The sequence below is a fragment of the Fervidobacterium riparium genome (assembly GCF_025370035.1).
GTDB lineage: Bacteria > Thermotogota > Thermotogae > Thermotogales > Fervidobacteriaceae > Fervidobacterium > Fervidobacterium gondwanense.
Map to the genome: position 1 here is coordinate 1,703,187 of NZ_CP009277.1, position 57,671 is coordinate 1,760,857.

The 57,671-nt window shown below is 40.8% G+C and carries 56 protein-coding genes, 12 tRNA genes and 1 other RNA gene (1 of these 69 only partly in view); 34 read left to right on the forward strand and 35 right to left on the reverse strand.

Features of this window, described 5'->3' with window-relative positions:
- Positions 1-461 carry the beginning of an IS110 family RNA-guided transposase gene (locus IB67_RS08105; RefSeq protein ID WP_164542215.1) on the reverse strand. Its footprint begins 688 nt before the window's first position, so 461 of the gene's 1,149 nt are visible here — the first part of the coding sequence; the start codon lies at positions 459-461; the stop codon falls past the left edge of the window.
- A 239-nt stretch (positions 462-700) separates the two neighbouring features.
- Here IB67_RS08105 and IB67_RS08110 point away from each other — a divergent pair, with 239 nt between their 5' ends.
- Positions 701-1,822: an ABC transporter substrate-binding protein gene (locus IB67_RS08110; protein WP_072759099.1), complete on the forward strand. Its 1,122-nt coding sequence runs from the start codon at positions 701-703 to the stop codon at positions 1,820-1,822.
- Between the two features lie 20 nt (positions 1,823-1,842).
- A complete protein-coding gene (locus IB67_RS08115) occupies positions 1,843-3,099 on the forward strand; it encodes a TrpB-like pyridoxal phosphate-dependent enzyme (RefSeq protein WP_072759097.1) in 1,257 nt (418 codons plus the stop codon).
- Between the two features lie 56 nt (positions 3,100-3,155).
- Here the strand turns inward: IB67_RS08115 and IB67_RS08120 are convergent, their stop codons facing one another.
- From IB67_RS08120 to IB67_RS08190, 15 genes are all read right to left on the reverse strand, one after another.
- Positions 3,156-3,419 carry a stage V sporulation protein S gene (locus tag IB67_RS08120; RefSeq protein WP_072759095.1) on the reverse strand — a complete coding sequence of 88 codons (264 nt, stop codon included), beginning with the start codon at positions 3,417-3,419 and terminating at the stop codon, positions 3,156-3,158.
- 107 nt (positions 3,420-3,526) lie between these two features.
- A tRNA-Arg gene (locus IB67_RS08125) sits at positions 3,527-3,603 on the reverse strand.
- A gap of 36 nt (positions 3,604-3,639) precedes the next feature.
- Positions 3,640-3,715: transfer RNA gene (locus IB67_RS08130), tRNA-His, on the reverse strand.
- A gap of 33 nt (positions 3,716-3,748) precedes the next feature.
- Positions 3,749-3,825 (reverse strand) — tRNA-Arg (locus IB67_RS08135).
- A 29-nt stretch (positions 3,826-3,854) separates the two neighbouring features.
- A tRNA-Gly gene (locus tag IB67_RS08140) sits at positions 3,855-3,930 on the reverse strand.
- 5 nt (positions 3,931-3,935) lie between these two features.
- Positions 3,936-4,012, reverse strand: a tRNA-Pro gene (locus IB67_RS08145).
- A gap of 110 nt (positions 4,013-4,122) precedes the next feature.
- Positions 4,123-4,461 carry a cupin domain-containing protein gene (locus tag IB67_RS08150; RefSeq protein WP_072759093.1) on the reverse strand — a complete coding sequence of 113 codons (339 nt, stop codon included), beginning with the start codon at positions 4,459-4,461 and terminating at the stop codon, positions 4,123-4,125.
- Positions 4,424-5,098: an RNA-binding cell elongation regulator Jag/EloR gene (gene jag, locus IB67_RS08155; protein WP_372589797.1), complete on the reverse strand. Its 675-nt coding sequence runs from the start codon at positions 5,096-5,098 to the stop codon at positions 4,424-4,426. Before jag ends, IB67_RS08150 begins: the two co-directional genes overlap by 38 nt.
- A 50-nt stretch (positions 5,099-5,148) precedes the next feature.
- The gene (gene yidC / locus IB67_RS08160; protein WP_072759089.1) at positions 5,149-6,477 is read right to left on the reverse strand and encodes a membrane protein insertase YidC; all 1,329 of its coding nucleotides are present in this window, start codon (positions 6,475-6,477) and stop codon (positions 5,149-5,151) included.
- 27 nt (positions 6,478-6,504) lie between these two features.
- Positions 6,505-6,774: a membrane protein insertion efficiency factor YidD gene (gene yidD, locus IB67_RS08165; protein WP_072759087.1), complete on the reverse strand. Its 270-nt coding sequence runs from the start codon at positions 6,772-6,774 to the stop codon at positions 6,505-6,507.
- A complete protein-coding gene (gene rnpA, locus IB67_RS08170; protein WP_072759197.1) occupies positions 6,746-7,150 on the reverse strand; it encodes a ribonuclease P protein component in 405 nt (134 codons plus the stop codon). The genes yidD and rnpA overlap by 29 nt, the downstream gene beginning before the upstream one ends.
- Positions 7,132-7,266, reverse strand: coding sequence for a 50S ribosomal protein L34 (gene rpmH / locus IB67_RS08175; RefSeq protein WP_072759085.1), 135 nt, complete (start codon positions 7,264-7,266; stop codon positions 7,132-7,134). The genes rnpA and rpmH overlap by 19 nt, the downstream gene beginning before the upstream one ends.
- A gap of 102 nt (positions 7,267-7,368) precedes the next feature.
- Positions 7,369-7,444, reverse strand: a tRNA-Phe gene (locus IB67_RS08180).
- Positions 7,445-7,488: 44 nt separating this feature from the next.
- Positions 7,489-7,563: transfer RNA gene (locus IB67_RS08185), tRNA-Val, on the reverse strand.
- A gap of 28 nt (positions 7,564-7,591) precedes the next feature.
- Positions 7,592-7,667: transfer RNA gene (locus IB67_RS08190), tRNA-Glu, on the reverse strand.
- Between the two features lie 254 nt (positions 7,668-7,921).
- Between IB67_RS08190 and IB67_RS08195 the strand changes: the two genes are divergently transcribed.
- The 16 genes from IB67_RS08195 (at position 7,922) to pepV (ending at position 25,228) form a co-directional block, all read left to right on the forward strand.
- A complete protein-coding gene (locus IB67_RS08195; RefSeq protein ID WP_072759083.1) occupies positions 7,922-8,752 on the forward strand; it encodes a VIT1/CCC1 transporter family protein in 831 nt (276 codons plus the stop codon).
- Between the two features lie 37 nt (positions 8,753-8,789).
- On the forward strand, positions 8,790-9,569 hold the full coding sequence (locus tag IB67_RS08200; protein ID WP_072759080.1) for a TSUP family transporter: 780 nt from the start codon (positions 8,790-8,792) through the stop codon (positions 9,567-9,569).
- A 12-nt stretch (positions 9,570-9,581) separates the two neighbouring features.
- Complete coding sequence (locus IB67_RS08205; RefSeq protein WP_072759079.1) at positions 9,582-10,064, forward strand: GNAT family N-acetyltransferase; 483 nt, start codon at positions 9,582-9,584, stop codon at positions 10,062-10,064.
- 351 nt (positions 10,065-10,415) lie between these two features.
- Positions 10,416-11,690, forward strand: a complete 1,275-nt coding sequence (locus IB67_RS08210; RefSeq protein ID WP_072759077.1) for an extracellular solute-binding protein — start codon at positions 10,416-10,418, stop codon at positions 11,688-11,690.
- A complete protein-coding gene (locus IB67_RS08215; protein WP_072759075.1) occupies positions 11,662-12,579 on the forward strand; it encodes a carbohydrate ABC transporter permease in 918 nt (305 codons plus the stop codon). Before IB67_RS08210 ends, IB67_RS08215 begins: the two co-directional genes overlap by 29 nt.
- The gene (locus IB67_RS08220) at positions 12,576-13,409 is read left to right on the forward strand and encodes a carbohydrate ABC transporter permease (RefSeq protein WP_245789532.1); all 834 of its coding nucleotides are present in this window, start codon (positions 12,576-12,578) and stop codon (positions 13,407-13,409) included. Before IB67_RS08215 ends, IB67_RS08220 begins: the two co-directional genes overlap by 4 nt.
- Positions 13,406-14,851 carry an MFS transporter gene (locus IB67_RS08225; protein ID WP_072759073.1) on the forward strand — a complete coding sequence of 482 codons (1,446 nt, stop codon included), beginning with the start codon at positions 13,406-13,408 and terminating at the stop codon, positions 14,849-14,851. Before IB67_RS08220 ends, IB67_RS08225 begins: the two co-directional genes overlap by 4 nt.
- Before the next feature lie 42 nt (positions 14,852-14,893).
- Positions 14,894-15,778, forward strand: coding sequence for a DMT family transporter (locus tag IB67_RS08230; RefSeq protein ID WP_281246566.1), 885 nt, complete (start codon positions 14,894-14,896; stop codon positions 15,776-15,778).
- 12 nt (positions 15,779-15,790) lie between these two features.
- The gene (locus IB67_RS08235; RefSeq protein ID WP_072759069.1) at positions 15,791-16,912 is read left to right on the forward strand and encodes an iron-containing alcohol dehydrogenase; all 1,122 of its coding nucleotides are present in this window, start codon (positions 15,791-15,793) and stop codon (positions 16,910-16,912) included.
- A 40-nt stretch (positions 16,913-16,952) separates the two neighbouring features.
- On the forward strand, positions 16,953-17,816 hold the full coding sequence (locus IB67_RS08240; protein ID WP_245789530.1) for a transketolase: 864 nt from the start codon (positions 16,953-16,955) through the stop codon (positions 17,814-17,816).
- Complete coding sequence (locus IB67_RS08245) at positions 17,813-18,775, forward strand: transketolase family protein (protein ID WP_072759068.1); 963 nt, start codon at positions 17,813-17,815, stop codon at positions 18,773-18,775. Before IB67_RS08240 ends, IB67_RS08245 begins: the two co-directional genes overlap by 4 nt.
- A gap of 30 nt (positions 18,776-18,805) precedes the next feature.
- Positions 18,806-20,827: an alpha-glucosidase gene (locus tag IB67_RS08250; RefSeq protein WP_434223418.1), complete on the forward strand. Its 2,022-nt coding sequence runs from the start codon at positions 18,806-18,808 to the stop codon at positions 20,825-20,827.
- Positions 20,824-22,263, forward strand: a complete 1,440-nt coding sequence (locus IB67_RS08255) for a hypothetical protein (RefSeq protein WP_072759066.1) — start codon at positions 20,824-20,826, stop codon at positions 22,261-22,263. Before IB67_RS08250 ends, IB67_RS08255 begins: the two co-directional genes overlap by 4 nt.
- A gap of 16 nt (positions 22,264-22,279) precedes the next feature.
- Complete coding sequence (locus IB67_RS08260) at positions 22,280-22,762, forward strand: RpiB/LacA/LacB family sugar-phosphate isomerase (protein ID WP_072759065.1); 483 nt, start codon at positions 22,280-22,282, stop codon at positions 22,760-22,762.
- Positions 22,762-23,778, forward strand: a complete 1,017-nt coding sequence (locus tag IB67_RS08265; RefSeq protein ID WP_498875230.1) for a LacI family DNA-binding transcriptional regulator — start codon at positions 22,762-22,764, stop codon at positions 23,776-23,778. Before IB67_RS08260 ends, IB67_RS08265 begins: the two co-directional genes overlap by 1 nt.
- Before the next feature lie 58 nt (positions 23,779-23,836).
- Entirely contained in the window at positions 23,837-25,228 is a 1,392-nt protein-coding gene (gene pepV / locus IB67_RS08270) for a dipeptidase PepV (protein WP_498875231.1), read from the forward strand.
- A gap of 47 nt (positions 25,229-25,275) precedes the next feature.
- Here pepV and IB67_RS08275 read toward each other — a convergent pair whose 3' ends face one another.
- The 5 genes from IB67_RS08275 to IB67_RS08295 all read right to left on the reverse strand — a co-directional run bounded on the left by IB67_RS08275 (position 25,276) and on the right by IB67_RS08295 (position 30,474).
- Positions 25,276-26,283, reverse strand: a complete 1,008-nt coding sequence (locus IB67_RS08275; RefSeq protein ID WP_498875232.1) for an alpha/beta hydrolase — start codon at positions 26,281-26,283, stop codon at positions 25,276-25,278.
- On the reverse strand, positions 26,277-27,290 hold the full coding sequence (locus IB67_RS08280) for an alpha/beta hydrolase family protein (RefSeq protein ID WP_498875233.1): 1,014 nt from the start codon (positions 27,288-27,290) through the stop codon (positions 26,277-26,279). The genes IB67_RS08275 and IB67_RS08280 overlap by 7 nt, the downstream gene beginning before the upstream one ends.
- Positions 27,291-27,421: 131 nt before the next feature.
- Positions 27,422-28,234, reverse strand: coding sequence for a carbohydrate ABC transporter permease (locus IB67_RS08285; RefSeq protein ID WP_498875234.1), 813 nt, complete (start codon positions 28,232-28,234; stop codon positions 27,422-27,424).
- Positions 28,231-29,145: a carbohydrate ABC transporter permease gene (locus IB67_RS08290; protein ID WP_498875235.1), complete on the reverse strand. Its 915-nt coding sequence runs from the start codon at positions 29,143-29,145 to the stop codon at positions 28,231-28,233. The genes IB67_RS08285 and IB67_RS08290 overlap by 4 nt, the downstream gene beginning before the upstream one ends.
- A gap of 69 nt (positions 29,146-29,214) precedes the next feature.
- The gene (locus IB67_RS08295) at positions 29,215-30,474 is read right to left on the reverse strand and encodes an ABC transporter substrate-binding protein (protein WP_498875236.1); all 1,260 of its coding nucleotides are present in this window, start codon (positions 30,472-30,474) and stop codon (positions 29,215-29,217) included.
- 386 nt (positions 30,475-30,860) lie between these two features.
- Here IB67_RS08295 and IB67_RS08300 point away from each other — a divergent pair, with 386 nt between their 5' ends.
- The 10 genes from IB67_RS08300 (at position 30,861) to IB67_RS08345 (ending at position 40,186) form a co-directional block, all read left to right on the forward strand.
- The gene (locus IB67_RS08300) at positions 30,861-31,598 is read left to right on the forward strand and encodes a C40 family peptidase (RefSeq protein WP_498875237.1); all 738 of its coding nucleotides are present in this window, start codon (positions 30,861-30,863) and stop codon (positions 31,596-31,598) included.
- Between the two features lie 46 nt (positions 31,599-31,644).
- Positions 31,645-31,878 carry a hypothetical protein gene (locus IB67_RS08305; RefSeq protein WP_498875238.1) on the forward strand — a complete coding sequence of 78 codons (234 nt, stop codon included), beginning with the start codon at positions 31,645-31,647 and terminating at the stop codon, positions 31,876-31,878.
- Positions 31,854-33,272 (forward strand): hypothetical protein, encoded by a 1,419-nt coding sequence (locus IB67_RS08310; RefSeq protein ID WP_498875239.1) that lies wholly within the window; start codon positions 31,854-31,856, stop codon positions 33,270-33,272. Before IB67_RS08305 ends, IB67_RS08310 begins: the two co-directional genes overlap by 25 nt.
- Before the next feature lie 17 nt (positions 33,273-33,289).
- Positions 33,290-34,177, forward strand: a complete 888-nt coding sequence (locus IB67_RS08315) for an AEC family transporter (RefSeq protein WP_498875240.1) — start codon at positions 33,290-33,292, stop codon at positions 34,175-34,177.
- A gap of 38 nt (positions 34,178-34,215) precedes the next feature.
- Positions 34,216-35,076 carry a glycine--tRNA ligase subunit alpha gene (locus IB67_RS08320; RefSeq protein ID WP_498875241.1) on the forward strand — a complete coding sequence of 287 codons (861 nt, stop codon included), beginning with the start codon at positions 34,216-34,218 and terminating at the stop codon, positions 35,074-35,076.
- Complete coding sequence (glyS, locus tag IB67_RS08325) at positions 35,063-37,081, forward strand: glycine--tRNA ligase subunit beta (RefSeq protein WP_498875242.1); 2,019 nt, start codon at positions 35,063-35,065, stop codon at positions 37,079-37,081. Before IB67_RS08320 ends, glyS begins: the two co-directional genes overlap by 14 nt.
- 13 nt (positions 37,082-37,094) lie before the next feature.
- Positions 37,095-37,880: a hypothetical protein gene (locus IB67_RS08330; RefSeq protein WP_498875243.1), complete on the forward strand. Its 786-nt coding sequence runs from the start codon at positions 37,095-37,097 to the stop codon at positions 37,878-37,880.
- A gap of 75 nt (positions 37,881-37,955) precedes the next feature.
- Positions 37,956-38,708, forward strand: coding sequence for a basic amino acid ABC transporter substrate-binding protein (locus tag IB67_RS08335; protein WP_498875244.1), 753 nt, complete (start codon positions 37,956-37,958; stop codon positions 38,706-38,708).
- 75 nt (positions 38,709-38,783) lie between these two features.
- Entirely contained in the window at positions 38,784-39,434 is a 651-nt protein-coding gene (locus tag IB67_RS08340) for an amino acid ABC transporter permease (RefSeq protein WP_498875245.1), read from the forward strand.
- Entirely contained in the window at positions 39,431-40,186 is a 756-nt protein-coding gene (locus tag IB67_RS08345) for an amino acid ABC transporter ATP-binding protein (RefSeq protein ID WP_498875246.1), read from the forward strand. Before IB67_RS08340 ends, IB67_RS08345 begins: the two co-directional genes overlap by 4 nt.
- Positions 40,187-40,245: 59 nt before the next feature.
- Here the strand turns inward: IB67_RS08345 and IB67_RS08350 are convergent, their stop codons facing one another.
- Together IB67_RS08350 and IB67_RS08355 are read right to left on the reverse strand one after the other, a co-directional pair.
- Positions 40,246-40,986 carry an RNA-guided endonuclease InsQ/TnpB family protein gene (locus IB67_RS08350; RefSeq protein WP_498875247.1) on the reverse strand — a complete coding sequence of 247 codons (741 nt, stop codon included), beginning with the start codon at positions 40,984-40,986 and terminating at the stop codon, positions 40,246-40,248.
- 10 nt (positions 40,987-40,996) lie between these two features.
- Positions 40,997-41,524 (reverse strand): nuclease/transposase family protein, encoded by a 528-nt coding sequence (locus tag IB67_RS08355; RefSeq protein ID WP_498875248.1) that lies wholly within the window; start codon positions 41,522-41,524, stop codon positions 40,997-40,999.
- A 374-nt stretch (positions 41,525-41,898) separates the two neighbouring features.
- Between IB67_RS08355 and IB67_RS08360 the strand changes: the two genes are divergently transcribed.
- From IB67_RS08360 to IB67_RS08385, 6 genes are all read left to right on the forward strand, one after another.
- Complete coding sequence (locus tag IB67_RS08360; protein ID WP_498875249.1) at positions 41,899-42,693, forward strand: DUF4912 domain-containing protein; 795 nt, start codon at positions 41,899-41,901, stop codon at positions 42,691-42,693.
- A gap of 2 nt (positions 42,694-42,695) precedes the next feature.
- Positions 42,696-44,297 carry a glycoside hydrolase family 57 protein gene (locus IB67_RS08365; protein ID WP_498875250.1) on the forward strand — a complete coding sequence of 534 codons (1,602 nt, stop codon included), beginning with the start codon at positions 42,696-42,698 and terminating at the stop codon, positions 44,295-44,297.
- A gap of 161 nt (positions 44,298-44,458) precedes the next feature.
- Complete coding sequence (locus IB67_RS08370) at positions 44,459-45,034, forward strand: 2-oxoacid:acceptor oxidoreductase subunit gamma family protein (protein ID WP_498875251.1); 576 nt, start codon at positions 44,459-44,461, stop codon at positions 45,032-45,034.
- Positions 45,027-45,377 (forward strand): 4Fe-4S binding protein, encoded by a 351-nt coding sequence (locus IB67_RS08375; protein ID WP_445918563.1) that lies wholly within the window; start codon positions 45,027-45,029, stop codon positions 45,375-45,377. Before IB67_RS08370 ends, IB67_RS08375 begins: the two co-directional genes overlap by 8 nt.
- Before the next feature lie 12 nt (positions 45,378-45,389).
- Positions 45,390-46,559: a pyruvate synthase subunit PorA gene (porA, locus tag IB67_RS08380; protein WP_498875252.1), complete on the forward strand. Its 1,170-nt coding sequence runs from the start codon at positions 45,390-45,392 to the stop codon at positions 46,557-46,559.
- A 13-nt stretch (positions 46,560-46,572) separates the two neighbouring features.
- Complete coding sequence (locus tag IB67_RS08385) at positions 46,573-47,547, forward strand: thiamine pyrophosphate-dependent enzyme (RefSeq protein ID WP_498875253.1); 975 nt, start codon at positions 46,573-46,575, stop codon at positions 47,545-47,547.
- A 51-nt stretch (positions 47,548-47,598) separates the two neighbouring features.
- Here the strand turns inward: IB67_RS08385 and IB67_RS08390 are convergent, their stop codons facing one another.
- From IB67_RS08390 to IB67_RS08445, 12 genes are all read right to left on the reverse strand, one after another.
- Entirely contained in the window at positions 47,599-48,540 is a 942-nt protein-coding gene (locus IB67_RS08390) for a radical SAM protein (protein WP_498875254.1), read from the reverse strand.
- A gap of 183 nt (positions 48,541-48,723) precedes the next feature.
- The gene (bglX, locus tag IB67_RS08395) at positions 48,724-50,901 is read right to left on the reverse strand and encodes a beta-glucosidase BglX (RefSeq protein WP_498875255.1); all 2,178 of its coding nucleotides are present in this window, start codon (positions 50,899-50,901) and stop codon (positions 48,724-48,726) included.
- 230 nt (positions 50,902-51,131) lie between these two features.
- Positions 51,132-51,635, reverse strand: coding sequence for a GNAT family N-acetyltransferase (locus tag IB67_RS08400; RefSeq protein ID WP_498875256.1), 504 nt, complete (start codon positions 51,633-51,635; stop codon positions 51,132-51,134).
- Positions 51,636-51,749: 114 nt separating this feature from the next.
- On the reverse strand, positions 51,750-52,394 hold the full coding sequence (locus IB67_RS08405) for a nuclease-related domain-containing protein (protein WP_498875257.1): 645 nt from the start codon (positions 52,392-52,394) through the stop codon (positions 51,750-51,752).
- Positions 52,395-53,093: 699 nt separating this feature from the next.
- Positions 53,094-53,454, reverse strand: a transfer-messenger RNA (tmRNA) gene (gene ssrA, locus IB67_RS08410).
- A gap of 117 nt (positions 53,455-53,571) precedes the next feature.
- A tRNA-Leu gene (locus IB67_RS08415) sits at positions 53,572-53,659 on the reverse strand.
- 154 nt (positions 53,660-53,813) lie between these two features.
- Positions 53,814-53,888 (reverse strand) — tRNA-Gly (locus tag IB67_RS08420).
- A gap of 16 nt (positions 53,889-53,904) precedes the next feature.
- Positions 53,905-53,994 (reverse strand) — tRNA-Leu (locus tag IB67_RS08425).
- Positions 53,995-54,001: 7 nt separating this feature from the next.
- Positions 54,002-54,077: transfer RNA gene (locus tag IB67_RS08430), tRNA-Lys, on the reverse strand.
- A 123-nt stretch (positions 54,078-54,200) separates the two neighbouring features.
- A complete protein-coding gene (locus tag IB67_RS08435) occupies positions 54,201-54,917 on the reverse strand; it encodes an ABC transporter ATP-binding protein (RefSeq protein ID WP_498875258.1) in 717 nt (238 codons plus the stop codon).
- Positions 54,918-56,540: an ABC transporter permease gene (locus IB67_RS08440; protein WP_498875259.1), complete on the reverse strand. Its 1,623-nt coding sequence runs from the start codon at positions 56,538-56,540 to the stop codon at positions 54,918-54,920. It lies immediately after the preceding gene.
- Between the two features lie 66 nt (positions 56,541-56,606).
- Positions 56,607-57,614, reverse strand: a complete 1,008-nt coding sequence (locus tag IB67_RS08445; protein WP_498875260.1) for a Fe(3+) ABC transporter substrate-binding protein — start codon at positions 57,612-57,614, stop codon at positions 56,607-56,609.
- Positions 57,615-57,671 lie beyond the last annotated feature (57 nt).

Here is a 57,671-nt window from a genome sequence, read left to right on the forward strand (position 1 = left end):
TTAGGGAAATAAAGAGAAACATACGAATAGAGCCTAAGTTTCAATCGAGCGATATCTTCGTTGAACTTTAAATAAAGTCTGGTGAGATTACGAAGCTCAGAGATGATATATGAGTTATTGACAAAAGGGACTAAAGACTCAGGAAATTTAGAAGCGATAGAGAAAATAAGTTCAGCATCGATTTTGTCAGTTTTAGGACGATTGAGAATTTTGCGATAGAGCTTAATGTTATCAGTTTTAACCCAAAAGACAGGTACGTTGTTTTGAAAGAAGAAGTTAGCGACATTAAAAGAAAAAACACCAGTTGATTCAAGGACAAGAGAAAAATCGGAAGAAGAAGCAAAAGCTTTGTTAAAAAGTTCAACAATGCCTTGAGGAGAGTTCTCAACAGTCCCACTACCGATGAAATCAGAAAAGAAAGAAAGATAGTTCTTTGAGACATCAATAGCTAAAATAGCCAAAGGAATCACCTCCGGATTGAGTACAGCCTTACAACCTCGCGGTACATAAGAAAACGAGGCAAAACATTTTCCGGCAAGTAAAAAGCTGTACTCTAGTTAGGCAATCTTATTTAAGAGAACAAAGTCTCAAGGAGGGGCAACCTGAAACTATTTTACCAGAGGTGTTAAAAAATATGCATTCAATTTTCAAAGACCAATTTTAATTTTTACCGAACTTATTATACGAGGAGGTAGAGCGTATGGGTATTTTCAGAAGAGGTTTTGCTTTGTTATTGACGGTTGTTTTTTCGGTCTTTTCGGTTGCAACTGTGAAGATAGGTGTATTACTTCCGTTCACAGGCGGGTTGGCTGCGGCTGGTGATTTGGTGAAGAAAGGCATCGAGCTTGCGCACGAAGAGAAGAGCACAGCACTCGGTGAAAAGATCGAGCTTGTCTTCATGGACACAAGAAGCGAGAAAACAGAATCAGCTAACGGTATCGCAAGGCTTATCGACAAAGAGGGTGTTGTCGCTGTTATAGGTGAAATTATGAGCGGAAACTCTCTTGCTGCAGGTGAGATAGCAGAAAAAAGGAAGGTTCCCATGGTCAGTCCTGCCTCCACGAACCCGCTCGTGACGCAAGGCAAGAAGTTTGTTTCAAGGGTTTGTTTCATCGACCCACTCCAAGGTACAGCGCTTGCAGAATTCGCAGTTAAGACGCTGAAGATTAAGAAAGCAACAGTTCTCACGGACGTCGAACAAGACTACAGCGTCGGTCTTTCGAACTACTTTATCGAAAGGTTCAAAAAATACGGCGGACAAGTACAGCAACTCCAGTACAAATCAGGAGACAGCGAATTCAGCGCTCAGTTGTCACAAGCATTGGCATTCGGAGCAGAAGCGATAGTTGTGACAGGATACTACAACGAAATAGCGTTGGTAGCCCAGCAAGCAAGGTCACTCGGATTCAAAGGACACATCCTTGCGGGAGACGGAGCAAACGCACCTGAATTAATAAAGATAGGCGGACAGGCGGTAGAAGGAGTATACTTCTCAGACCACTACCACCCAGACGCTCCGGTGACGCAGGTATCTAAGAAGTTTGTCGAAGCATTTGTCAAGAAGTACGGAGTTAAGCCTTCTACATTGTCTGCGCTTGGATATGATGCTTACATGCTAATTGTAAGTGCTATAGAGAGAGCGAAAACAACAAAACCAGAGCTTATAGCTACGGCTATTAGGTCAATCAAGAATTTCCAGGGGGCGACTGGAGCGATATCGATAGATAAGGAAGGAAATGCCCAAAAAGAGATAGTTATACTCAAAGTAAAGAACGGCGATTTTGTTTATAGCGGGAAGTTGAATACAAACGTTTTGAAATAATAACGTTAGGGGGGATAGTTATGTTTAGAGAGTATGTGGCATTGAAACCCGAGGAACTTCCGAGAAGTTATTACAATGTACTTGCAGACATTCCTTTCAAACTCGACCCGCCACTTGATCCTGAAACTCAAGAGCCGATGAGTCCTGAGAAGTTGTTGAGGATATTCCCAGAACAATTGCTCGAACAGGAGATGAGCACGGAAAGATATATAAAGATTCCTGAACCAGTCTTGAGAGAATACGCAGTCTACAGACCAACACCGCTAATCAGGGCAAAGTTCTTGGAGGAATATCTTGGGACGAGGACAAAGATATACTACAAGTACGAAGGAACAAGTCCGACAGGGAGTCACAAAGTCAATACGGCACTTGCTCAGGCATATTACAATAAGATCAGCGGTACGAAAACATTGGTCACCGAGACAGGAGCAGGGCAATGGGGTAGTGCACTATCGTACGCTGGGGCAAAATTCGGTCTGGATGTCAAGGTCTTTATGGTAAAAGTTAGTTACAACCAAAAGCCTTTTAGAAAAACCTTGATGAACATTTTTGGCGGTTCGGTGGTGCCCAGTCCGAGTAAGTTAACGAATTTTGGCAAGAACTATTCTGATGAACACCCTGGAACACTTGGGATAGCAATATCAGAAGCGATAGAAGTTGTCCTGTCAGAGGAAGGTACGAAATACGCACTGGGAAGTGTGCTGAACCACGTTTTACTGCATCAGACCGTTATCGGCTTGGAGATAAAAGAACAGCTGAAAAAGATTGGTGTAATCCCAGACATGGTAGTAGCCTGTCATGGTGGTGGGTCAAATTTTGGTGGAACGATTCTGCCATTTATTCCAGATGTCTTGCAAGGCAGAAAGATTGACCTCGTGGCTGTTGAGCCGGAGAGCTGCCCGTCGCTTACAAAAGGAGAGTTCAGATATGATTATGGAGATACTGCTGGATTAACTCCGTTGATGAAAATGTATACACTCGGAAAAGATTTCGTACCTCCAGCAATACATGCGGGAGGTTTAAGATACCATGGTGCAGCGCCGATTGTGTCGAAGCTGTACCACGAACGTTTAATAAAGGCGGCAAGCGTAACACAAGAAGAAGTCTTTGAAGCTGCGAAGCTATTTGCAAAACTGGAAGGCATTATACCGGCACCTGAATCGGCACATGCTATAGCCTACGTTGTTAAAAAGGCAAAAGATAACGGGAAAGAAACAATTGTATTCACGCTTTCCGGACACGGTCATTTTGATCTAAATGCGTATCAAAACAACTAATGAAACAAGAAAAGCGGTCCATTCGGACCGCTTTTTTAATCATTCTATTAAAATTCTTACTCTCTTGGGAAGACGATGAACTTTAATGCGGTTCTTGTTTCATTTTCAACTGTAACGTCCGTGAAGGCCGGAACACAAACAAGGTCAAATCCGCTTGGAGCGAGGTAACCTCTTGCAATAGCGACAGCCTTAATAGCCTGATTTACCGCACCTGCGCCTATAGCCTGAATCTCTGCCTTACCTTTTTCTCTAATTACACCAGCCAAAGCACCAGCCACTTTGTTGGGGTTTGATTTTGAAGAGACCTTTAGTACTTCCATAGTTCTACCTCCTTTTTTCCGACACACGAAAGTCTTTTCCTGTGTTCCTGCTCAAAAGATGGGCTTCGTCAGTGGCAAACGTTTTGCAAACCGTGATTGTAATCTTTTGGCGCGCCCGGCAGGACTTGAACCCGCAACCATCGGATCCGAAGTCCGACGCTCTATCCAGTTGAGCTACGAGCGCGTCCTTGTGAACAATTGATGGTATTATATAAAAAACTGGGGTGGCTAGAGGGATTTGAACCCTCGACCACCTGATCCACAGTCAGGCGCTCTGCCAACTGAGCTATAGCCACCACAGATAGTTTCTATTAAATTTTTGCTGTCTCTGGCGCGGCCGGCGGGACTCGAACCCACAACCCTCGGATTAGAAGTCCGATGCTCTATCCTGTTGAGCTACGGCCGCTGCCTTGAAAAAATTTAAAAAAATAAATCTGGAGCGGGCGACGGGACTCGAACCCGCAACCCTCGGCTTGGAAGGCCGATGCTCTACCAATTGAGCTACACCCGCATGGCTGGTCGGGGCGACTGGGCTTGAACCAGCGACCTCCGGTTCCCAAGACCGGCGCGCTCGCCATCTGCGCTACGCCCCGACGCTCAAGACCGTGAGTAATTATAGCATATCACTCTTGGAGTGTCAAGTAAGTGTATGAGCTAATTATTCTATAACTCTACGTTAATTTTTTATTTCCTGAAACGCTTTTTATTCGCCACCCTCTTTTGGTATTACACATATAAAGGAAGCTTCTTTTTCTGAAGGATTATGGAACTGGTGCTCTTCATTCGGTTCTACGTATATAAACGCACCTTGTGAAACCTTAGTTCTCCCGTCTTTTTGCACAACTTCAATTTCGCCGTCAACGACAAATATTTCATGTTCCCAAGGATGTGTGTGGTACGGTGTCGATGCTCCAGGTTTGAGGGTGAATAAACGCATGACGAAGTTGGGTGCACCGTCCCTCGGACCAATCAAAACTCTTTTCAATATCTTACCGCCATCAATTTCAAGCGGTTGCATTCTTGAAATGTCGCCTATCTTCATTTTTCTTCCCCCCTCTTTTCGCTTCGATTACTACGTATCTGTAAGGTTCCAAGCCTTCTGAATAAGTGTGAACGTCTCTAAATTTCTTGGCTATCTCGTGAACGAGCTTTCTTTCGAAAGCGAACATTGGGTCCAATTTGACCTTTCCTGACTTTTTAGCTTTCTCAACAGCCATTTCCACGATTCTTTCAAGCTGTTCTTTTCTCTTTTCTCTGTAGTTACCTGCGTCGATAATTACTGTTACTTTGGTGTCCGTAATTCTGTTCAAGAATATATTCGCAAGATGCTGCAGCGCTCCCAATCCCTTTCCGTGTTTACCGATTACCTTACCTATGTCCTCGCTGTGGCATGTTGCTATGAAAGTTTTACCTCTGCTTGCAACTTCGACATAGTAATCGACACCAAATCTTTTGAATATCTCTTCCAAAAACTCTTTAAGCTTTCTTTCATAATACTTGTTGGAAATAGTTATTTCAACAACGGCGTCTCTGGAGAAAAGACCGAATATACCGTGTGTTCCTTTATCTATTATGTTCACGTCATACTCCTTATCCAAAACGTCGTACTCGCTCCTAAACTGTTCGATAATTTCATCAACGCTCTTCCCAACATAGTTCAAAGTCTTCAAGTGAATCACCTCTTCTTGCGGTTATGATTATATTATCAATAGACTGATCAGATTGTTTATTACTTTCTCTTCTGTATACCCCAAAGCTCATGTTGAGTGAGACCTTTAATTTTGTACCTCTTGTAAATGTAGTAAGTTATAGCAAGCTGGATAATGGAGTTCATTGTCCAGTAGAGGAATATACCGCTTGGCAGATTCACGAAGAAGAATGGGAATATAGCCCCCATTATAATCTGTTGCCAAGCTGTCCTGCTGTCTTGACTTGTGATAAGTGCTAAATAATAGCTTGTTATTATGGTGATAACCAAGAATAGCCAGTTATTTCCCCATCCGCCTACCGACAGGTCTTGCCAAATTAAGAATCCACCAGATGTTGAGAAGAGTTCTTGATAACTCTGGATTACACCGTACAGGAGCATGAATATTGGGAACTGGATTAACAGCATCAAACATCCGTTTGATGGATTAATCTTGTTTTCTTTATAAAGCTTCATCAATTCTTCCTGCTGTTTTTGAGGTTCCTTGTACTTTTTCTTAATCGCTTCCACAGCGGGCTGAAGTTTTCTCATTTGGATCATCTGTTTTGTCTGTGCGTGGTAGAACGGATAAAGTATAAGTCTGACGATAATTGTGAAAATGATTATTGTCAGACCAAAATTCTTCACTAAGGAATTTATCCAGTTGAAAAATTCGTTGAGACCGTCCGCAAGGAAGCTGTACCATTTACCAGCACCAGGAACAGTCTTTACCAAATCAATTATTCTTTCGTAGTCATCTTTGAATGCGTGTTTTAAAACTGTCTTTTTGTAAGGTCCCATGTAGACCTTTAATGAGATGTCAGAACCAACAATGCGCGTTTTATCGAGTTTTCCAGAGAACTTTACTATAGAAGTGTAATCTCTATCCGGTCTGAACGATATAAAAAGGTTAACTGCGGACCTAACATTTGCTGTATCCCAGACGAGAGGCAATCCAACCTTTACTTCCTCTGGAGAATTTATCAAAACCTCGAAAGCGTAGGTGAGAAGAAGACTATCGAACGAATAAGTTTTTGTAATACCGTTTTCGTATTTGAAGACAATCTTAGCAGATTCATATGAGCCATCTTTTTCGTTTTTCTTTCCGTATTCGATGTTGTAAGTTGGTGTTGCGACTTCCAATTCGTTGTCATCGATACCAAAGATATCAAATCCATCATTGTCGTTCACGTAGAAAAGATAAGCACGTCCAAGCAGATGACTTACCTTGCTTAAATTACCATCCAATCCTATCTCGATCTGAGCATACTTCGACGTTACAACAATTGAATCTACTCGTTCTTCAACGTAAAGATTCGAGACCCCCAATATCGCCAGTAACAACAAAAAAATGACGGTTAACTTCTTCAATTCTACCGCCTCCCTACAATTTTAGTATTATGTTTTCTTTTCAGATGTTTTTTCGTTTTTTTGGTGAGTGTGGAAAACATGAAAATACTCAGGTACGGGGTCATATCCGCCTTTTGAAAGGGGATTACATCTGAGAATGCGCCAGAAACCCAGGAGGAGCCCTTTAAAAACACCAAATTTCTCCACAGCTTGAAATGTGTATGTGGAACATGTTGGTTCAAATCTGCAAGTTGGTGGTTTAAGTGGTGAAATGTACCTTTGGTAAAATCTAATCGCTCCCAATATTGCTTTCTTCATTAATTAACCTCTCGAAGTTATTCAGCAGAGTCTTGCACACCGTCCAGTAGTTGCTTTTTTCAAACTTTTCAGATAAACTCTTCCTTGCGATGATAAGAAAATCGTAGCCTGCTGGTATGGAATCTTTGTTTAATCTAAAACACTCACGCACCCATCTTCGTAACTTGTTTCTTCGGTTCGCTTTTCCAAATTTTTTTCTTACCGATATAGCGATCCTGCTGTAATCAAGTCCGTTTTTCCTGTAAAGAATGACGAAATCTTCGTTTTGGACAGCACTTCCACTTTTAAAAAGAAGGGATATATCCCTCCTGAGTCTCAGGCGCTCTCTTTTTCTAAAAATGTTAATCCGCTTACTTCTTAAACTGCTAATCTCCATCTACCTGTTCTTCTTCTGTTTCTAAGGACTTTTCTTCCACCTGGTGTTGACTTTCTTGCGAGAAATCCATGTGTTCTCTTTCTTTTCCTCTGGGATGGCTGGTATGTCCTCTTCATGTCAGTTCCTCCTTTTCTCAACTTAGTCTAAAAATGATTATACCAAAAAAAATGCGAACTTCAACACTTAATTTGAATTTCTTGTACAGGTAGTAAAAAAACTGGTGGCCAGGGACGGAATCGAACCGTCGACACGTGGATTTTCAGTCCACTGCTCTACCATCTGAGCTACCTGGCCACCTTTAAATCTTTATATCATCATTTCGATTCATTTTTCTCACTTGGTGGGTGCGGCAGGACTTGAACCTACGACCTTCTGCTCGTAAGGCAGACGCTCTCCCTCTGAGCTACGCACCCAACCTGCCTTTTTTGTAATTTTAAAAACTGGCGCCCCCAACGGGATTCGAACCCGTGCCGCTGGCTTGAAAGGCCAGTGTCCTAGACCGCTAGACGATGGGGGCGTTAATATATACACATCGGTTCACATTTTTCTTCGCACATTTCCCGAAGTCAGTGACCGTATCCTATGATACCAAAGAAAAAATTTTTGTCAAGTAGGTAGAAACCACTTAGTATGAAAAGAACAGGTTAACATTTTGTATCTATTTTGTCTGAAAAAACGATTTAGAGCAAGAATGTTTTTCGCTATGCACGTGATATAATAAAATCGTATGCATCCAAACAGTGAATTCACACAAATCGGGAGGTGCTTCAGGTGTTTAGATTTTTATTTAACTACAAGAAATCAAGGCCCAAGCTTGCAAGCGAGGCATTCAGAAAAGGAGATTTCGAAACACACAAGAAACTACATAGTCCAGAACATATAGGAAACGAGCCTTGGCATAAGACAGAGCAGGGAAAGTACATCGGACAAGCTGTGTATGGTGCGAGTGATGGAATTGTCACAACTTTTGCTGCAATCTCTGGCATCGCGGGTGCGAGCTTGAATCCCAAAATTGCTGTTATAGTAGGACTTGCTAATCTCTTTGCTGACGGGCTTTCTATGGCTATAGGCGATTATCTTTCTGAGAAGTCCGAACGGGAGTACATAAGGGCTGAAAAAGAGAGAGAACTCTGGGAAGTCGAGAAAATGCCAGAAGCTGAAAAACTGGAGGTCAAAGAAATATATAAAAGAAAGGGACTGAGCGGTGAAAAGTTGGATAATCTTGTTGATGCAATCACGAGCAACAAGGAAATTTGGGTTGACACAATGTTGCACGAAGAACTTGGACTATTTGAAGACGATACGAATCCACTGAAAAGTGCGATTGTGACGTTCTTGTCTTTTGTAATTGCCGGTTTTATGCCGTTGATTGCTTACGTTTTCGCTTCTCAGGGAAGTTTCCTTGCTCAAAATCAGTTCTTACTTTCTTGTGTGATTACCGGTATGACACTTTTCTTTGTTGGGGCTCTTAGGCAGATAGTTACCGGAGTAAAGTGGTACAAGGGCGGTTTGGAGATGCTCTTAGTTGGCGGACTTTCAGCAGCGGTTGCTTACATGATTGGCTGGCTTTTGGAAAAGGTTGTTCGCATACCAACACTATAGTAGGATAAATGCTTAATTGTAAGAATGGGGGATCGAGATGAATATAAACTACGTAAATTTGCTGATCTTGTATCCATTAGTATTCTTGGCAGGTTTTGTAGACTCAATCGCAGGTGGTGGAGGGTTGATATCACTGCCAGCATATCTGTTTATTGGGTTACCAAGTCACAACGCACTTGCCACAAATAAGCTTTCCTCGACTATTGGAACGATTTTCAGCACTTTAAGATATGCAAAGGGACGAGCGATTGTGTATTCGGTTGGTGTTCCGTCTGTTGTTGGTTCACTCATTGGCTCACACCTTGGAGCAAGATTAGCTTTGGTGCTGAGTGACAATATCTTGAAAGTTGTTCTTGCAATCCTTATTCCAGTTGCTGCGATTATTGTACTGATAACAAATCCAAGAAAGAGTAAAGAAAATAGTGTTGAGGACACTGGTTCAAGTTATGGAATTACCAAAACTATATTGGTAGCTACAGCCATAGGATTTACCATAGGTATGTACGATGGATTTTTTGGACCTGGCACCGGGACGTTCTTGATTATACTCTACGTAAGTTTATTGAATATGGACCATGTCAGTGCTTCTGGCACAGCAAAAGTCGTTAACCTTGCTTCAAACATTGGCGCACTCGTCACATTCATATTCGGAAACAAGGTTTTGTACTCTATAGGTTTGCCAGCAGCGGCGTTTGGAATTGTTGGAAATTGGCTTGGATCAGGACTGGCGTTGAAGAAAGGAGCAAAAGTTATAAAACCAGTCATGCTTGGAGTATTGGTATTGTTGTTTATCAAAATACTTTCAGACATGGTTTAGGGGGGGATGAACATGGGCGATATGCTTGTGAAGCTTTACGAACTTCCAAGACTCGAACCGGTAATTGAGGAAGTCAGGAAACATGGTATTGAAATTAAAAGACCCATAGGTCCGGAAAAGTACTTCGTAGTCGAGTGGGTAAGGCAAAAGTTCGGAAATCATTGGGCAAGTGAAACGGATATGACTTTTTCAAACAAGCCAATATCTTCATTTATCGCAATCGATACCAACACCGGAAAAATCGTCGGATTTGCTTGTTATGATGCGACGGTACGCGGATTCTTCGGACCGACCGGAGTAGATGAAGCTTACAGAGGTAAGAACATAGGAACTGCTCTTCTGCTTTCTTGTTTGCACGACATGTACAACGTTGGATATGCATATGCAGTTATAGGTGACCCCGGACCAATAGAATATTATCGAAAGACCGTAAGTGCTATTGAAATAGAAAACTCGTATCCTGGAATTTATAGGAATATGGTTAGGGAAGTGTAGGAATATTTTTTTTATTTGATAGTATGACAAGCAATTTGAGAGCCCCAAGGGGGCTCTTGTTTGTTTTTCAAAAAGACGTATATTCTCATTGTTGAAAATTGGCAACGCGGTAACTGTCCTTAATGTATTGTTCTGTACGAGTTTATGATAACGTTATCATATTACATTGAGAAATAGAGAGCAAATTTTAGGTAATGAGAAGATTTTGGACGATAAATAAAAATTCTTAACTTACACTTGATTTTTCAGTTAACGATCGATTTTCTATTTTAATACTGGTATGTGGTTTAATTGTGATAACGTTACCACATTTGCTTTTAAAGTGGTAAAACTTCCAAGGGGGTGATTAGGATGAAAAGGGTATTTGTCACTATGGTAAGCTTGATGTTTCTTGCGGCTATGCTTTTTGCTGCACCGTACAACACAACTATCAAAGTATTGGCTTGGGATGATGCTCTCACTCAAGCGCTTAAGGATGGTATACCGGAATTTGAGAAACAAACAGGTATTAAGGTTGTTCTTGAGCTTGTACCATCAGGCAATTTGTTGCAGAAGATCGGTGTTAGTGTTGGTCCCGATAAGACAGATTATGACCTCGTCACGGTTGATGAACCATTTGTACCATCTCTTGCACATTTGATGTTACCATTTAACTCGTGGTTTGGCGGAAAAGTCTACAAGAAACCAAATCTGAATATCTTCGCACCAAACGCGTTTGAGGCAGCGCAATGGGCTGGGGTTTTCGTCGGAATGCCCATTAACGCTAATGTTTATATCTGGATAACAAGAAAAGACCTGGTAAATGACCCAAAATACAAGAACGAGTTCAAGTCAAAGTACGGTTACGACCTTGGTGTACCAAAGACGTTTAAAGAACTAAGAGACATGGCGGAGTTTTTCCACTCTAAAGGTATATATGGTTTCGCTCCATTTACAAAGCAAACAGAAGGCTCAACCGCTGAAGCAATTTTCATGTTTGAAGCATTTGGAACAAGTCCTTTGACAGTGCAGGGTGGAAAGGTTGTTGTGAGCTTGGATGAAAAGAAAGCTGTGGAAGCCATCAATTTCTACAAGGAACTCTTAAGATTTTCACCTCCGGGCGCTCTCGACATGGGACATGCGGAACGTATAGCTGCATTTAACCAAGGAAAAGTATTTACGATGTTCCAGTGGCCAGCATTAGTCCCACAACATGAGGATCCAAACAACTCACTTGTTGCAGGTAAGATAATCTACTCAGCTCCTCCAGTTGGACCAGCGAAAGGTTCGGCTATCAGAGGCTGTTGGGTGTTGGCGATGCCAAACGCGTCCAAGAACAAAGAAGCTGCAGCCGAGTTTGCTTACTGGTGGTCATCACTTGAAACTGGTCAGAAATTAATACCAAAAGGTTTTACGCCTGCGAGAGCTGATCTATTACTCAATCCAAACTACAACAAAGACAGGCCGTGGTTCAAAGCGATATTCGACTCAATGAAAAACGCAGTTGCAAGACCGAGGTTCACAAGGTATCCGGAAGCCTCACAAATTATCCGCGACAACTGGCTGGCAGCGATTTCCGGAAAGGTAAAGCCAGAAGAAGCAGTAAGGAAGATGATAGATGAGCTCAACGACTTACTCAAGAAATAATGCAAGAAAAGGGAAAATCGGGGGCTTTCGCCCCCATTGGTTTTTTGTCCTTCCAGCTTTAATAATAGTTTTTACTATATTGGTTTATCCAGTCTTCTATTCTTTATACATGTCACTGCACGAGTGGCATCTTTTCCATTCCACTGAGAAGAAATTTGTTTTTCTCAAGAATTACATCGAGCTTTTCAAAGACAGCGAGTTTATACATTCTCTTTTCTTGCAGCTCGGTTTTGTTGTAATAGCAATTCCTATTGAAACGGTAATAGGTTTTTTTGTCGCACTATTATTAAATCGGGAAGGACGTTTTTATTCACTTGTTAGATCTCTGCTATTACTCCCTGTCTTTATACTACCCGTGATATCAGGTTTAACTTGGAGGTTGCTCTTGCAACCAGAATACGGGATGGTCAGCTATTTTCTTGAAAGACTTGGATTTGGTGTTAAGGCGTGGCTTGCCGAGCCTTCTTTTGCATATGGTATGGTGATAGTTCAAGATGTATGGCGTATGTGGCCCTTCATGTTTATGTTCATTTACGCCGGATTGTCAGGTATACCAAAAGAAGTTCTCGAAGCAGCTGATATCGACGGGGCGAATTTCTGGAAGAAAGTTAACCGAATAATCATTCCTTATTTGAGACCTACAATCGCAACTGCATTACTGCTTAGGTTAATTGATGCGCTGAGGATATTTTCAGAAGTTTACGTAATGACGGGCGGTGGCCCTGGAAATGCAACGATGCTCTTATCTTTGTACATAAATAAGCAGGCTTTTGAATTCTTTAACATAGGTTATGCTGCATCCATGGGTATTCTGTTGCTCATTATAGCCTTAGCGATAGCTTTTGTAATTGTCAGAGGAAATATAAAATTTGAGGGTGAACGCGGATGATGAACACGAAGATGAGAAAGAGACTTGTGAACTTATTAATAATTCTGGTGACCTTTGTTGTTCTTGTTGTAGAATTGATGCCGATATTAGTGGTCATTACAAGCGGGTTCAAGCGAGATATAGACATCTGGGCACGAGGTCCGTTTTATTTCAAAGGAACATTGGATAGTTATAAAGCTGTTTTGTCGAACAGAGATATATTGGCAAGTTTGAAAAACAGCTTGATAGTTGGTATTTCTTCTACACTCATTTCGATTGTAGTTGGTGCAATGGCTTCTTATGGCCTAACAAGATACTTTTTTAAGCTGAAAGAGACGATAGCTTACATGTTTCTTACTTTCAGGATGTTACCTCAAATATCGCTCGTTATACCGCTTTTTGTAATGTTTAACCAATTGCAGTTAAGGGACACACTTACGGGCATTGTTCTGGCACACATCAGCTTCAATATTCCGTACGTCATATGGTTGCTTTTGCCATTCTTTGCTGCTGTTCCAACCGATTATGAAGAGGCAGCTCGAATAGACGGTGCAAGTGAATTCACTGTATTCTGGAGAGTCTTCTTTCCTTTAGTCTCGCCCGGTTTGGTGGTTGCAAGCGTTTTTGCGTTTCTGATGTCTTGGAATGAATTCTTGTACGCTCTCATACTTTCTTCAGTCAATGCAAAGACCGCGCCCGTAGCAGTGAACGGTTTGCTCGGACAATATGCTCCAAAGTGGGGGCAGTTAACTGCTGCAGGTACGATCATGCTGCTACCGGTGTTTGTAATCACACTGTCACTTCAAAAATATATTATCAAAGGATTAGTAGCAGGGGGGATAAAGGGATGAGCAAAAGTGAAAGAGGTAAACAAGTTAGCACTGTGGTTGGAACAGAAAAGGTGCCTTTCATAACGAAATTCTTCTTTGGCTTTGGTGATGTTTACGGTGGGGGAGTTTTCAACATAATAAATTTCTTCTACGCGATTTTTCTTACTGACGTTGTAAAGATTCCGCCGGTATTTGCTTCTGTAATATTCTTAGTCGGAAAGATATGGGATGCGGTAACAGATCCAATAATGGGTTACATCAGCGATAAGACCAAATCTAAGTGGGGACGCAGAAGACCGTATTTCTTGTTCGGTGTTCCTTTCATATTCCTATCGTTTGTTATGGTATGGTATCCTGTTAGTTTTGAAAGTATCTTTGCAAGATTTATCTATGCATTGTTTGCATATATGTTCTTGAACACTGTCGTTACGATGGTACTTATACCCTATACAGCGATGAGTGCAGAAATCACGCTTGATTACAACGAAAGGACAGCGATTAATTCAATAAGACTCACGTTTTCGCTCCTTTCTTCTTTACTCTGTGCAGTCTTGCCTATGATGATTGTAAAAAGTGCGGGCGATGTGAAGAAAGGTTATTTATTGATGTCCATAATTTTTGGTGCTTTCTTTGCTTTACCGTACCTTGGCGTTTTTGCGTTTACGAAAGAGAAGAACTTCAAACCTGCAACGACGAAACTGAATTTTAAAGATCTTATTGTTGAGCCTTTGAAAATCAAAACATTCAGACTATACCTTGGCATGTTCCTTTTTGCTTATCTTGCCATCGATACTGTCTCTGTAATATTCCCATATTACATGAAATACTACGTTGGAAAGCCGTTCTTCGTTTCTGCAGTGCTTGGTGTGTTGTTGATAACAGAGATAATTTTCGTTCCAGTTTACGCAACTATCGCAAGAAAGAAGAGCAAGAATTTTGCCTATATGCTTGGAGCTTTCGTGTGGATGTTAGGTTCTGCTGCAACGTTCTTCTTCAAACCAGAATGGTCTAATGCTGTGCTTCTTGGTATTGCTGCACTCATCGGTTCTGGGGTGTCTGCCGTTGCGGTGATGCCACACACTATCCTTGGCGATGTTACAGACGTTGCGGAACTCAAGAGCGGTGAGCGAAGAGAAGGAAATATATCTTCAATGGCAACGTTTTTGAGAAAAGTTGCGTCTGCTTTAGTCCAGGCAGTGATTTTACTGATACTCGGTGCTGTCGGATACATAAACCCGGTTGGGAACGAGATACCCCAACAGCCTGCGAATGTTATATTAGCAATACGTATGATTATCTTGTTTGGTCCTATTCTACTACTTGTAATAGGCGTGATTTCCGCCATAAAGTATCCACTGAAACCAGAAAAGCACAAGCTACTTGTCTCAATACTCGAAAAAAGGCGAAAAGGGGACAAGGTTGAGGAAAATATACTGAGTGAGTTGAAAAGGGAACTTATTTAATCAAAAGTATATTCAAAAAGGGGAGTGTAGCTTATCAAGTTAATAAATCTCTTAGCCTTGGTAATCGTATGGGGTAGTTATTATATAACCAACAAGTTTGCATTAACAACGTATAGTGTTGTTTTTACAGGGATTTTTATAAGAACTTTTGTGCTTTTTTTAATGCTTTTTGTGGGTTTCTTATCAAAGAAGAGCTATGAATTATTAAGACTTAAAAATATATTTCCCAGGTTAGTTTTGATAGGATTACTTGGATTTGCGCTCGACATAACAGCTTTTCTTGGTTTCAAATACTCATCGGCTTCGAAAGGTGCAGTGTTATTGCGAACAGACGTTCTTTTCTCGACGGTCATATCAGCATTTCTTGGACAGATGCCAGGGGTTATGGATATCTTGTCGATGGTTCTCATGCTCTTTGGCGTTGCCCTCGTTTCAGGCAGTGGTAGTATATTTAAGCTTGCTTACGGGGATGTCTTTTTCCTTCTCAGCGCGTTTTTTATAAGTCTCAATGCGTTTGTTATTAGAAGTGTCCAAGAAGATAAGAAAAACCCCGCATCAGATTTTGTGATAGCTTTTTATAATAACTTTTTCACGTTGGTTTTCTTCTCTATCTTCTCACTTAATAATCTGGTTAATGAGGTCGCACTGGGATTAAGTAATTTTGGATTGAAGGCATCTACAACAGGGTTGGTCATGGCAAGTATTCTTCAGTATCTGATTTATGTAGTTTATTACCGGAACTTGCGAATTTTTCCTGTTTGGCTTGTGAGAACTTCACTTTTATTTATGCCAGTTTATGTCTTAATTGTGATGTCACTCTTCGGTGAGGCAGTCAACACAAAGCAGATAATAGGTGTGGTTATTGTGCTCTTTGGTGCTTTTATACTCACCATGAGCAATTATTTTAGAAAATCAAAACGTGGTTAGAAGGTGGTGCTTATGATAAAAGGGCATGAGAATTTCGAGCTTTACAATCCTGTAAGGGTTGTCTACAAAAAGGGCGGTTTAGAGAATTCACGCGAGATTTCGGGTTTTTCAAACGTTTTGGTTATATGTGATCCATACGTTAGCCAAAGCGAGTATTTTAAAAGGGCGATGAGCAAGTACGATTCTTTCTTTGTATTTGACAAGATACTTCCAAACCCACCATGCGAGATGGTCGACGATATTATCAGCATCACTTGCGATTACACAAGTGGAAAATTCAATTTCGATGGTGTGATTGGAATAGGCGGTGGAAGTACGCTCGACACAGCCAAAGCTGTCAGCTCATTGATTGTCAGTCGTGGGAAGTTAAGCGAATATCTTGAAGGTAAAAAGAAACTTGAGAATAGATTACCGCTGATGCTTGTTCCAACAACCTCAGGCACGGGAAGTGAGGTAACCAACGTTGGTGTATATACTGTAAATGGCATAAAAAAGCCGATGACGAGCAAGACTTTCTGGGCTGATATAGCACTCGTTGATCCGGTTCTCACGTACTCGATGCCTCATAGAGTGGCTGGTACAACAGGCTTAGACGCGTTAACTCATGCCATAGAAAGCTACTGGGCTACAAGCACGCAACCGTACACGGAAGGACTTGCGTTAAGAGCTATGAAGATGATTTTTGAAAATTTTAAACCTTCATTGAATGGTGAAGAGTGGGCAAGGGACGAGATGGCTATCGCCGCAACGATAGCGGGTATAGCGTTCAGCCAAACACGTACAACTGCAGCACATGCGATAAGCTTTCCAATAACGAGTTTCTATAACGTAGAGCACGGGCTTGCCTGCGCATTGACTCTTCCAAGCTTGATAATGTGGACATATAAGCATGTTAAAGAAAAAATGGACGAGCTTATTCAATATTTATCCTTGAAGAATATCGATGAACTTGCAAAGAAGGTTGAAGAACTCATAGAGTTTGCAGGATTTTCTACAAGACTCCGCGATTATGGTGTTAAAGAGGAAGAGCTTGAAAATATAGCTAAGGTTTCTATGGAGGCTCGTATTATAGATTTAACCCCAGGTCAACCGAGATACGAAGACGTGTTGGAGATACTTAATCAAATATACTGATAATTGATAACTTTGATAACATTAGAAGGAGGGATTTATTTTGAATACTTTGCCAGCTCTCACCCAAGAGGAGATAAAGTTTTTGAGGAAGAAAGCCACTCAAATTAGGATTATTACATTAGAGATGATAGGACACCTCGGTGTTGGACATGTCGGTGGTTCGCTTTCTATAGCAGAAGTCCTTTCGGTACTTTACTACAAGGTGATGAGAATAGACCCGAACAATCCAAAGTGGGAAGGTAGAGATAGATTTGTTTTGTCGAAAGGTCATGCAGGTCCTGCTTTGTATTCCGTTTTGGCTGACCTTGGATATTTTCCATACGAATGGATTTACACTTTGAACAAACCAAACACGAATCTTCCGAGCCACTGTGACAGGTTGAAAACACCAGGGGTAGATATGACCGCCGGTTCTCTTGGTCAAGGTTTGTCAGCAGCTGTTGGTATGGCACTTGCAGCGAAAATAAAGAAATCTGATGTCAAAGTTTACGCACTTATAGGTGATGGCGAATCGCAAGAGGGCCAGATATGGGAGGCTGCGATGTTTGCAGCACATAACAAACTAAATAATTTAATTGCCTTCACAGACTACAATAAGATGCAGATAGACGGATACATTCACGAGGTAAATAACCTTGAACCCCTTTCCGACAAATGGAGCTCTTTCAATTGGCACACGATAGAGGTTGATGGGCATAACGTCGAGGAGATTTACAACGCAATCCGCGAAGGACTATCACAAGAAGAAAAGCCTACGATGATTATTCTCCACACAGTGAAAGGTAAAGGTGCGTTCTTCTCAGAAGGAAAAGTAACGTCACACAATATGCCGATAAAACCAGAGGAGCTAAAGATAGCACTTACAACATTGAGAAGTGAGATCGAAGGAGATGATGCAAGATGACAGATAAATTACCACTGCCAACACAAACTGACAAGGAACTTAGAGAAACATACGGTGAACTCTTATTGCAACTTGCAGAAGAAGACGAACGAATAGTTGTCTTAAATGCTGATTTAGCACGATCAGACAGCACTCTAAAGTTCAAAGAAAGATTTCCAGAAAGATTTATCGACGTAGGCGTTGCCGAGGCTAACATGATGGGAATTTCGGCAGGACTTGCCAACATGGGATTAATACCAATAGCGCACAGCTTTACCCCGTTTGCTACAAGACGCGCGTTTGACCAGATAACTATTTCTATAGCCTACGCAGGTTTACCAGTAAAGATAATGGGAACAGATCCGGGAGTCACCGCAGAACTGAACGGTGGGACTCACATGAGCTTTGAAGATGCTGGGATAATGAGGAATCTTGCAAATATGGTAATTGTTGAACCCGCTGATGCTTACCAGTTTTCTTCGCTTTTTAGAGATATTATTTATCATGAAAAACCTGTATACACGCGAATGTACAGAAGGAGAAAAGATAAATTCTTCAACGGTGATGAAAAATTCGAGATTGGAAAGATTTTTACAATGAAAGATGGAAAAGACATAACAATAATCGCTTCCGGGCTCATGGTTGGACAAGCGATTATCGCAGCAAATATGCTCGAGGAAGAAGGGATAAGCGTTAGACTTTTGAATATGTACACGCTTAAACCGGTCGATGAAGAGACAATAATCAAAGCAGCGAGAGAGACCGGAAGAATCGTTGTGGCGGAGAACCACAGCATATTGAACGGTTGGGGTAGCGCTGTCTGCGAAGTGGTATCAGAAAACTATCCCGTTCCAGTTGCAAGAATAGGAGTGAGAGATCATTTCGGCGAAGTTGGACTGACAGATTTCTTGCTCCAGAAGTACAAAATGACAGCAAAAGATATATACGATGCATCTAAGAACCTGCTGAGAACGAAATAGATTATGGAGAGCATTAATGAGGTGATAAGAATGTTCGAGATTAAAGATAAATCGTTGAGAATTAAACTTGGAGGTTTTGAGTTAATCCATGCCGAGGATTTTCCAATTCTTGCCGTTGGGTACGGTGAAAACAGCTACGAGATGTCGCACGGTAACTTTAACATATCGAAGTATTACAAAGAGAAAATCCCTCTGAAGAAATTCAGAGTTCTCACTTCTAGTAACGAAACGTGTGAGATATTATTTCTCTCCGACAATGGCGAACAGGTGAAGTGTGAATTCACCATTGAAAGCAATTCTTTAAAAATCAGAATTCTTGAACACTCACACGGGCTCAACAGATTCTGGCTTTACATACCAACATCTGAAAACGAGGAGATTTACGGTTGTGGCGAGCAATTTTCGTATTTGAATCTGCGCGGAAAGAGGGTGCCTTTGTGGGTTTCTGAGCAGGGAGTTGGACGAAACAAGAGAGATATAATAACGCACTTTGCGAATTTTAAAGACGATGCGGGTGGTGATTGGTACACGACATACTTCCCACAACCAACGTTTGTTTCTAATAGATCGTATTACGCAATTTTTGAAACCTACGCTTACAGCGAATTTGATTTCTCTCACAAGAACTTCCATGAAATAGAAATACATGAAATCCCGAAAAGCATTGAATTTGGCACTGCAGATAACCTATATGAGACTGTTTTAAATTTGACGAAAAGAATAGGACTGCCAAATCCTCTGCCTGACTGGGTGTACGATGGCGTGATTTTAGGACTCCAAGGCGGTAGGGACATTGTGATGCAGAAGATAAAAAATGCCTTGGATAAAGGTCTGAAAATATCTGGTTTGTGGATTCAGGACTGGGAAGGGAAGAGAGTCACAACTTTTGGAAAGCAACTGATGTGGAATTGGGTGTACGATGCAAACATGTACCCGAATCTTCCAGAGATGATTTCAGAGCTCAGGAACATGGGTATTAGGACGCTTGGATACATAAACACGTTCTTAGCTCTCGAGGGTTCGCTTTACAAAGAGGCGTCTGAAAAAGGATATCTCGTAAGGAAACCAAACGGTGAAGAGTACCACGTTGTTGTCACGACATTCCCAGCAGCTTTGGTTGATTTTACAAATCCGGAAGCGAGGGAATGGATAAAGAATGTGATAAAGACGAACATGATAGGTATAGGACTCTCTGGCTGGATGGCGGATTTCGGTGAGTACTTGCCAACGGATGCGGTGCTTTACGATGGTACACCCGCTGAGCTTTATCACAATAGATTCCCGGTCGACTGGGCGAAGATAAATGCTGAAGCTGTGGCAGAGGCAGGCAAAAGTGGTGAAGTTGTCTTTTTCATGAGGGCAGGTAACCTTTACAGTTCAAAATATTCCACTCTCTTCTGGCATGGTGACCAGATGGTAAACTGGTCAAAAGATGACGGGTTACCGTCTGTAATCGTTGCTGCTCTTTCGATGACAATGTCTGGAATAGGCTTGACGCATTCAGATATCGGAGGGTACACGACACTCGCCAAAAATATCCCGGACGTCGTGGTGACAAAGAGGACAAAAGAATTGTTCATGAGATGGGTGGAACAAGCTACATTTACACCGGTTATGAGAACGCATGAAGGAAACTGGCCTGATGAGAACTGGCAATTCGATTCCGACGAAGAGACGTTGCTACATTTCGCAAAGATGAGTAGAATACATGCCTTATTAAAGCCGTACATAAAAAATCTTGTGGGAAGATACTCTACGACCGGCAACCCGATAATCATGCCACTTAATCTCAAATACAAAGTTGAAGACACCGAAGGAATGAAGTACGAATATCTCTTCGGCGAAGACTTGTTAGTAGCGCCAGTTATTGAAAGTGGTCAAAGTACGAAAAAAGTATTCTTACCTGAAGATGAATGGGTGAACCTCTGGAGTGACAAAAAATACAGCGGCGGTTGGTATGAAATAGATGCTCCAATTGGCTATCCACCCGTGTTTTACAGGCAAAATTCTGAATGGGGTGCTTTGTTTGAGAAAGTTGGTGGTGCGCAATGAAAAAGAAGTTGAAAGTGGGGCTTGTCGGAGTTATTCAATTGAACTACCGTGGAAATAAGCAGGAAGTTTATCAAAGAAGTGTAGAAGGATTGAAAAAGCTTTCTCAGGAAATGGGGTTTGAATTCTACTGGCGTAAAGATTTTGTGGTTACAAAAAAAGATGCTCTTGAAGCACTCAACGAAATGGAACGAGAAAACGTCGATCTTCTCCTTGTTCAATCGACGTCGTTTTCTTCAGGATATCTGATTCAAATCCTCGGGCAGACAAAAGCTTACCTCGGACTGTGGGCTGTGCCTGAGATAACAAACTCAGGACCACTCCCGCTAAATTCGTTCTGTAATATGAATCTCAACATGAGCATACTCGATAGGTACATGCCGTATTTAGAAAAGGATGCGAAATGGTTTTACGGATTTCCTGAAGACGAATTGTTTAGAAGAAGGTTTGAGGTTACAATAAGGGCTTTAAGGAGCATTAAGAACATACAAGGTTCTAACTACGCGTTGGTCGGCGGACGCGCACCTGGTTTTGATAACTTATTCTATGATCCCCGAGAGTTTATGAAGAAATTCCGCGTTTCGGTCGATGAGATAGAATTTGGAGATTTAAAGAAGATGTTCTTAGAACAAAATGAGATTAAAGTCAAAGCAGTGGAGAATGAAATAAGAGAAAAATACAATATAGCGGACGATTTTACGAAAGGTTTCCTTGAAAAGATGGCTCGGCTTGTGAGCGCAGTCAGAGAACTCTCCGAGAAGGGGAATTACGATGGACTTGCGATAAGCTGCTGGCCCAGGTTCAGATCTGAGCTCGGCATGGTGCCGTGTGGTGCGTATGCATTCCTCTCTGATGAGGGCAACACAACAGTTTGCGAAGGCGATATAATCAGTCTTTTGAGCATGAAAATGTTGGAATACGTAGCAGATTATCCTGCGATATTGATGGATTTATCAAGTTTTGATACGAATGATAACAGCATATTCTTGTGGCACTGCGGTATTGGGAGCAGGTATTATTCAAAAAACGTTCCTGTGTTGGAAAGACACTTCAATCCTGGACCGTACACCGAAGACAGAGGCTGGTTGACGATGGCACCCGTTTCGAGCATGCAATTTGCACAGATGCCAGCAACTATAGCGAGGATTGGGAACAACCTATCAGAATACTTTGTTCTCTCTGGTGAATTCTTGTCAAACGAAAACAAGCCTGATTACGACGGCAGCAGAGGTTGGTTCGGTAAACTGAGATATTTCGGCGAGGAAATAAATATCCTCGACTTAGTTAATACGCTTCTCGTTAGGAAGTTGGAACACCACTTCCCCGTGGTCAAAGGAACATGGGATAACGAAGTCATAGAGGTCATGAACTGGTTGAGTATCGATCCTGTACAGAAAGTTCCTTACAAAGACTATTATCAGAACTACAAAAAAATCTGATGCTGGAGGTGCAGTTATGTCTGAAAAAAGGCTTGTGATTGGCTCAGATAAATCTGGATTCACACTCAAAGAAGCGGTTAAAAAGCATTTAGAAGAGAAAGGATATTACGTAGAAGATGTGGGCACACTCGATTTAGAAAACTGGTTTCCTTACTACGTTGTCGCTCCAAGAGTTGCTAAGAAGATACAGTCAGGCGAATTTGAAAGAGGGATACTTATCTGCGGGACAGGTGCAGGAATGTCTATAGTTGCTAACAAATTCAAAGGCATATACGCAGTAGCGGTAGAAGGGAGTTACACAGGCAAGATGGCAAAAGTTGTGAATAACGCAAATGTCTTGACAATGGGTGGATGGGTTATTGCACCAGAGCAAGCTTGTGATATAGTTGATAAATGGCTTGAATCGTCTTTTACCGAAGGATTCCCGGAATGGAGACGGGAGTTCCTCAATAACGCATACAAAGAAGTTCAAAAGATTGAGGAGGAGAATTTTAAATAATGGTCAAGAAGAAGGACTTCGTCACAATTAAGGACGTTGCCAAGATTTCAGGCTATTCAATTAATACTGTCTCTCGAGCTCTTGGTAATCGAGGGTATGTCAAGCGAGAGACGAAAGAAAAGATTCTGAAAGTCGCATCAGAACTTGGGTATATGCGAAATTGTGCTGCAAGTGCTTTGAGGACGAAAAGGTCGCACATCGTTGGTGTTGTTGTTGTCGACAACACCAATCCTTTTTATGCGGAAGTGATAAAAGGTGTTGAACTTGAAGCAAAGAAATATGGCTATACAATAATACTCATCAATACGGATAGAAGTTATGAAAACGAAGAAAAAGCAATAGAAATACTCCTGCAGAGAAGGGTTGAAGGGTTAATCATCACGGCTGTTCAAACAAGAAATGATGATCTGAAAAGACTTGTTGATGAGAAAATTCCAAATGTTATCATCGGTAGTAAATTTGACGAACTGGTGACAAACTACGTGTGCAGTGATGATGAAAAGGGAGGGTATCTGGCCGCAAAACATTTGCTTGAAAATAACCACAAAAAGTTACTACTTGTGAACGCCGAGAAGTATAAGTACGCATCCAAAATGAGAGAACTTGGGGTAAGAAAGGCTATTTCTGAAATAAATGTTAGCGCAAAGCTTGAAGTAATATATTCGAAAGATGGTTTCGACAACGGATATGATACTTTCGTTAAGTTTATCGAGAAGAATAAAACGAAGTTTGAATATGATGGTATAATTTGCTACAATGATGTCTATGCCTTTGCTGTTATGAAAGCATTGAAAGAAAGAGGTATCAGAATTCCAGACGATGTGTCAATAGTCGGATTTGATGACATATATTTTTCCTCGATAGTAGAGCCATCTTTAACTACAGTGAGAACGGACAAACCGAAACTGGGTGCGGAGGCTTTTAGGATATTGATGAATAACATTGAAAGTGGCTCTGTGACTGAATTAACGTTGCCAGTTGAATTAGTAGTGAGAAATTCAACTATCAAGAGATAAAAAACTGTCTGAGTGTGATAAAATATTTATATGAGAAAAAATTCAGGGAGGAATGAAGATGGGAGTAAACGAAAAAATCAACGAACTTGTTGATAAGTACTTTGATGACATTTTGAAAGCTCTTGAAAGGGTTATTGCTATTCCGTCTGTGATGGGGGAGCCAAAAGAAGGCATGCCATTTGGCGAAGGACCTGCAAAGGCACTGAACGAAACGTTGAATATAGCGAAAGAGCTCGGTTTTGAAGCAGTAAATGTTGATAATTACGCAGGGCACGTCGAATATGGTCAAGGTGGAAAACTTTACGCAGTGCTTGGGCATCTGGACGTTGTTCCGGAAGGTGACAGAAGTAGATGGACTGATGATCCATTTAAAATGGTTATTAGAGAAGGAAAGATGTACGGAAGAGGCGTTTCGGATGACAAAGGACCAAGCATTGGAGCACTGTTTGCACTTAAGATCGCTTCTGAGTTGGTTGAAAAACCGAAAAATAGGGTAAGGATTATCCTTGGAACAAATGAAGAGAACGGTTCACAATGTTTGAAGTATTATTTTACAAAAGAGCCATATCCTGATGCAGCGGTAACTCCTGATGGCGATTTTCCACTTGTTTTCGCTGAGAAAGGTATAGTGACTTATTCTATAAAAAGACAAATTTCCGGAGAATACAGCACGAAAGTTTTGGAGCTCAAAGCTGGCACTGCAGCAAACGTTGTCCCAGAAGAATGTATTGCAGTTTTAGAAACTGACAAAGTTAAGGAAATACAATATCTCGTTTCAAATTACAAAGGTATGTGCAAATACGAATGTACAGTTGACGGAAACAAGATAACAATAAAGTCCTTTGGAAAATCTGCTCACGGTGCACATCCAGAAGCTGGCATCAACGCAGCAGCTGGTATGTTGGAAATCCTTTCAAGAATAGACTTTGGACCGAACAGTGAAGTATTCCAAACACTTTACGAGCGCCTTGGTAAAGATTATTATGGCATAGGCCTTGGCGTATCAGGTCAGGACGATGTGAGCAGGAAATTAACTTGCAACCTTGGAATTCTGAAACTTGAAAACGGCATAGTGGAGGCTGTCATAAACATTCGCCATCCGATATTCTACAATGTTGACATGCTAACACTCCAAATTAAAGAAGCGATGAAAGGATTTGAAGTAGAAAGGAAAAGTTACAGTAAACCTCTGTACGTATCGAAGGATAGCGACCTTGTACAACAATTATTGAGAATTTACAGAGAAGAGACCGGGGACATGACAGAACCACTTGCAATTGGCGGTGGGACGTATGCAAGGAGTGTTCCATATGGTGTGGCATACGGAGCAGTCTTCCCGGGAGAAGACACTCATATGCACCAGCCTGATGAATGCTGGTCGTTAGAATCGTTTAAAAAGTACATCAGAATCTACACGAAACTTATATACGAATGGCTAATTAACGAATAAGTAATTTGACCTATACAATAAGCGCCTCTTTTAGGAGGCGCTTATTTTTATTTTTTCTCTTCCAATTCAATTTTCTTAAGTAATTCCATCTGCTTTTTGAACTCTCTTATGCCCATGTTCTGCAAGATAAACCTTGCAACGAAGAATCCAAATGGTAGCCAAGTGACGTGTCCGCTTGGAATAATATATCTCTTTGGTCTGCCAAGTGCTTCCCACAACATTTTTCTGCTTCTCAGTGGAAGTGCCTTATCGAACAGTGCTTCGACAAATATTATTCTGCTCTTGTCTACGAATTGTGCGTAAGCGATAGGATCAAGTTTTAGATACGGGTGTATGTCACTGTTTTGCATCTCTTCAACACTTCTAAATCTTTTCAGTTCTGCGAGTTGTTGGGCAAATATTTCCTTAAACTTTTTCTGATCATCGATAAAGTGTTTTATCTTACCCCCTGCTTTAAGCTTCTCGACACTTCTTCTAAAATACGCCAAGGTTGGTGAATGCCACATTAAGGTTGCCATTTCTCCACCAACGGTCATAAGTATGGTTCGTTTAAAATCGTTCCTAAATGCGTTGATCATGACGGAAACCATTCCTCCAAGGCAAAAACCGAATAGGTGTGAATTGTCAACCCAAAGACCTTGGTCTTTTATGTGATCAACTATGGTAAGCACATCTACAACAGACTGTTCCCAAAATTTAGTTGCTTTCTCCACATCTGCATCAAAGAAATCCTTTCCGCTAACTGAGCCGTGAGCTACACGCGTAAAATTACCCGGTAAAATTGGCATGACCACGCGTACATTGGCGTTTGCCAAGTGCGTTGCCATCCATAGCAAAAACGGTATGTTACTTGTGCCGAGGCCATGGAGTATGAACAAAATGCCAACAGGCTCTTTCTTCGGGTCGAATAGATAATATTCGACGATTTCTGCTCCCTTTTCAGGATTTGGATATAACGTGTGAAAGCGTGTATATACACCTCTAAACCTTTTTGATTTCATTATATATCCTTGAGTATAGTCTTTAACCTTACCGATGTATTCAAAACTTACCATAACTGTCCCTCCAAAAAGGCGCACGTTTTTTCAATTATATCAACAGTTCTCTTGTCTCTCAACACAAACTCGAATCCGTGGTTGCCAAAATGGTGCAGGAGAAGTTTTGATGTTATTCCGTTTTCTCTGAGTTTCTTAAACATCTTTACTGATGAGTGGTAAGGCACAACCGAATCTTTTAAGCCATGTACTAAGAGCGTTTTTGGAAAATTCCTGTTCAAATTGTTTATCGGCGAGTACTTTTCATATATGTATCTGTCCTTATTTGGTAACCTCTTCAGAGTTGTAGCAGCTGCTATGCGTGCAAAGATAGAAGGCGATTTCCAGATATCGAGCAAATCACATGGTACATAGTACGCAACAACACTATCCACATCCTCAGGAAATCTGCTTGCTGTCAGGAGAGCCAAATGCCCGCCTGCTGACAACCCCATCAAAGAAATCTTCCTCTCAACTCTTTGCTTTTTCATGATACCTTTTACGAATTGCAATGCGATCCCTAACTCATCGACCAACTGCTCTATCACTGCCTTGTAACCTCTTGCGTAGTCGATAGTTGCAACTATAAAACCTTCACTTACCAAGTATCTGTACCATGAAGTATTGTTTGGTTGCCTTCTGTATCCTGTTATCCAACCACCGCCGTGTGCGAAGAGAACTATACCTTTTGCCGACTTTACGATTTCCTCTCTCATGTCTTGCGTCATATGGGAAGCGTTCTTGTGAAAATACCCCACGGGATAATATATATCGAGTTTGAGTTTTGGCAAGTACTCATAACTTTCGTAGAATCTCAATACACCACTCTTTCTTAAAGCCTTCGTATCTGTTGGAAGACGACCAAATACCGACTTTCTAAGGAGCGGTATATTTAATATCAAAAGTATCAACAAAAATAGTAAAAAATTACTCAGACCAATAATTAGTGAGATAACGTATACGATTGCTTTCAAAACAAGTATTCTCTTAATTGTCTTGTCATCATTATAGAAGTCAAATTTTCTCAATCAAAATCCCCTCTGTACAATCATCTTGATATTTCAATTATAGCATTCTTTTATTCACAAGTGCATAAATAAAAAAGGTGGAGACACTCTTTTCTTCTCCACCCCTTGCCTATATCGGACGAACTATTCAACTACTGCTTTACAGAGCCAAGAACACCTTGGACGAAGTATCTTTGTAGCGAGAAGAAGACAATCAGCATTGGTAAAGTGGCTATAACAACAGCCATCATTACAACACCAAAATCAGGTGTATAACCAGAGGCGAGATTGGAGATTAAAAGTACCATAGTTTTCTTCTGTTCGCTCTGAATAATCACAAGTGGCCAGAGGTAAGCGTTCCAGCTCGTCATAAACGCGTATATCGCAGCCGCTGCATATGCCGATTTCATTGACGGTAAAACGATAGAAAAGAATATCCTTAATTCGTTTGCACCGTCAACTCTTGCGGCCATGATTATTTCCTTTGGGTATTGACTGAAGCTCTGCCTGAAGAAGAACGTTAGAAAGACAGATGGAATGAGAGGGAGTATAACGCCCCAGTGTGAATCGATGAGGTTGAAAAAGTACATCAATCTGAAAAGTGGAACCATCAGCGCAGCTAAGGGTATCATCAAAGTTAAGAGCATGAGTCCGTATAACCTATTTCTTGCTTTAGAAACATACATTTCAAAGCCGTAACCTGCCATCGATGAGACTATAACCGAAAAGATGACGACCAACGCTGATATCTTCGCAGAGTTGAGCAGCACTGTTCTGAGATTGTAGTTGTCCCATAAGTTTTTGAAATTAATTAAAAATTGATTTCCAGGAGTGAGTTTTCCTTTTATAACATCAACAGACTTATTCGTACTTCCGACAACCATCCAAAAGAATGGAAAAACGGATATAAAAGCTGACAATGTGAGAAATATGTATATGAAGATGTATCTCAATTTTCTGCTCATCTTTTTTCACCTGCCACTTTAAACTGTATTATAGCAAGAACTGCGGCGATCAACACGATCACGTACGATATTGCTGAGGCATAACCGAAGTTTGGAGAGTATTTGAAACATACGTTGTAAATGTAGACTGACGGTGTAAGGAGTGAATTACCAGGTCCGACACTCGAGCCTGTCACAACACCTGCTGCAAGGTTCATCGGTTCATCGAAAAGCTGTAACGTTCCTATAGTTGAAGTGATAGTGGTGAAAAGTATTATAGGTCTCAGCAGAGGGATTGTGATTTTGAAAAACTGAACAGTTTTTGAAGCTCCATCGATTTCTGCAGCTTCATAGACTTCAGTTGGAATGTTCTGAAGCCCTGCCAAGTAGAACATCATATTGTAACCAGTCCAGCGCCACGTCAAAGCAATGATTAGGGTTACCTTTGCCCAGAATGGATCCAATAGCCATCTTATCGGTTCCTTTATGATCCCGACCGAAAGCAAAAAGTTGTTTATAAGTCCTTCGTTACTGAACATCATCCTGAACAATATCGTGTATGCAACAAGAGAGGTCACCGCTGGCAAAAACAAAGCAGTTCTGTAAATACCTTTAAACTTCAGCCTCGGGTCGTTTAGTAGGGTTGCAAACACCAGTGCAAGTAAAAGCATTATAGGCACTTGGATTACTAATATGATCAAGACGTTTTTCAAAGCGAGGATAAAGTACGAATCTTGAATTAAACGTATATAGTTTCCGAATCCAACAAAAGTTTTCAAAAAGCCACGAGTCGAAAAAGTTGAAAGATATAAGGAGTAGATTATCGGATAAAAAATGAAAAGGGCAATTCCGATCAGCATCAAACTTATGAAGATCCAGCCCCACCTATTCCAAACTTTTTCAATTCCGGTTTTTTTGGTTCTGAAAGCCATGTCTCCTTTCCTCCCGATACAAGAATGAAAAGCCGGAAAGACATTTCGTCTTCCCGGCTTGAAGCAAAGTTACCTTATACTGTTAAGGAATTGTTGTTCGGCTTTCTTCAACGCCTCGTCGATTGATAGTTTCCCAGAGTACACATCAGGCATTACGCTCATTATCGCAGCATCTGCTTCGTATGTATAAACACCGTAATCAACGCTTGGAATCTTCTTCATCCATTCGGAGAACTTGACATATATTGCGTCGTTTCCGAAGAATGGGTCTTTTGCTTTATATGCGGAACCGCCTTGTGCTGGCAACCAAGTGCCAACAGCGCCTCTATCGATCAAAATTTTCTGGTAAAATGCTGAATCTCTTGCGTAGATCTTCTTTAAGAAGTCAATCGCAACATCTCTATATTTGCTGTTCTTCAACACATACCAACTTGAACCGCCGAGGTTCGACGCGTTAACGGACTCTTTGATATTCATTCTTGGAACTGGTGCAAGTCCCCATTTTCCGCTCTGGCTCTTTTCAGCTTTTATAGAACCTACGATCCAGACACCAGTTACAACCGCCGCAACATCGCCATTATTAAACGCAGCAACCCATTCGTTCCATCCTGAAACTTCTTTTGCAATTCCTGAATCCCTTATTTCCTTGTAAAGTTTTACAGCTTCTTTGAGAACTGGATTATTTGCAATGTATGGTTTTCCTTTGCTATCGAAGTACCAAGAACCGGCTGATTGGAGGAGAATTCTCATTAATCCGCCGTCAAATGGATCTGCTCCAATCATGTATTTTCCCGTCTTTGCTTTGACGACTTTTCCTATCTCTATGAATCTATCCCAAGTGATATTTTCAAGGTCTGCTGGTTTGAATCCTGCCTGTTCCAAGTAATCTCTTCTGTAGAAGAAACCTGCAACGCCAGAATCGAATGGAACACCGTACACTTTGTTGTTCAATGTCATCAGCTTAACCTTGTAAGGTGCAAATTCAGAGTAGTTGAATTGTTTTGTAAGATCTGCAAACGCACCTGGATAGGATTGTAAGTATTTTTGTGCGTTGTAATCTTCGATCAAGACTATTTCTGGTAAACCTGTCTTCACACCAGAAGCTAATATTGTATTCAGCTTCTGTTCAACGTCTGCTTTCGCCATACTTACAATTTCAAACTCGACATTTGGGTTGATCTTTTTGTATCGTGCAGCAGCTTCGTTCATGATTGCGATGTTGAAGTTCGGGTCCCAAGCCCAGATTGTAATTTTTGCCGTTTCAGCAAGTACAACACCTGCGAGGCTAAGCAAAAGAACCGTAGCTAATACGAACCACACTTTTCTCATACACTCCACCCCTTTCTTCTTTTCCTGAAAGATTTACTAAGTTTTAGACCTACAAAATACGAAAAAAGCGTTTTTCAACCTCCCTTCCTTCTTGAAAACTCCGTGTTTGGTGGCAATTGATTTTTTTGACTTCGCAACGAGCTGGTACGTAGATTATTGGTAACGTTACCGAAACTGTTCGACGTAATTATACCAAAACGGGACTTTAATTTTTCAATTCAAAAGTTCTTTGTCCTATAAATTTATTAGCCTGTAATTGTTTCAAACGTTCAAATACTTTCATTTTCTCAGCCTTTCTGAATTTTATGAAGGAAAGCTTGCTGAAATAATTTGAAACCTTTATTATGCTATAATTGTGTAAGAAAAGATGAAGGCGAGGGGTTTTTTTGGAAAAGTTGTACGGATTTGTTATTAATCCCGTTACAGATGTGAGATCTGAACCTAAGTTCAGGAGTGAAAGAGTACACCAACTCGTTTTCGGTGAATTTGTTGAAATACTGGAAGAGGGAAATGATTATATTTATGCAAAAGATATTAGGCTGAACTACAGAGGGTTTATAAACAAGCATACATTATATTTGCTTACTCTTGAAGAATATCGGGAACTATCAAAATTCGAACAGGTGAAGATTTCAGCACCATTTTGTAGAACATCCGGTGCAATTTCTTATATGCTTCCGTTTGGTAGTAGGCTGTACAAGAGCGGCAGTACTTTCTTACTACCAAATGGAAAAAGTTTTTCTTTGTTGGATTCTCCGTTTTACAAAGCCAATAATGTTGTTGAACTTTCTTTGCAGTTTTTGGGGGTTCCGTATTTATGGGGTGGCACTTCCTCATACGGTTTCGATTGTTCAGGATTCGTTAATAGACTCTACGATGTTTTAGGAATGAACATCCCAAGAGATGCCAATCAACAGGAAGAATATCTCGACAGCACAGAATCTCCAAAAAGTGGTGACCTATTATTTATGAAAGGACACGTTCTGCTGTATATGGGTGAAAATAAGGTTATCCATGCCAACGGACACTACATGTGCGTTTCGATAACCGATTTAGAAAAAGAAGAGTACGGGAGATATCTTAAAAGCCAAGTAAGAAAGATTGGCACGATTAAATCGATGTGATAAAATAGCAAGTAAACGTGTAGAAAATACTTTGGGGGTGGAGGATATGTCTAAATATGAAATGGATTTTGAGAAGTACAAAAAAGCGATAGAAAAAGTTATCCAGAGGTTCTCAGATCGCGGTTGGGAAGAGATAAGGGTTGAAGAAATATGGTTTGAAACCTCACTGCCGATGGATTTGATTCTTCAAGTTATAAACATGGGAGTTACAATTCCATCTGATGTGAAATCAATAACTCACGGAGGAAAGGTTTTATGGAAAAGAGAAGAACAGCAGTAATATCCGGTACTGTCTACGTACTTGCCGTTGTTCTATTTCCCATATTTAGCTTCGCTTTTCAAGCTGATGTTAGTGTTTTTTACAATTCCGGCTCTACGCTGTTTTCACTTTACAACTCAAACTCTCTTAGCTCACAAATATTATCAGTTGACGTGGATTTAAAACACGAAGATGAAAGCTTCGATTTTTTTGCATCGATGATTGCAAGAAACGATAATTTTTTCAATGACCAGTTCGCTTCATCATACTACGCAGGGTTCTATTTTGTAGTTGATGAGAGCGGTTTTAGAGTGAGGAACGGAAATGTCACTATTACTCTTGGAAAAATTCATCTTAGCGATGTTGTCCAATCTCCGTATTCGCTATTTATAAACTCAGCCAATATTCCGAGGAATACCTTAAATGTTTCCTTCGAAAGCGAGAGTTTTTTGTACACAACTCGCTGGATACAGCTCTCGAATTTGCAAAGCGGCTCAGATATAAGAGAAAAATTGAGGAGTGCAAATTATAAACTTTACGGAGTAAAATTCGGTAATTTTAGGTTCGGTTATCAAGATGTAGCGGTGTATGTTGGAAAAGAGTTCGACTTTGAATACTTTGCTAACCCAGTTCCATCTTTCTTTATCCAATACGTAAACGATGCGGGAAGACCGTATTCCGAAGGACTGGGGAATGCAAACTATATTTCTGGATTTTTCTTAGACTACAACAGTGAAAATCTCTATTGGTATGCTCAGATCTTAGTTGATGACATAAATGCTAACAGGTTTCTCCATCCCGAGTCGTATCAGAATCCAGATAAGATAGCATGGTCGGTGGGCGCAAATTTCAAGAATATCTTTGGTAAGTTTGGGTTGTTCCACGCAGGTGCGACAAAATATACCTTCCAGCCTTCGAGCGAATCTGGCAATCCGTTGTACTATGGCTATACGTACTATCCGCGTTTCACTTATAATAAAGACAGTACAACAATGGTATTGCCACTCGAGTACTTGTATGCTGGATATATTTATGGAGAAAACAACCTTGCTTTTATGATAACCTACGATAGTTCGATTGTAGAAGGTTTAAGTGCGGAAGCTGAGTTTGTAATTTTGGGAGAGCGCTCCCCTGTCAATCCATGGAACGAGAGCTCTACGTATGTATCTGGTACACATTTGCTTGATGATACTGTTTTAGAATACCGTTTGATTTCGCGTTTGAACTATCTGTTTACTGTATCTGATTTGCTGAAATTTGAATTAAAAGGAGCTCTTGGATATATTTGGAACGCTTCTGCTTTAGTTAATGTTGATTCAGACAATGTTAAGAAGCCACTTTTAAAGCCACAGGAGGGCAATAATTCTCCGTACTTTTCATTTTCAATAGGTTTAACATTTAACAAAAGCTTCTAAGTCTCGGGAGGAACGAAGTGATAACACAAGCTTTTAACGCAGTTCTACCTTCATTCTTGATGATGTTTGTTGGATTTGTCTACGGAAAAATTTTCAGAAATAGCGATATCGATATTTTCAGTAAAATAGCGACATGGTTGATGGCTCCATTGATAACATTTACTTTTATGAACGACTACGTGCCAACTGCAAACGTTTTACTGAAGTATGCTCTGGGTTTTTCGATAATGTTTTTGATTTCTTTTGTGCTTTCAAGGTTACACAAGATTGATAGAGAAGTCTTCTTCACAGGAAATGTCTATGTGAACTCTGGTTATCTTGGATATCCGGTGCTACTGGCACTGTGGGGAGAGAAAGCATTAGCGCTTGGCGTTGTTTATTCATTTGTTAATGTATTCTTCGGCAGCACGTTTTTGCCAGCGCTGATAAGAGGAAAATTGGAATTGAAGAATATATTTAAATTACCATTCTTGTATGCTATTATCTTAGGTTGGGTGCTTGGCGCGTTTGGGATATCTTACAAACAACTACCAGGCGGAGTTCTTACGACGTTTAACTGGATAAAAGAGATGGCGATTCCTTTCTTGCTTTTGCAAGTTGGCTTGGGGATTTCAAGGATTGAATTTGCAAGATCTGACGTCAAGAGTTATGCACAAATGGTAATTGAGCGACTGATACTCATTCCGCTCGTGTTATTTCCGTTAGGATTCATTTTTAAAGGACTTGAAGCGAAAGTCTTTCTTTTAGAGTGTGCGATGCCCATAGGTGTAAACAGTGTAGTTGTTCTCGGTGCATTTAAAAAGGACCTTATTCCGAAAGCTGGTGTTAGTGTTGCTGTCACGACACTGTTTTCTTTAATAACCTTGCCATTATGGGCTTATATCTTCGAGAAAGTGTTTGGATGAGTTAAATGATAATATAATTCCCGAAGGGAGGAAAGAGCGTGTACTTACAAGATGTTATTAAAACTTTGGATGAGTTTTGGGCAAAGCAAGGTTGTTTCATTGAACAACCATACGATATGGAAATGGGAGCAGGAACGTTCCACACCTCGACATTCTTTGGAGTATTTAGAAACAGACAGTGGAACGTTGCATTTGTCCAGCCGAGCAGAAGACCAACGGACGGAAGATATGGTGAAAACCCAAATAGAATGCAAAGATTTTACCAGTACCAAGTAATTCTGAAACCACATCCGGAAAAATCGCAAGAACTGTACATTGAATCTCTGAAGGCTCTCGGTATAAATCCAAAAGAACACGATATAAGGTTTGTTGAAGACAACTGGGAATCTCCAACGCTTGGTGCCTGGGGAATCGGATGGGAAGTTTGGCTCGATGGTATGGAGATAACCCAGTTTACATACTTCCAACAGGTTGGTGGGATTTCACTGAAGGAGATACCGCTCGAGATAACGTACGGTGTTGAGAGGATAGCAATGTATCTGCAAGGTGTTGACAACGTTTATGATGTCATGTGGAATAAGGACGTAAAGTACGGAGAACTTTTCAAAGAAAATGAAAGACAGTTCTCGATATACAACTTTGAAGAGGCCGATACAGACTCGCTATTCACGTTATATGACATATACAGAAAGCAATTTGACAAGCTCATAGAAAAAGGTTTAGTATTCCCTGCTTATGAACAATTGCTAAAATGCTCTCACACATTTAACCTGCTCGATGCGAGAAACGCAATAAGCGTAGCTCAGAGGCAGACGTTCATAAGGGACATAAGGACGATGGCGAGTAAATGTGCGAAGATGTACGTTGAGATGGAGGGTGGTTCCGATGATAAACAATGAATTCTTCTTTGAAATAGGGGTGGAAGAACTACCGACAACGGAAGTAAAAGGTATAATCCAGCAACTGAATGAGAAGGTGTCTGAATCTCTAAAAACCGAGGGACTTGAATACAAGGAAGTAAAAGTATTCGTAGCTCCAAGAAGATTCGGGTTTGTAATTAGTGGACTTTCAGATAGTGCTCCGGATAAAGCTGTTGAAAAGAAAGGACCAGCAGTTAACGTTGCTTACGATAAAGACGGGCAACCAACGAAAGCGCTCCTCGGATTTTTGAAATCGAACGAAGCGGCGCTTGAAGACGTCAAAATAGTTGATAACTATGTCTACGTTACAAAAGTCCAAAAAGGTGTCTCTGCAAGAGAGGCTCTGAAAAAGATGGTGCCGAGTATAATTTACAGCCTAAGATTTAGAAAGCCAATGAAGTGGGGAAAAGGAGATTTTGAATTCGTGAGGATACCACATCATGTGGTTGCTTTGTACAACGGTGAAGTTTTAGATATAGAAATCTTCGGTTTAAAATCATGCAATAAGACGGTCGGACATAGATTCGTTATGGATGAATACTTCAACATAAATTCGTACGAAGATTACTTAAGTAAACTTGCTGAGTACTATGTCATCCCTGAACTTGAAAAACGTAGAGAATTTATCCACCTTCAGATTTCGGAATTTGAAAAAGAAGAATACGAAGTTGAGAGAGACGAAGAACTGATCGAGGAAGTTGCAATTCTAACCGAGTATCCGAAACTAATCCACGGTAAATTCTTGGAAAAGTATCTTGAGCTTCCAGAAGAACTTGTAAAAACTACGATCAAACATCACCAGAGATCTTTTACGGTGAAGAAGAATGGAAAAATAACCAACGATTTTGTAGCGTTCATAGACATGCCGAGTGACGAGTACGGCAACGCAAGAAGAGGATATGAGAGAGTTATTAACGCTCGTCTTGAAGATGCAAGATACTATTATGAAAAAGATGCAAGTGTAAGGCTCGAGAGTTTTAATGAAAGACTTAAAGAAGTTGTCTTCCAAAAAGAGCTTGGCACTCTATATGACAAGGTTGTGAGGATAGAAGAACTTTCAAAGCAAATAATAGAAATTTTGGATTTAGATGCTAAATGTGATACAATATTGGCGACGGCAAGGTTGTGTAAGGCTGATATAGGTTCACATGTTGTGTACGAATTCCCTGAGCTTCAAGGTACGATGGGAAGAATATATGCATTAAAAGACGGATATCCAAAAGATGTTGCTCTTGGGATTGAAGAACACTATTCTCCAACCCCAACGACAATCGAGGGAGCGGTTGTTGGGATAGCAGACAGAATCGATACAATAGTAGGTAACTTCATAATAGGAAATATACCAAGTGGCTCGAAAGACCCTTATGGTTTAAGAAGCAAAGTTGATGATATATATGCGATTGTTGAAAGGTATGATTGGGATATAGACCTGAAAACTGTCATTGATAAAGCCTGTAACTTATTAAGTAAAGAAGAACTGCCGAAAGAATTAGTAGAATTCTTTGAGACAAGGTTTGAACTATACAATTCCAACATAAGATACGACATAGCGCGTGCTGTTAAGGGGCTTTGGACGAAGCCTTTAAGAGGGATACTTTCAGCAAAGGCGATAGCTAACGTAGTTGGAACTGAGGAATTTGAGCATTTCCTTGTTGGATTTGAAAGGGTACATAACATAAGTAAAAAACATGGCTCAATTGAATTTGACGCAGCGAAATTTACACAGAAAGAAGAAAGGGAATTGTTTGAGAAGTACTTGGAGATAAAACCCATGGTTTTGGACCTTATTGGTCATCTCAATTACAAGGAAGCGCTGATAAAGATAACAGAACTCAGGCCATTCATTGATAACTACTTTGACAATGTATTTGTTATGTCTGAACAAGAAGATATTCGTCTTAACAGGCTCGGATTTCTAAAAACGGTGGACACGCTTTTCTCTGAATTTGGTGACTTAACGTTGGTTGAAAGAATCAAATCGTGAAAGGGGTGAAATGATGAAAAAGATAGTTATAAGTTTATTGGCTATTTTTACCATTGTTATTTTCGGACAGGCGTTTACTTTGAATGAATTGATGAATGTAACAAAGCCAGCTGGCGTAGTTGCACAGCCTTATTTAGTAAGAACTGTCCTTGTTCCAACAAATTTCAGCGAATTTTCTTCTTTTGAAATCGGTTTAGAGGGACACTTAGAACTGCTTGGTCTCAACTTTTCGGTTGGCACAACGTTTAATTACCCAGATTTGGAATTTAATAGACCTGTGTATTTAGGTGCTGGTATAACCTTGGGAGGATTATTCGCATCTATGAGTTCCAAAGCTCCAAATTTCGAATTTCTCAGCGATCTTTCAAAGTACGATACGCCAACTATAGCATTCGGTATAGCTTCTTCGAGAAAGACACAATTCCTTGTTTCTTCGTGGTCTCGTGTCGAGATTTCCTACGAAAACAAAAATATTTTGAAAAAGGAAGATGGAAAATTCGTTCTTAACAGCGAAGTCGATTGGTTAGATGCTCAAACAACCCTCAAGGTAGAAGGGTGCGATGTTGGATATTTTGCCTTCAGGCTTACCGTTTTCAATATTAGAGAAGCGATGAACGGAAATTTCAAAGCGAATTGGGAATTGGCGCTACCGTTTAGTGCACTTTACATCTATACTGGTCAACCATATGGAAGTGAATGGTTCATCGGACTTGGCATCGCATATCCATCTTTCAATGCTTTAGGAAGGTATAATTTACAGACAGGCCAAATAGATTGGTTTGTTTCGGCACAGATGTAAGAAATCAAAATAAATAATTTGACACTTTTATATGTTTCTACGCTTTTGCAAACCATAACTGGGGAGGTGTGCTGGATGAAAAAGATTTTATGGTGGTTGTTACTTGTAACATTTGTTATGGCAACTGTTCTAGCCTTTGGTCAGAGCTTGACAGAGATTAAGAAGAGAGGGAAACTCGTCATCGGAACTGAGCCAACTTTTCCACCGTTCGAATTTGTTGACGAGAAGAACCAGGTCGTTGGGTTCGATATAGACGTTGCAAATGAATTGGCAAAGAGATTGGGTGTCAAACTTGAGATTGTTAACTTACCTTTTGATAGCCTTATTCCTGCTCTACAACAAGGAAAAATAGACCTTATAATTGCAGGAATGACAATCACCGAAGAAAGAGCAAAAGTTGTTGATTTTTCGAAGCCGTATTTTGAAGCAAACCAGGCTATCGTTGTGAGGAAAGGTTCGGACTTCTCACCAAAAGGTTTCGACGCTCTTGTCGGCAAAAAGGTTGCAGTCCAACTCGGTACAACGGGTGACCTTGTTGTCAGTGAAATAAAAGGTGTAGAAGTCGTCAGATTCCAAAAATTCACAGATGCATTCTTAGAATTACAGAACGGGCGCGTCGATGCTGTTGTTCTTGATGAAGCACCAGCGAAGGCTTATGTTAAAAAATTCCCGAAATTCACAATCAGCACCGTTGTAGATACAGGAGAGACATACGGAATAGCAGTAAGAAAGGGAAACAAAGAATTACTGAACTTTGTAAATCAAACCCTTGACATTATGAAAGGTGCAGGAACGTACACAAAGTTATTGCAGAAATGGTTTGAATGATTTTGCCGTGCCCCCTATTTTATGTAGGGGGCATTATTGTTTAATCTGACCTAATGCAGACGAGGAGGGAAATTTGTGGAAGCATTAAACGAATTATTCAAGAACTTTCCTTTCTTACTAATAGGTGCTTGGGAAACTTTAAAGCTAACTGCTTTTTCGGTTGGTATCGGTTTAATTCTTGGCACTTTTATAGGCATGGGAAGACTTTCAAAAATCAAAGTAATTAATTACCCATGTACTGCTTATGTAGAATTTCTAAGAGGTACTCCACTACTCGTTCAGATATCAATCATTTACTTTGGACTGCCTCAGCTTGGTATACAGCTTGCGCCATATCCTGCTGCAATCACAGCCTTGGGTCTTAACAGTGGCGCATATATAGCGGAAATCGTGAGAGCAGGAATTCAGTCTATACCAAGAGGACAATACGAAGCGGCGAGATCACTTGGTTTAACGCATTGGCAGACTATGAGGTATATAATACTACCTCAGGCGTTCCGCAATATCCTCCCGGCGCTTGGGAACGAATTCATAACCCTTACAAAGGACAGTTCATTGGCATCCGTTATTGGTGTTGCAGAGCTTATGAGAAGCGGTCAGTTCGTGATATCAAGGACGTTCCAAACATTCTCAATATACTTTGGAATCGCATTCATATACTTCCTCATGACGTTTGTTATTTCAAGGATTGTGAGGTATATCGAAAGGAGGATGGCAACAGCATGAACATGCACGAGAACATCCAAAATTCGACAGAAATAATTATTAAGATAGAGAACCTTGTAAAGCGATTCGGTAAACTTGAAGTACTCAAGGGTGTAAACCTTGAAGTACGAAAACAAGAGGCAATAGTAATAATAGGACCAAGTGGTGGTGGAAAGAGTACGCTTTTAAGATGTATAAATAAACTCGAAGAATATCAGGGTGGAAAGATTTACCTTGATGGTGTTGACATCGAGAGCTACGATGTAAACAAACTCAGAACGAGAATAGGTATGGTCTTCCAGCAGTTTAACTTGTTCCCACACATGAATGTACTCGACAATCTGATTTTAGCACCAACAAAAGTAAAGAACATGTCTCGTGAAGAAGCTGTCGAGAAAGCCAAACAGCTCTTAAAACGAGTTGGTTTGTCAGACAAAATAGAGGCTTATCCTGAACAGCTTTCTGGTGGTCAGAAACAAAGAGTTGCAATAGCGCGAGCATTGATGATGGACCCAGAGATAATGCTCTTTGACGAACCAACATCTGCACTCGACCCAGAACTTGTCGGAGAGGTTCTCGATGTCATGAAAGACCTTGCAAAGAGCGGAATGACAATGTTAGTTGTCACACACGAAATGGGATTTGCAAGGGATGTTGCCGACAGAATCATCTTTATATCCGATGGAGTTGTCGAAGAGGAAGGAACGCCTGATGAAATATTGAAGAATCCAAGAAAGCAACGCACTCGTGAGTTTCTAAAGAGGATATTTTGACACCCTCCCAATTCCCTGAAGGGGATGGAATTCCACCTTCAGGGGTTGGGCTTCCTGCTTCATTGTAGGATACTTACTAAGACATGTGGATTACCACATACCTTAGCAGCGGTCTCCCACTCGACAGGCTTAACTTCGGACCGGTCCAGCCCTACTAGTTTTAAAAGGTTACACGTTGCATTCAAATCTCTATCCATTTCGTTTCCACAAATACCACATCTGTATACTCTCTCTGAAAGTTCTATCTCTTGCACATTCCCACACCGGCTACAAGTCTTTGTAGTAGGTTGATATCTGTCTATGAGCACAGTAGAGACCCGAAGACTGTCCCTCAGTCTTCGCTTTATCATCCCTACCGCACTTGTTTGGATCGATTTTCCAAATCTTCCCTTGTGCCATGCGTGGATGTTGTCATCTTGATAGATTACTTTCTCATATCTGTACAACAATGAACTTATCTTGTTCACTATATCTTCCCTTACGTTTGTTATGTACTCATATTCCTTGCGAAGCTTGATTCTAACTTTCTGTCTGTTCTTTGAGCCTTTCTGTTTGCGTGATATTGTCCGTTGCAATTTCTTTAGCCTTTGCGTTTCTTCTATCTTCCATTCTATCTTCAATCCGTTGGAAAGAACTATTCCTGTTGGTTTGAAGTCTATAGCTATGGCATGGCTAAACGTATTCCATTCACGCTGTTTCAAGCTGCCATTTTTATTAACTCTGTTCTGCCAGATTTTTATGAACTTGTCCTTATCTATATAGCAAGTCACATGCAGATATATACCGCTTGCTTTTCTCATGAGTTCTGCCTTAGCAATTTCGCAATTGTTTGGTATCTGGTGTCCTCCGAGTACACGAATGGGCTTTTTTGATTCCTTGCAATTTAACTTTCGTCTTTTGTTCGTTGGTGAATTTGAATGTTACATCGTACTGTTTTAGTGGAATGGAATTAACAAAGCTTTTGAACTTCAGTGCACCTACTTTATTGCCATTATCTTTCGATTTATGAAGAGCATACAGACTTTGCTTGATTCTATCAACTATCGCTTGTCTCATTTGGGAAGAGAGATTCTCTATTGGTCTTGTTTCTAACTTATCTCCTACTTTGATTTCAACTTCAGACAATTTGTATGTTTCGTACTTAAGCCTACAGTCAATGTCAGCAACAATATAGTTGTATAGCCATTTGGCTTCAGAGAAGAGAGAAAACAAACGTTGTCTGTCTTTCTTAGACAGTGAATTTAAATTGACTTTCAGTTGATAAACGACAGGGATTTGTTCTTTTCTTTTTTGCTTAGTTTCCAACCTTGTTTGTTTAATCCTTTCGGCTTTTGTCAAGTTATTTCACCTCATGGATATTATACAACCATTTAGTGAATTAACAAAAAGCCATTCATCACAATTCCCTGAAGTGGATGTGCTTTCTGGCTTCGGTTCTGTAAACAGAAAAGTTAAGTTAATTTTAGTTAATATTCAAAGCGCCTGAAAAGGCGCTTGTTTTTTGATTTATCAACTTTTATACTGTATACGAATTGTTAACTAACGTGAATTAAATGTAATATATACCTATTCCCATATTAAATCTGGTTATTATCATATATTTAAAAATATGTGTACTTTTCACTCTCTTACAACAATTTACAACACCTGCAAAAGTGGTAAAATACTTTCGAGATGCGAGAAAATCACACAATCCGCTGGGGGGTGAAGACATGGTAAATGTTGTTCAAGAACTTGAGAAATGGCTAAGTGAGGAAAGAACGATTCAAGAGCTTAAGTCTAAAGCTAAGGAATTAGGACTGACAGTGAAAAAACAGATGACGAAGAGCGATGTCCGAAAGTTAATCGAAAGGTACGTAGAGAGAGTAAAAGCGGTCCAACCTGAAGATACGACCTCACAAAGACCGTCCTCAGCAACATCAACAGTCCAACAAGTTACTCCAACCAAGGCAATGCCAGCCAAAGAGGATATCTCAATTCCAGAAACGTACAACAAAGACAGACTTGTTGCAATGCCAGTTAATCCTAATTGGATACACTTGTACTGGGACTTTTCTGATGCAAATCGGGAGTTTTTGAAATCTCATCAGGTGAGAAAAGTCGTTTTAAGAGTTTACGATGTAACATTCATAGAATTCGATGGAACAAACGCACACAGAACCTTCGAAATCAACGTTGATATAAACCATATGAAGAATTATTACATAAATGTGCCAATGCCAGGAGCTCACTATCTTGCCGAAATCGGTTACTATGATCAAGAAGGTAAATACAAGTTCATATTACGTTCTAACCTATGTAAAACACCCGTTAATTCACCAAGTCAGTCGACGAGGGAAAGATGGATGGACTTGAGAAAGAGGAGAAGGATAGTCATGCCTTCGAGTGGTATGTTAACACCTGTTGTTGAAAGGATAGGCGGGTCAGTTCAAGGTCTGGAGCATCTTTTTCGGATTTCGAGTGTTGGAAGCATCAGCTTTATTCAACTTAGTGGGAAGGGGATGTAAATATGCCACGTGGACAGATAATGTTCGTATTACATGCTCACCTACCGTATGTTCACCATCCAGAATATCCGTTTTTCTTGGAAGAGCACTGGTTGTTTGAAGCGATAACGGAAACATATATCCCCTTGTTAAGGATGTTCAAAAAGCTGGAAGAAGAAAAAGTGCCCACAAAATTGACAATGTCTATAACACCACCATTGATGGAAATGCTGGCAAATGGGGATCTCCAGGAGAAATATGAAAAACATCTTGAAAAGCTGATAGACCTCGCAAGAAAAGAAGTTGAACGAACAAAGAATGAACATCCTACTAAGCACAAGATGGCACAGTATTATCTTGCGCTTTTGCAAGAAACTTTGCATATTTTCAAAGATCAGTACAAGAGAAATATATTAAACGGATTCAAAGAATACATGGCGAGGGGTTATCTCGATGTAATAACCTGTAACGCTACTCACGGTTATTTACCATTTATGGAACAATACCCACAAGCCATCAGAGCCCAGCTCGAACAAGCAGTTAAAACGTATGAAAGACACATGGGAGTAAAGCCGCGCGGTATCTGGCTTGCAGAATGTGCATATTTCCCAGAGTTAGATAGGTATCTTGCAGAATATGGTATTGAATACTTCTTTGTAGATTCCCACGCACTTTGGTATGCAGACGAAAGACCACGATATGGAGTTTACAGACCGGTCATCACTCCAAATAATGTCTTTGCATTTGCGAGAGATCCTGAAAGTTCAGAGCAGGTATGGAGTGCTCAAATTGGTTATCCAGGTGATTCAAACTACAGGGAGTTCTACAGAGACATTGGTTTCGACAGAGAGTACGAATATATAAGGCCTTACATTGATCCAAGTGGTGTAAGGATGAACACCGGCATAAAATATCATAAGATTACTTCAAAAGATGTGCCGCCTGAGAAGAAAGATTACTATGACATAGACATTGCGAAACAAACAGCAATGAATCACGCAAAGGATTTCCTTAGAAAGAAAGAAGCACAAGTGGAATACTTATTAGATTTGTTTGAAGGTTTAGAACCAATCATCGTAGCGCCGTTCGATGCTGAGCTTTTTGGACACTGGTGGTATGAAGGACCATTTTTCATCGAATACTTCATGCGAGAGGCAGCCAAGAGCCAGAAGCTTCGTGTTGTCAGAGCTTGCGATGTTGTCGATTGGATTGAGAAAGTACAGATATTAACACCTGCCGCTTCTAGTTGGGGTGCGAATGGGTACAATGAAGTCTGGCTCAACGGAACAAATGACTGGATTTATCCACACCTACATGAAATGGTCGAGAAAATGACAGAGATGGCAAAACAACATTCAGAAGAAACTGATCCTGTTAAGATTAGAATCCTAAATCAAATGGCAAGAGAATTACTCTTAGCACAATCGAGCGATTGGGCATTTATAATGACAACGAGAACGAGCGTAGAGTACGCTGTTAACAGAACCAAAACGCATATTAAACGATTCTTAAACTTGTACGATATGCTAAAGAGTGGTAATATAGATGTAGGGGAGTTACAGAGACTCGAGTACGTCGATGACATATTCCCGGACGTTGATTACAAAATGTATCTAAAATTCTGATTTTGAAATGAGTCTCTAATTCCCCCGAGATTGCACATCAATCTCGGGGGTTATTGTTATGAAAAACCGACACATTGTGAAGAACTTATCAAATTGCCAAGTTAGTGCCAATTACGAGGCTTTATTCCATTATTTTTAAAACCCGAAAGGAGGTAAGGAAAGTGCCAGCAAACATATTTGAGATCAGATGGCATGGAAGAGCTGGACAAGGTGCAAAGAGTGCATCTCAGATGTTAGCAGAAGCCGCTCTTGACATGGGCAAGTACGTTCAAGCATTCCCAGAGTACGGTGCGGAAAGAACAGGTGCACCGATGAAAGCCTTCAACAGAATCTCTGACGAACCAATCCTTCTCCACTCATCAGTCGAAAAGCCACACCTTGTAGTTGTTATCGATGACACACTTCTTGGTAACCCTGATATACTTTCCGGAACAACAGAAGAGACGATACTCATAGTCAACACTGTTAAATCAGTGGAATGGGTAAGGCAGAAGTCGGGATTCAACGGCAAGGTATGCGTTGTAAAAGCAACAGACATTGCTGTCGAAGAACTCGGCAGGGGAACACCAAACACGGTTATGCTTGGTGCGATAGCAAAAGTTACAGGAGTTATCGAATTGAAGTACGTTGAAGATAAGATAAGAGACATGTTCCTCAAAAAGTTCGGTGAAGAGGTTGTTCAGAAGAACATCAAGGCACTTCACAGAGGATACGAGGAGGTGACCTGCAGTGCCTGAACTCAAGGGTTGGAAGGAACTGCCAATTGGTGGTTTGATAGTTGAACCAGGTAACGCGAGACAGTACAAGACAGGAACATGGAGAGTAATGAGACCCGTTTACCAAGCAGAGAACTGTATTCACTGTATGCAGTGCTGGCTCTACTGTCCTGATCAGGCAATCGTAGTAGAAATAGTTGATGGAAAGCCAAAGATGAGAGGTTACAACTACTACTACTGTAAAGGTTGCGGACTTTGTGCGAACGTATGTCCAAAGAGCATCGATCCAAAGACGAAACAACCAGCTCCGGAAGACAAGAGAGCTATAGTAATGAGACCAGAAACAGAATTCGCGGATGAGTAAGGAGGTGCGAAAATGCCTTTAAAACAAGCAATTACAGGTGCAGAAGCGATAGCTTATGCAATGAAGCAAATAAATCCAGATGTTGTGGCAGCTTATCCTATCACGCCACAAACACCAGTTGTTGAATACTTTGCAAAGTATGTCGCAGATGGTGTTGTCGACACAGAAATGATTCCCGTTGAAAGTGAACACTCAGCGATGAGTGCAGTTGTTGGTGCGGCTGCAGCAGGCGCAAGATCGTTTACCGCAACAGCTTCCGTCGGTCTTGCACTCATGCACGAAGTTGTCTTTATAGCAGCATCTTTGAGACTTCCAATAGTTATGGCTGTTGCAAACAGGGCGCTTTCCGGACCAATCAACATTCACTGTGACCACAGCGACGCGATGGCTGAAAGAGACAGTGGCTGGATTCAACTCTGGGCAGAAAACGCGCAGGAAGCATATGACTTCACAGTTATGGCTTACAGAATTGCAGAACACCCAGATGTAAGAATGCCTGTCATGGTAAACTTTGACGGATTTATCATTTCCCACGGCGTCGAAGTTGTTGAGACACTTGACGATGAAGTTGTGAAAAACTTCGTTGGAAAGCCAATAAGAATGAACCCATTGCTTGATACATCAAAACCAGTAACATATGGTCCACTCGATTTGTACGACTACTACTTTGAACACAAACGCCAACAAATAGAAGCGATGAAACACGTTCCAAGAGTATTCAAACAAGTAGCCGAAGAATTTGCCAAGATTTCTGGAAGAAAATACGATTTGGTTGACGAATACATGGTCGACGATGCAGAGTACATAATGGTTGCTCTTGGTTCCACGGCAGGAACAATCAAGCACACAATCAACGAGCTCAGAGCACAAGGAAAGAAAGTTGGATTAGTCAAACCATGGGTATTCAGACCATTCGTTAAAGCTGAATTCCAGAGAGTGCTCAACGCAAGAAAAGGTGTAGTAGTGCTTGACAGAGCAGCATCGTTCGGTGCAGAAGCTCCACTTTACGAAGCAGTAAAATCTGCACTTTACGAAGTTGCAGTTAGACCACAAATGGGAAGCTACGTATATGGTCTTGGTGGAAGAGACATAACACCAGATCACATAAAGCAAGCATTTGAGGATGCCTTCAAAGGTAACCTCATTACTGATGAAGAAAGATACCTTGGACTCAGAGAATAAGGAGGTGTAATGGATGCCCTTGAATGCTATAGAACTTGCAAAGATGTTTCATGATAAAAATCCTGGAATGACACAAGGTCACAGAATGTGTCCAGGTTGTGCCGCTCCAAACGTAGTAAGATTCGCACTCATGACAGCAATTGCTAAGGGTTACGAACCAGTGATAGGAATAGCAACAGGTTGTCTCGAAGTCTCCACAACTATTTACCCATACACATCTTGGAATATTCCATACATACACAACGCATTTGAAAACGTATCGGCAACGATAAGCGGTGTTGAAACAGCATACAGAGCGTTGTTAAAGAGAGGCGAACTCGATAAAGACAAGAAATACGCATTCTTTGCGTTCGGTGGAGACGGCGGTACATACGACATCGGACTTCAATCACTCTCCGGTGCAGTTGAAAGAGGTCACAAGTTTATCTACATCGTTTACGACAACGAAGGTTACATGAACACAGGTAACCAGAGGTCAGGTTCAACACCTCCAGGCTCAGACACGACAACAGCGCCAGTTGGAAAGAAGCTTCCTGGTAAAGTTCAGCTCAAGAAGAACCTTGTTGAAATAATGGCAGCACACGAAAACGTATACGTTGCAACCGTATCCATTTCTGATCCTGTAGACTTCATGAAGAAGATAGAAAAAGCCCTCGAATTCGATGGACCATCATTCATCGCAGCATACTCACCATGTGTGAGATTCTGGCGTGTTGCTGATGACAAAGCAGTTGACATGAGCAAACTCGCAATTGAAACACTCTACTGGCCACTCTACGAAGTCGAAAGAGGCGTTTACAGAGTAACGAAGAAAGTAAGCAATCCAAAACCAGTTGCAGAATACATCAAAGCACAGGGAAGATTCAAACCAATGCTCTCAAGACCAGACGCTCAAGAAATTATCGACGAACTCCAAGAATACGTCAACAGAAGATACGAAAGACTCCTTGCTCTTGAAGAAGCAACAAAGGATAAACCAATTAGGTAAGCGCACAAATAAATTAAGAAGGCTTCGGTTCTTCCGAAGCCTTCTTTTTTGTTAAACTTTTTGGCAAATTAACTCATCCCTACCATCGAATATCAGATGTGAATAAGCTAAGCATCCGGCATTACATGAATTTTCGTACAACTCGCAACTTGAACACACGTTAGGCAAAAGAACTGATGGGTTGTAAGAATACCAAATCTCTTTAAAATTCTTTTCTCGGATATTACCCATGTAGAATTCCGGGCTGTATCTGAAATGCCCGCAAGGTACGACAGTTCCATCCACAAGGATGGAGGCATGCGTACTTCCAGCTGTGCACTTCTCACCTAAGATATTCTCCTCAATATGCAACTCAACATCGCCTGAATAAGAATTGAGCTTTCCCTTTACAAATTCTATATGCTCCCTATCAGGCATAAGCAAATCCTTGTTTAAAAGCCCTCTGCCAACTGGAACGAACCTATCGACATACAGAGCAGTTCCTAAATCTTGCGCCAAAGCAATCATATCTTCTATATACATGTAGTTCAGCCGATTGACCACAAAAAGAATTGTTACATCAAAACCTGCCGAGACAAAGTTCTTCAAACCAGCGAGTGTTTTTTCGAAAGTTTTCTTACCACGAATCCTCTCGTGGATTTCTGGAATAGGACCATCGAGAGACACGCCTACTGATAGCTTTGGACATGCTCTCTTCAACTTTTCGCACACTTCAGGTGTTGCCAGTGATGCGTTTGTGTTCATGAGCATTTTTAAACTCTTTGAGTATCCGTATGAAAGAATTTCATATATATCTTGTCTCAGGAGAGGCTCACCGCCGACTATATCTAAAAGCTCTGCATCAGCCTCTACAAGCTGGTCGATGACGAGCTTTATCTCTTTGGTTGAAAATTCGTATCTTGACTTCTTCCCAGCATTGCAGTAACAGTGTAGACAATTGTAATTACAAGCTGTGGTTATTTCGAATTCGATATTCTTTGGACGAGGGCGCATCAAATACACCTCCCAAGACTACATAGTAATTTGATTAAGTATGGACGACTCAGGTACAATGATTTGTCTTGAGTTATAAAATTTTCTATCGCAACGACTTATGAAACATAGTTTGCTTGAAAATGTCTACTAATCAGCTTTTATCTTGCTTAAACTATTTGAAGTTTTTTGAGTGAGAATAAATCATCTCAACTCAAATTCCACCGTCTGAACATCCCTCGAATTTGCACCTATCATGAGCTGGAATTTGCCTTTTTCCGACACATATTCCATATTCTCGTTGTGGAATCTGAGCATCTCTTCCCTTATCTCAAACACTACTTCCTTTTCTTCTCCTACTTCCAAATGTATCTTTTTAAACCCTTTCAGTTCCTTAACGGGTCTAACCACGCTTGCGGTTATGTCTCTTATGTATAGCTGAACAATCTCATCTCCGGGGTATTTTCCAACGTTCTTGACTTTCACGCATGCTTTAATTATGCCGTCTTGGGTTAGGACTTTCTTGTCTAATTTAATCTTCGAGTATTTGAATTTTGTATAGCTCAGTCCAAATCCGAAAGGTAGTAATGGTGCATTTGGTATGTCGATGTAGTGAGTGCAGAATCTCTCTTTGCTATCTTCGCTTGGTTTGGGTCTTCCTGTGTTGAAGTGGTTGTAGTAAACCGGTATCTGTCCGACTGTGTATGGGAAACTCATAGTTAACTTAGCTGAGGGGTTCTTATCTCCAAATAGAACATCTGCGATTGCATTTCCACCTTCAGTTCCCGAGAACCATGCTTCAAGGATTGCAGGTGCTATATTGTACAATTCTCTAATCTCTAAGGGTCTTCCGTTGAACAGTACAACGACTGTCGGCTTTCCAAGTCTCATAATTTCTTTTGCCAATTCCTCTTGCCTGCCTGGTAAGGTGATAAATGCTCTGCTTCCACCTTCTCCACTCATGTCGTGATGTTCGCCGAGTGCAAGCACTATCGCATCAGCTTCTTTAGCCACCTTGAGAGCTTCTCTAAGAGATTTCTTGAACTGTGCGCTGCTGTCTCCTTCTATTTCGCAACCCTTTGCAACCAATACTCTATCTTCACCTATCTCATTGATTATTCCCTCTTTTAAGGAAATCGCTTCTTCCCATCTTCCCTGCCAAGACCACGGACCTAAGATAGCGTGTTCATCCGCATAAGGACCGATTATCGCTAATTTCTTGATGCTCTTGTCAAATGGCAAAACATCTTCATTTTTCAGCAACACAACGGATGCTGCAGCGACTTCACGGGCAATCCTTCTGTGTTCATCGCACAGGACAACCTGTTTTTCTTTTTCTATATCTGCACCTTTGAAGGGATTTTCAAACAAGCCAAGCTCTTCTTTGAGTTTTAATATCCTATAGACAGCTTCGTCGATGAATTTTTCGTCTACTTTCCCTTCTTTGACTAACTTCTCCAAGTTCTTGATATAACATCCTGTCATCATGTCTATATCAACGCCAGCTTTTATAGCCTTCTCGGCAGCTTCCTTTTCATCCTCTGCAACTCCGTGAGGAATAAGTTCCTTTATTGCACCCCAGTCGGATATAGTTACGCCTTCAAATCCCCATTCATTTCTCAAAATGCCCCTCAAGAGCCACTTGTTACCAGACGAAGGGATGCTGTTGACGGTGTTGAATGAAGTCATAACCATCTTGCAGCCCTCGTCTATTGCGGCTTTATATGCTGGCAAATAGAACTCTCTAAGCATTCTTTCAGAGATGTCAACGGTGTTGTATTCTCTTCCTCCTTCCACTGCGCCGTACGCTGCAAAGTGCTTTACACAGGATGCGATGTTTCCTTCTTTTGAAATATCATCACCTTGATAGCCCCTTACAAATGCACGTGCCATAACGCTGTTCAAATATGGATCTTCTCCTGTCGACTCCATAACTCTTCCCCATCTTGGGTCTTTGACGAGGTCAACCATAGGTGAGAATGTTACATGCACACCGCCGGCTGAAGCTTCTATCGCAGATACCCTTGCTGCTTTCTCAACTAACTTCTCATCCCAAGTACAACCAAGCGCTAGTGGAATGGGGAATATCGTTCTGTATCCGTGGATAATATCAGCCATAAACATCAGTGGGATTTTCTTTTTGTTCCTTTCCAAGTACATCTTCTGTATTTCTATTGTCTCTTCAGCCCCAGCGGTACCCAACACTGACCCTGCGTTCCAAACATCTGAATCCTTAATGCCCAACGCTTCCATAGGACCTGTTATTATGCCCTTTGCACTGTCCTTGAAAAGAAATGGTGCTAACTGCACCAACTGTCCTATTTTTTCTCCTAAAGTCATTGAATGCAGTAGTTTCGTGATATCTACTTTCTTCTTTCCCACAATACCTGCCTCCTCAATCGTGTGGTCTATTGATATATTTGTAGTTTTTCAATACTCAAAGGAACTTGCTTATATAATGGTATACCTTGTATTTGCGAGTTGTCAATCGATTTTGACATATAACAAAAAAGCAAAAGCCCTGAGAAATCAGGGCTTTTAAAACTATAGTAATGATTTTTATTGAGAACAGAACTCTTATGAATTAAAGAACTATCAATTATTCTAGTGACTCACAAGTTGTATCTCGCCATTATGTAGATGTCTGCATACTTTCCATCTTTGACTGCGGCGTACTTCTTTGTTCCCTCTATCTGAAATCCCAAGGATTCATAGAGCTTTATGGCTCTTTCGTTATCAACAAAAACCTCAAGTTCGATTCTCAGTAGTTTCAACCAATTATCTGCCAAGTCTAAGATTTCATTCGATAGTGCTCTACCTATTCCTCTTCCTTGATAATCCCTATGAACAGCAATGCCAAGGCGTGCAGAGTGTCTTTGTCTCGGGTTTGTGTTCACATGAAGTCCAACAACCCCCACTACTTTCTTTTCTCCGTTTTCTGTTATCTCTGCCACAAACACATGATCGTTTGGTCCTAACCCCCTTATATACTCCTCGGATCTTGTTATCCTTTCACTCTTAATACCGAGAGTTGTTTCCCTTGTACCGTCCATAGTCCGCAATTCGCTGAGAAAGACAGCGTCTTCAAATCTTATAGGCCTGATAGTTAGATCCATAAAAACCCCCCAATCATTCAGCGTTCTAACATTGCACAGTTCCCTGAAAGCGATATGCTTTTTGTCTTGGGTTCTCTACATATGACAAAGTTATTGTTATCATCACTCAAGGCTTCATTTCTTCCCATTTAATTTATGAATCCTAACATTCTTCACGTGTTCCTTCATATTTTTGCGACTATTAATATTTTTTGAAATAAGCCTCTCAAAAATCATCTCCTTCTGCTCATCAGTTAAACATTCTTGATTGTACTTCTTTACTGTTTCTACAAGTGCGGTTGTTGAAACAACATCAGTCTTTGCCTCAACTTTCAAATCAGCCTTTGTGGTGAAAACTACCACTGAGATAAATTTTATATTACCTAAATCTGATAATATTTCTTTAAGCTCTTGAATGTGTCCATAATTCTGCCTGATTGGATTGAAAAACTTTTCTTTCCTTTTGTATATGACTTGCGTCCAGTACTCATCGTATTCTTTGCCATATATCCAGCCTTGATAATTCTTTGTTTCAATAACAAATACTCCGTAGTTCGAAACAACAACATGATCTATCTGGACAGTCTTGGAACCAACCTTAATTAAGAGATTATTTAAAACTTTATACTTCTTTGGATCTAATCGAGATAGAAGGAGAGAAACAGACTTCTCACCTAATACACCCTTTATTTTTGGTTTTAATAATGATAATATCGCACTAATAATTATCAAAGCCCATATGTACCACAAATCCAAGAGTAAGGTGAAAGCTAATTTCAAGCTCTTACCCCCTTTTTCTTTGCTTTTGTAATCATCTATCGTCATTTTTAATGTATGAGGATTTGAGATCTTATTAAGATTATATAATAAAGAATTCATAGTCATTTTATAAGGTCATTTTATAAAAACTGATAGTGAACATGTAAACGAAAGGTTTGACTTGAAAAGAAAAAGCTGTGTAGGTGAAACATGATTTTTAGCTTTAATAAAAGGACAAACTACAGAAAAAACTTAGACTTGTTTCCCAATGCGACGAAGAACCACACCGCCTGTTAGAATTAAAATTCCTGCTACCACATATATAATTATTAAAAGTATTTTAGGCATCCTATAAATTAAAGTATTCACAAAAACACCAATAACAAATAAACCCAAGCCCAATTTATTAATCTCTCAGAAAGTTTCATTACAATAACCCCATTCACATAATTGGCATTGTTTGATTTCTTCAGAGAATGCTGCATCTTATTACAATTTAAGAAGCTTGTATGATTAATATGATTAATAAGTTATCTTCCATTATACTACTTTTGTCGGCGCAATGAAAGGCTTTTTGGTAAAATGTTACTTTCTTAATTACAAGAAATAGTAGCTTCGAAGTCTTAAAAAGCTCATTTCTAAATAACTTCTTGCACAATACCATGTTTCTAATTCGTTAGAATAACAAAAAAGCCCTTATTTCTCAGGGCTTTTTTGTTCTGGTGGAGGCGGCGGGAATCGAACCCGCGTCCGAAAGTAAATCCACGTTGGCATCTCCGAGCGCAGTCTGTGATTTGGATCTCGCCAGTTAGTCGCCCACAGACAGGCTACTAACTGACCAGCCTCACTGAGTAAGGTAGTTTCAGACGTGAGGCGCATCTGAACTACCTGGCCAGTTGGGTCACGCCCAACTACAGAGCACTGGCCAGACTCTGTAGCGGACGGCTACCTGTTAATTAGGCAGCGAGAGGAACGTATTCGTTGGCACTTAACTTTTTTCCTGCCGTTTTTTAACGCGGACGGCAGGCAACCTCGGCTCGCTTCCAACGAGGACTTACCCCCGTCGAAACCGTTCGCCCCCAATATTAATTTGCCAATGACTTTCTTTCCCAATATTATTAGACTATTTTAAAACGAAAATCGTTTAAGATAGGTGGATTGAAAAAATAACGCCCTTGATAGGGCGCATCTGCTATTTTGGTGCCGAGGGCGGGATTTGAACCCGCACGGTCCCAATGACCGCATGGCCCTCAACCATGTGCGTCTGCCAATTCCGCCACCTCGGCATAGATTTCAGATTTTTTATCGCGATCACTATATATTATACCACAAGCTAAAAAATTCGTCAAGAAGCCTTTTTGAAGTGATTTTTGTTCAAAACATTCAAATGATTTCGATAAAAAAAGAGCGCTTGTGCGCTCGCACGGACTTTTTAAAATCTGGAGCGGGTGACGGGTTTCGAACCCGCGACCCCTTGCTTGGCAAGCAAGTGCTCTACCGCTGAGCTACACCCGCTCGTTAACCCTTCGCCTGGTGCGAGAGGAGGGATTTGAACCCTCACGGGATTATCAGTCCCACTGGATTCTAAGTCCAGCGCGTCTGCCAATTCCGCCACTCTCGCACCTCTCTGGTGACCCGGGCGGGATTCGAACCCGCGACCCCCTGATTAAAAGTCAGGTGCTCTACCTGCTGAGCTACCAGGTCACCTATTCGTCTTTGGCAAGACGTGCCGATAAGAATAATATCATATGCTCTTTAAAGTGTCAAGGGGTGAAATGTATTTTGGAAAAACATCAGAAGTAGTACGTTACAAAATATGGCAGAGAGTTATGCAAGATTAGCAGGTATCTCTCGGTTTAGAATTGAAGAGCGAAAAACAGAATTCGCTGCGTAGAAAATAATCTCACCTTTCTGTATGATTGCTATCTTGTCAGCTAACTCAAGAGCGTCTTCTTTATCGTGAGAAACGAAAATACAAGTCTTTCCAGTTGATTTGATTATCTCTTTAATCTCTCGTCGTACGCTTTCTTGAAGATCTGCGTCGAGATTGCTGAAAGGCTCATCCAAAAGAACCAAGGACGGGTCCATGGCTAATGCACGTGCAAGTGCCACTCTCTGCTGTTGCCCGCCGCTGAGTTGGTACGGATATCTATCTTTAAGTTCCTCTATTTTCAGCACTTTCAGCATTCTATGAAGAATCTCTTCTCTTTTCGACTTATTCTTTTCACGAACACCGAAGAGTATATTTTGTGATACATTCAAATGTGGGAAAAGTACATAATCCTGAAAAACAAATCCTATATTCCTTTTCTCAGGCGGAACGAAAGTGTTGTGATCAACTACGGTTCTTCCTGCAATCTTAATTATACCTTGCTGAGGTGTTTCCAGCCCGGAGATGAGTCTAAGAAGGGTGCTTTTTCCGCTACCACTCTCACCTAAGATGCAGACAATTTCTCCTTCTTCTACATTGAAATTTATGTTTTTCAGTACGTAATCCTTGGAATTTCTGTACCGAAAATACAAATCTTTGATTTCGAGGAACATTCACTTCACCTCTTTTGTATTCAGATGAGTCACTAAATAAACCCCAGCCGTACAAATAAGGACAAGTATTAGAGACAAAACAGACGCCTCAGGAAGCATCTCGTCGGAAGTGTACTGGTAGATCTTTGTTGCAAGCGTGTCGAAATTGAACGGTCTAAGGATTAATGTTAGTGGCAGTTCCTTGAATATTTCAAGCATAACAAGGAGAATACCACTTACGATAGCTGGCTTAAGCATGGGCAAATCGACTTTGAAAAACGTGGCAGTCACACCATGCCCAAGCGTTCTTGAAGCCTCAAAGAAAGACTTACCAATCTTTTGAAAACCAGCTTCTATCGAGTTATATCCCACCGCAAGAAACCGTATTATATAGGCTAACAAAAGAATAACGGTGGTGGAACTGAGCAAGAACCCGGCATTTCCGTTGAACACAGTATCGTTTAATGAGAATATCACGTACAGAATTCCAATAGCCACAACAGCACCGGGTACGGAATATCCAAAAGTTGCCAGCTCCCTGTACGATTTAACAAAGCTGTTTGGTGTTATTCTAACGGTATTCGCGATAATCAGAGAAGAAACTACGATAATAATCGTTGCAGCAAGAGCTACCTTTAAAGAGTCAAAGATGAAAGTAAGAATTTCGGAATTGAGGAATAAGTGAAGTGAGAAAGACGCTGAATAGATTATCTGGAATAAAGGAATAAAAAAACCGACTGAAAGAACTGAAAAACAAAGTAGCGTTACGAGAACACCTTTAAGACCACCAAGCTTTTCTCTGTTCAGTGGCTTGACCTTTGTGGTTGTGTACTCGTATCTCTTTCTCCTTCTCGAAAATCTTTCTGTGAACAGAAGGATAAATACGAAGATCATAAGAGTTGATGCGACTTTTTTAGCTGCTGTCAAATCGCCCATGCTGAACCATGCGGTGAAGATTGTGGTGCTGAGAGTTTGAATACCAAAGTATTTAACTACCCCATAGTCATTCAAAACCTCCATGAGCACGAGGCTAACCCCAGCGATTATTGGACCACGGGATATTGGCAGAACTACTTTAAAGAAAATCTCCCACGCATTTTTGCCAAGAGTTCTTGAGACCTCAATAAGTGAGCCGGATTCTTTCTGGATAAAAGATTTTGCGATAAGATACACATAGGGAAATAGGAAGACTGTGTAGATGAATATTGCGCCTTTGATATTCATAATATCGAAGTACTTTTGATTGACTTGAATTCCTATGTTTCTCATAAAAAGCTGCACTGGTCCTGTGTAACTTAGCAAATTGCTGTAAGTATAAGCCCCCACGTAAGGTGGGAAAGCCAGGGGCAAGACAAGAGCCCAAGAAAAGAAGTTTCTGAGTGGAAAGTCGTAACGCACCACAAACCATGCCGCTGTAACGCCGATTACAGATGAAAATATTCCGGTAAACAGCAGCATAACAATAGTGTTCTTGATGTGGTCTTTAAGAAGGTAATTCTTGATATGTTCCCAGTATGGACTGATATTGCTGACACTACCAAGAAATACTGCCACATTGGGCAGAAGTATAAGGACTATAGCAATAAGGCTTAGAATGTTCCAGTAATTGAGGAGGCTTTGCTTTAATTTGCCCAGAAGAATCACCCTCTTTGAATCAAAAATAGACCGCAGGCAGCAATATAGTACTACCTGCGGTGAAGATTACTCAGATTATTTCCATCCAACCATATTAAATATCATCGCTGCTTTGCTGCCAAGTTCACCTATTCTGGAAAGTCGGACGTTTTGCTCTGTGAATGTTCCCCAAGATTTCAGCAATTCGCTTGGTTCAACCTCAGGGTTAATTGGAAACTCATAATTTGCATCAGCGTACATCTTCTGAACCTTGGGCGAGAGGAGGAATTCCATTAACTTGATAGCGTTGAGGTGATTCTTTGCATATTTCACTAATCCCATGCCACTGATATTAACGTGCGTTGGGTTCGGGAATATAACCCCGACCTTGCTCACAGCCGCTCGTTCTTCTGGATCGCTTGAATTAATCATGAGCCCTACATAATAGCTGTTAACGATGGCAATATCACCAACACCAGCGGCGATAGCCTTTATCTGATCTCTGTCATTTCCTTTAGGCTCACGTGCTAAATTAGCAACAATCTTGGAAGCCCAGTCACGAGCATAATCTTCACCGTGCAAAGCTATAAGAGATGCAAGAAGTGAACGGTTGTAGACGTGGGCGGAGGTGCGAACGAGAATCTTTCCCTTCCACTTTGGATTTGCCAAGTCCTGATATGTTTTTATCTCAGATGGATTCACTCTCTCTTTTGAATAAACGATAATCCTTGCTCTTTTCGTGAGTGCGAACCAGTAATTATCAATATCACGGAACTTTTCTGGAATTACTTGGTTTAGAAATTCACTCTTCACTGGCTGGAGCAAACCTTCTTCTTTCGCCGAATGTAACCTTCCAACGTCTGCAACGATTATGACATCTGCTTGCGTATTCTTGCCCTCGAGTTTAAGTCTCTGAACCAATTCGTCAGAGCCAATTTTTAGCACGTTAACTTTGATGTTCGTTGTCTGCTCGAATAGCTTGAAAATAGCATCATCCGTTTCATAGTGTCTGTCAGTATAGACGTTCACGACACCATTTGCTAAAAGAACGGTTCCAGCCAAAAGCAAAAAGCTTAGTGCCAAAAACAATCCTTTGAACTTCATAGACAACGCCTCCCTCTGCTTTTTGTATATTTTGTTGAGACTGAGTCTCAATTACAT

What these genes read in the sequence shown, in the direction of transcription:
- IB67_RS08310 (WP_498875239.1), top strand. Translation starts at nt 31,854, where the DNA reads ATGGAAAAGAGAAGAACAGCAGTAATATCCGGTACTGTCTACGTACTT.
- IB67_RS08295 (WP_498875236.1), bottom strand. Translation starts at nt 30,474, where the DNA reads ATGAGAAAAGTGTGGTTCGTATTAGCTACGGTTCTTTTGCTTAGCCTC.
- rpmH (WP_072759085.1), bottom strand. Translation starts at nt 7,266, where the DNA reads ATGAAGAGGACATACCAGCCATCCCAGAGGAAAAGAAAGAGAACACAT.
- IB67_RS08305 (WP_498875238.1), top strand. Translation starts at nt 31,645, where the DNA reads ATGTCTAAATATGAAATGGATTTTGAGAAGTACAAAAAAGCGATAGAA.
- IB67_RS08330 (WP_498875243.1), top strand. Translation starts at nt 37,095, where the DNA reads ATGAAAAAGATAGTTATAAGTTTATTGGCTATTTTTACCATTGTTATT.
- IB67_RS08390 (WP_498875254.1), bottom strand. Translation starts at nt 48,540, where the DNA reads ATGCGCCCTCGTCCAAAGAATATCGAATTCGAAATAACCACAGCTTGT.
- IB67_RS08200 (WP_072759080.1), top strand. Translation starts at nt 8,790, where the DNA reads ATGAATATAAACTACGTAAATTTGCTGATCTTGTATCCATTAGTATTC.
- IB67_RS08215 (WP_072759075.1), top strand. Translation starts at nt 11,662, where the DNA reads ATGAGCTCAACGACTTACTCAAGAAATAATGCAAGAAAAGGGAAAATC.
- IB67_RS08225 (WP_072759073.1), top strand. Translation starts at nt 13,406, where the DNA reads ATGAGCAAAAGTGAAAGAGGTAAACAAGTTAGCACTGTGGTTGGAACA.
- IB67_RS08120 (WP_072759095.1), bottom strand. Translation starts at nt 3,419, where the DNA reads ATGGAAGTACTAAAGGTCTCTTCAAAATCAAACCCCAACAAAGTGGCT.
- IB67_RS08290 (WP_498875235.1), bottom strand. Translation starts at nt 29,145, where the DNA reads ATGGCTTTCAGAACCAAAAAAACCGGAATTGAAAAAGTTTGGAATAGG.
- IB67_RS08245 (WP_072759068.1), top strand. Translation starts at nt 17,813, where the DNA reads ATGACAGATAAATTACCACTGCCAACACAAACTGACAAGGAACTTAGA.
- IB67_RS08220 (WP_245789532.1), top strand. Translation starts at nt 12,576, where the DNA reads ATGATGAACACGAAGATGAGAAAGAGACTTGTGAACTTATTAATAATT.
- IB67_RS08385 (WP_498875253.1), top strand. Translation starts at nt 46,573, where the DNA reads ATGCCCTTGAATGCTATAGAACTTGCAAAGATGTTTCATGATAAAAAT.
- IB67_RS08275 (WP_498875232.1), bottom strand. Translation starts at nt 26,283, where the DNA reads ATGGTAAGTTTTGAATACATCGGTAAGGTTAAAGACTATACTCAAGGA.
- IB67_RS08115 (WP_072759097.1), top strand. Translation starts at nt 1,843, where the DNA reads ATGTTTAGAGAGTATGTGGCATTGAAACCCGAGGAACTTCCGAGAAGT.
- IB67_RS08235 (WP_072759069.1), top strand. Translation starts at nt 15,791, where the DNA reads ATGATAAAAGGGCATGAGAATTTCGAGCTTTACAATCCTGTAAGGGTT.
- IB67_RS08360 (WP_498875249.1), top strand. Translation starts at nt 41,899, where the DNA reads ATGGTAAATGTTGTTCAAGAACTTGAGAAATGGCTAAGTGAGGAAAGA.
- IB67_RS08150 (WP_072759093.1), bottom strand. Translation starts at nt 4,461, where the DNA reads ATGAAGATAGGCGACATTTCAAGAATGCAACCGCTTGAAATTGATGGC.
- pepV (WP_498875231.1), top strand. Translation starts at nt 23,837, where the DNA reads ATGGGAGTAAACGAAAAAATCAACGAACTTGTTGATAAGTACTTTGAT.
- IB67_RS08255 (WP_072759066.1), top strand. Translation starts at nt 20,824, where the DNA reads ATGAAAAAGAAGTTGAAAGTGGGGCTTGTCGGAGTTATTCAATTGAAC.
- IB67_RS08335 (WP_498875244.1), top strand. Translation starts at nt 37,956, where the DNA reads ATGAAAAAGATTTTATGGTGGTTGTTACTTGTAACATTTGTTATGGCA.
- rnpA (WP_072759197.1), bottom strand. Translation starts at nt 7,150, where the DNA reads ATGGAGATTAGCAGTTTAAGAAGTAAGCGGATTAACATTTTTAGAAAA.
- IB67_RS08110 (WP_072759099.1), top strand. Translation starts at nt 701, where the DNA reads ATGGGTATTTTCAGAAGAGGTTTTGCTTTGTTATTGACGGTTGTTTTT.
- IB67_RS08285 (WP_498875234.1), bottom strand. Translation starts at nt 28,234, where the DNA reads ATGAGCAGAAAATTGAGATACATCTTCATATACATATTTCTCACATTG.
- IB67_RS08400 (WP_498875256.1), bottom strand. Translation starts at nt 51,635, where the DNA reads ATGGATCTAACTATCAGGCCTATAAGATTTGAAGACGCTGTCTTTCTC.
- IB67_RS08365 (WP_498875250.1), top strand. Translation starts at nt 42,696, where the DNA reads ATGCCACGTGGACAGATAATGTTCGTATTACATGCTCACCTACCGTAT.
- IB67_RS08250 (WP_434223418.1), top strand. Translation starts at nt 18,806, where the DNA reads ATGTTCGAGATTAAAGATAAATCGTTGAGAATTAAACTTGGAGGTTTT.
- glyS (WP_498875242.1), top strand. Translation starts at nt 35,063, where the DNA reads ATGATAAACAATGAATTCTTCTTTGAAATAGGGGTGGAAGAACTACCG.
- yidD (WP_072759087.1), bottom strand. Translation starts at nt 6,774, where the DNA reads ATGAAGAAAGCAATATTGGGAGCGATTAGATTTTACCAAAGGTACATT.
- porA (WP_498875252.1), top strand. Translation starts at nt 45,390, where the DNA reads ATGCCTTTAAAACAAGCAATTACAGGTGCAGAAGCGATAGCTTATGCA.
- IB67_RS08205 (WP_072759079.1), top strand. Translation starts at nt 9,582, where the DNA reads ATGGGCGATATGCTTGTGAAGCTTTACGAACTTCCAAGACTCGAACCG.
- IB67_RS08350 (WP_498875247.1), bottom strand. Translation starts at nt 40,986, where the DNA reads ATGAGAAAAGCAAGCGGTATATATCTGCATGTGACTTGCTATATAGAT.
- IB67_RS08260 (WP_072759065.1), top strand. Translation starts at nt 22,280, where the DNA reads ATGTCTGAAAAAAGGCTTGTGATTGGCTCAGATAAATCTGGATTCACA.
- IB67_RS08345 (WP_498875246.1), top strand. Translation starts at nt 39,431, where the DNA reads ATGAACATGCACGAGAACATCCAAAATTCGACAGAAATAATTATTAAG.
- IB67_RS08445 (WP_498875260.1), bottom strand. Translation starts at nt 57,614, where the DNA reads ATGAAGTTCAAAGGATTGTTTTTGGCACTAAGCTTTTTGCTTTTGGCT.
- IB67_RS08210 (WP_072759077.1), top strand. Translation starts at nt 10,416, where the DNA reads ATGAAAAGGGTATTTGTCACTATGGTAAGCTTGATGTTTCTTGCGGCT.
- IB67_RS08265 (WP_498875230.1), top strand. Translation starts at nt 22,762, where the DNA reads ATGGTCAAGAAGAAGGACTTCGTCACAATTAAGGACGTTGCCAAGATT.
- IB67_RS08435 (WP_498875258.1), bottom strand. Translation starts at nt 54,917, where the DNA reads ATGTTCCTCGAAATCAAAGATTTGTATTTTCGGTACAGAAATTCCAAG.